The sequence below is a fragment of the Streptomyces sp. NPDC006335 genome (assembly GCF_040612795.1).
Taxonomy (GTDB): domain Bacteria; phylum Actinomycetota; class Actinomycetes; order Streptomycetales; family Streptomycetaceae; genus Streptomyces.
Window position 1 is genome coordinate 1013109 of sequence record NZ_JBEXQX010000002.1, and the last position, 54010, is coordinate 1067118.

The window sequence follows — 54010 nt, forward strand, 5'->3', positions numbered from 1 at the left end:
CGCTACCAGGGCAAGCGCCTGAACAGCCCGAACGACTCCGTCGTACGCTCCGACGGCATGATCTGGTTCTCCGACCCGGACTTCGGGATCCTCAGCGACTACGAGGGGCACCGGGCCGAGTCGGAGATCGGGGCGTGCCGTGTGTACCGGATCGACCCGGGCACGGGCGAGGTGGCTCTCGCCGCCGACGGGCTGGACGGGCCCAACGGGGTGATCCTGTCCCCCGACGAGCAGCGGCTGTACGTCTCCGACTCACGGGCGGCCCGGATCCACCAGTACGACGTCCACGCCGACGGCACGCTCTCGGGCGCCAAGGTCTTCGCCGAGGCGGATGAGGGCGTCCACTTCGACAACATCCGCTTCGACGACGAGGGCCGGCTGTGGGCCGCCGCCCTGGCCGACGGCATCCACTGCTACGACCCCGACGGCACGCTGATCGGGCGCGTGCGGGTGCCTGAGCCGGTGGCCAACGTGACGTTCGGGGGGCCGAAGGGGAACCGGATGTTCATCGCGGCCACGAGTTCTCTGTACTCGCTGGTGATGTCGGTGACGGGAGCGCCGAGGGTGTAGCGGACTGGGGGGGGGAGGGGCGGGTGCGGGTCGGTGGGGGGCTGGTCGCGCAGTTCCCCGCGCCCTTGGGGAGTTGTGATCACCGGCGCCACGACGGGCCGTCCGTCACCCGACCCCCAGCCCGAGCAGTCTGAAGGGCGAGACACTGCTGACCACGATGTGACCGGCCGGTAAGGTCGGTGCCGTGCCGAAGCCGCTCAGTCTTCCCTTCGACCCCATCGCCCGCGCCGACGAGCTCTGGAAGCAGCGCTGGGGAAACGTGCCGTCCATGGCCGCCATCACCTCGATCATGCGTGCGCACCAGATCCTGCTCGCCGAGGTCGACGCGGTGGTCAAGCCGTACGGGCTGACGTTCGCGCGGTACGAGGCGCTGGTGCTGCTCAACTTCTCCAAGGCGGGCGAGCTGCCGATGTCGAAGATCGGCGAGCGGCTCATGGTGCACCCCACATCGGTCACCAACACCGTGGACCGCCTGGTCAGGTCCGGCCTGGTCGACAAGCGCCCCAACCCCAACGACGGCCGCGGCACCCTCGCCTCCATCACCGACAAGGGCCGCGAGGTCGTCGACGCCGCCACGCGGGACCTCATGGCGATGGACTTCGGCCTCGGTGTGTACGACGCCGAGGAGTGCGCGGAGATCTTCGCGATGCTGCGCCCGCTGAGGGTCGCCGCGCGGGACTTCGACGAGGACTGACCCGGGGCAAGATCTCCCGGAACGGACGGTTACGCTCGACGCCATGAAGAAGAGCGTGCTGACCCGCTACCGGGTGATGGCCTACGTCACCGCCGTCATGCTGCTCGTGCTGTGCACCTGCATGGTGTTCAAGTACGGCTTCGACATGGGTGAGGGCGTGACCCTGGTCGTCTCGCAGATCCACGGCGTCCTGTACATCATCTACCTGGTCTTCGCGTTCGACCTGGGCTCCAAGGCCAAGTGGCCGCTCGGCAAGCTGGCCTGGGTGCTGCTCTCCGGGACGATCCCGACCGCCGCGTTCTTCGTGGAGCGGAAGATCACCCATGAGCTGGAGGGCAAGGTCGTCGACGCGGCTCCGGCACCCGTCAAGGCGTAACCCCACCGCCGTACGGCACGCGTACGGCGGTCGCCTGTCGACGTTTACTAGGACGTCCTAGTAACTTCGATGGTATGGACGCTGACGCCATCGAAGAGGGCCGCCGACGCTGGCAGGCCCGGTACGACGCCTCGCGCAGGCGTGAGGCCGACTTCACCACGCTCTCCGGCGATCCCGTGGAGCCCGTCTACGGGCCACGGCCGGGGGACGTGTACGAGGGCTTCGAGCGGATCGGGTGGCCGGGGGAGTACCCCTTCACGCGCGGGCTGTACCCGACCGGCTACCGGGGGCGGACCTGGACCATCCGGCAGTTTGCCGGGTTCGGGAACGCCGAGCAGACCAACGAGCGGTACAAGAAGATCCTCGCCAACGGCGGCGGCGGCCTGTCGGTCGCCTTCGACATGCCGACGCTGATGGGCCGGGACTCCGACGACCCCCGCTCGCTCGGCGAGGTCGGGCACTGCGGCGTCGCCATCGACTCGGCGGCCGACATGGAGGTCCTGTTCCGGGACATCCCCCTCGGTGACGTGACGACGTCCATGACGATCAGCGGGCCCGCCGTCCCCGTCTTCTGCATGTACCTGGTCGCGGCCGAGCGCCAGGGAGTGGACCCGTCCGTCCTCAACGGCACGCTCCAGACGGACATCTTCAAGGAGTACATCGCGCAGAAGGAGTGGCTCTTCCAGCCCGAGCCGCACCTGCGCCTCATCGGCGACCTCATGGAGTACTGCGCGGCCGGCATCCCCGCCTACAAACCGCTGTCGGTGTCCGGGTACCACATCCGCGAGGCCGGTTCGACTGCCGCGCAGGAGCTGGCGTACACGCTCGCGGACGGCTTCGGGTACGTGGAGCTGGGACTCTCGCGCGGCCTGGACGTCGACGTCTTCGCTCCCGGTCTCTCCTTCTTCTTCGACGCGCACGTCGACTTCTTCGAGGAGATCGCCAAGTTCCGCGCGGCGCGGCGTATTTGGGCCCGCTGGATGCGGGACGTGTACGGGGCGCGGTCCGAGAAGGCGCAGTGGCTGCGGTTCCACACCCAGACCGCGGGGGTCTCGCTGACCGCGCAGCAGCCGTACAACAACGTCGTCCGTACGGCGGTGGAGGCGCTCGCGGCCGTCCTGGGCGGGACCAACTCCCTGCACACCAACGCCCTGGACGAGACCCTCGCGCTGCCGTCGGAACAGGCGGCGGAGATCGCGCTGCGGACCCAGCAGGTGCTCATGGAGGAGACCGGGGTCGCCAACGTGGCCGATCCGCTGGGCGGTTCGTGGTTCGTGGAGCAGTTGACGGACCGGATCGAGGCGGACGCGGAGAAGATCTTCGAGCAGATCAGGGAGCGGGGGCTAAGGGCGCATCCGGACGGGCGGCACCCGATCGGCCCGATCACGTCCGGGATCCTGCGGGGGATCGAGGACGGGTGGTTCACCGGGGAGATCGCGGAAGCGGCCTTCCGGTACCAACAGGCCCTGGAGAAGGGCGAGAAGAGGGTCGTGGGGGTGAACGTCCACCACGGCTCGGTCACCGGGGACCTGGAGATCCTGCGGGTGAGCCACGAGGTGGAGCGGGAGCAGGTGCGGGCGCTCGCGGGGCGGAGGGCCCAGCGGGACGAGGGTGGCGTACGGACTGCCCTGGACGGCATGCTCGTTGCCGCCCGCGACGGGTCCAACATGATCGAGCCGATGCTGGACGCGGTGCGGGCGGAGGCGACGCTGGGGGAGATCTGCGGGGTGCTGCGGGATGAGTGGGGCGGGTACACGGAGCCGGCGGGGTTCTAGGTTCCAGTCCGTTGGTAACGATCTGATCAAATGGCGGCGAGCTTTGTCTGTTCTTGTCGCGATCTGGAAGATTCATGGGATTTTTTTGACCTTCCCGTGAAGATCACCCCCGTGAGACCGTCGTCGGGTAAGCGGCGGCGTCAGCTCATTGGGGGGCGAGTGCTGGCGCATGCCGCACGGGGGGAAGGTCGCTGCGGCGACAACCGCGTTGCCTGTCATGCCCATGGTGGATGCTGCCGAGCGTCGAGAGATTGTTGGGCACACCCACATGCCATCGTTCAAAGACGTCGGCAGACGCCGACGACGTCTGCGTGACGCGATCACGCGAGGCGTCAGCGGGACGGCTCTCGTCACCGCGGCCGCCGTACTGATGGGCCTGGTGCAGGCCGCTCCGGCCGTGGCCGACACCACCCCGGAGGAAGACACCGGGTACTACCGCAACAGCGTCGGAGAGTACACACGGCTCGACCGCTGTCTCGCCGGTGTGGCGCTGCACTACGGCGGCGCCCACATGAAGGCCAAGGCGATCGAGGGCCTGACGGGCACCGCCGAGCAGCTGTACGCCGTCATCGGGGACCGGGGCTGGATCGGGCTCGGACCCCTCGGCCAGGCCTCCGACGCGGACCAGGACGCGGGCCTCGCCTATCGTGACGCCTCCGACGCCCGTACCACCGCGCTCGACGAGGCGAACACGCCGTACGCCAAGTCCGCGTACGCCAGTGACGACATGATGTGGGATCCGCCCGAATTCGACGCGGACGTACGGCAGTTCACGCTCTTCACCCAGCAGGAGCTGGCCGGCCGGCTCGGCTGGGAGGGGCACAGCAACGCCAGTGCCGAAGCCGTCGCGCGGGCCAAGGAGATCACCGAGGCCAACCGGGACTCCAACGAGATGGCGGAGAACTGGGCCGCCGACGACATGCTCGAGGACTGGAACGTCGGCCAGAAGCAGTTCTCGGGCGGAACGACGGCCAGCGACATCGCGTTCTATCTCAAGCACGGCGGCTTCGTGAAGGAGGCGCCCGCCGAGGGCTCCGCCGAGTACCGGATCGTCGTCGAGGACCTGAAGCAGGCCTGGGCCGCCTGCGACTACCAGAACCCGGTTGACATCCGGCGGGCTCTCAACGGCCCGGTGATGACCGCGATGGCCGAGTGGGAGCTGGAGTACGCCGCCCAGGCGGCCCCGCGGGCCACGATCATGCAGGCGGAGGCGGACGCCGCTGCCGCCACCCGTGAAGCCACGGACGACATGATCGAGGCCATCGGCCAGGCGTGGCGCGCCGAGCAGATCCTGACCTGGCGCAAGTACTGGCAGGACACGCTCGCCGCCGACCCGGGCGCCCTCAGCCCGCCCGACCAGGCGTTCTACGACAAGGCCGACGCCGACCTCGCCCAGGTCCGCGACAACGTGGCCGCACTGGTGACCTCGGCCGAGCAGCGCGCCGCCGAGGCCGCGACCGCCGCTCAGAAGGCGTCCACCGCGCAGCAGCAGGCGTGGGGCATCGCCGACGCCGACAACGTGCCGCGCGGGCGCGGGCTCATGTACGCCCAGCAGTCGGTCCAGGTCGCCCGCGCCTCGAGCGCCGCCGCCGAAGCCGCCGCCAAGGCGACCCGCACCGCGCTGGAAGCGGCCAATGCGACCGTCGCCGACAGCGAGACCCTGCTGGCCAAGGCGCAGACGCAGTCGCACGCGGTGAACACGGAGTTCCGCCGGATCGCCGCGCAGGAGGCCGCCGCCCAGGCGAAGGCCGCCGCGGACACCGCCGACGCCGAGGCGAAGGCCGCCGCGGACAGCGCCACCACCGCGAAGCAGGCCCAGGCCACCGCCGAGTCGGAGGGCGAGGAGGCCCGTAAGGCCGCGGCCACCGCGCAGACCAAGCGCGCCGCGGCCGAGGTGGAGAAGGCGACCGCCGTCGCCTCCCGCGTCCAGGCCGCGGCCGAGCGCGCCAAGGCCGGCGAGGCCGAGGCACAGGCGGCCACCCGGCAGACCGCCGCCGAGGAGGCCAAGTCGGCCGCCACCACGTCCGCCGGCACCGCCAAGGACAAGCGGACCGCCGCCGACGCCAAGGCGAAGGCCGCCGCCACCGCCCGTGCCGCCGCCGTCGCCGCACTCCAGAAGAAGCAGGCCACCGCGGCCCGTGCCGCCGCCCTCCAGGCAGCCGCGACGGCCGCCGCGGGCACTTCGGCCGCCGGGGAGACCCGCGAGGCCGCCGACAAGGCCCGCACGGCCGCGTCCGAGGCGGCCACCGCGGCCGCCGCCGCACAGACCGCCGCCGACCAGGCGAAGGCCGCCGCGGTCGCCGCCCGTTCCGCCGCCACCAAGGCGGAGGCGGCCGCCGAACGCGCCCGGGCGAACGCCGACGAGGCGTGGTCGTCGTACCTGAAGGCGACCGGTGCCGCCGCGAACGCGCACGCCGCGGCCGCCAAGGCCCTGGACGCCGCCCAGGACGCCGCGCTGCGCGCCGACAACGCCGCCACCGCCTCGGAGAACGCCACCGAGGCGGCCAAGAAGGCCGCCGAGGAGTCCTCCGCCGCGGGCATCGGGGCCGCGTCCGCCGTCACCACGGCCGCCACCGCGTCCGGCCGCGCCTACGCCGCCGGACAGGCCGCGCTCGCCGCCCGCGACAGCGCGGGCCAGGCCATCGCCGCCGCCAACGAGGCCGTCGCCATCGGCACCCCGTACCAGGAGAAGGACGCCTCGGCCGCGTTCGCCGTACTGGTCGGACAGACCTCGAAGACCCTCGCGGAGCAGCAGGCCGCCGCGGCCGAGGCCAAGGCCGACGAGGCCGCGGAAGCCGCCGAGGCCGCCCAGCGGGCCGCCGACCAGGCGCTCGGCGACGCCAAGCTCGCCGCCGAGGCCGCCGCGCAGGCGGCGACCGACTCGGTGCGCGCCACCCGGGCCGTCGCCCGCGCCCAGGCATCCGCGACGGAGGCCCAGAGCGCGCAGACGGCCGCGCGGAAGGCGGCCGAGTCCGCCACCGACCATGCCCAGCAGGCCGGTTCGGACGCCGTGAGCGCCCGCAACACCGCCGGGGAGGCGGAGACCGAGGCCGCCCAGGCCGACCGGGAGGCCACCGAGGCCGAGCGCAGCGCCGCGCAGGCCGACGAGCTCGCCGAGCGGGCGGCCGGCGCCGCGGGCGACGCCGCGAACGAGGCGACCGAGGCCGAACAGAACGCCAAGGACGCCGAGGCGAAGGCGGCCGACGCCGACGCCGACAGCAACGCGGCCGAGGACGCCGCCGCGCAGGCCGAGCAGGAACAGCGCGAGAAGAACGAGGCCGAGCGGCAGGACGCCCTCAAGGACGGCAACACGCCTATCGAGGGCGGCAGCGCCAACTGGGCCGTCCTCGGCGCGCAGGAGAAGCAGATCCTCCTGGACGCCTGCGGCCAGACCTGTCTCGACGCCTACCAGGACGCGCTCGCCGCGGTCTCGGTGGACGTGGTCGAGTGGACGTCCGCGAACGGCGGGCAGATCCTCCTCGACGAGTTCGGCACCGCCAAGGTCAAGCAGTGCCTGGCGGTCGACGGCACAGAGGACTGCCTGTGGTCCCTCGTCGACGTCCAGTCCTCCGCTGTGATCGTCGGCAGGATCCCCGCTCTCGCCGAGGCCGTCGAGAAGGTCGCCACCGGCATCCGGCAGATCTTCCTGGACGCCTACGACGGACGGGCCAAGCTGGTCGAACTGACCCGGCTCATCAGCGACAAGCGCAGCACACCGCGCCGGGACCAGTGCATCGCCGGTGTCGCCCTGCACGTGGGCGGCGCCAACATGAAGGCCAAGGCCATCGAGGGCCTGACCGGCAGCACCGCCGAACTGCACGCCATCGTCGGTGACAGCGGCATGATCGGGCTCGAACCCCTCGGCCAGGCGAGCAGCAAGGACCGTACGGCGGCCCTCGCCTACCGCGACACCTCCGCCGCCCGCACCTCCGGCCTGGAGGACGCCAACCGGCCCTACGCGCTCAGCTCGTTCAGCGACGAGATCTCGCTGCACGCGCCCAAGTTCGACGCGGCGGTCCTGCAGTTCACCCTGTTCACACAGGCGGAGCTCGCCGGTCGCCTGGGCTGGGACGGGCACAGCAACGCCGGCGTCGGGGCCGTCGCACAGGCCAGGAAGATCACCGAGGACAACCGCGGCAAGGACATCTGGAACGACTGGGCCGCGGACGAGATGCTCCGCGACACGGCCGTCAACCAGACGAGGTTCGCCGGCGGCACCACCGCCACGGACGTCGCGTCCTACCTCCGGCACGGCGGCTTCCTGAGCGAGGCCCCCGCAGCGGACTCCGCCGAGTACCGCTTCGAGGTGGAGAACCTCAAGCAGGCCTGGTCGTCCTGCGACCACCAGGACCCGGTCGACCCGAACAACGCCCTGGGTGCGGTCGTCTCCACGGCGACCGCCGAGTGGAACGCGGAGTACGCCGCCCAGGCCGCCCCGCGCGCCGCCATCCTGCAGGCCGAGGCGGACGCCGCCGCGGCCACCCGGGTCGCGACCGACACCATGATCGAGGCGATCGGCCAGGCATGGCTCGCCGAGCAGATCCTGCTCTGGCAGAAGTACTGGCACGACGAGCTGGAGAACGACCCGAACAGCATCCTCAAGCCCAAGAAGGCGCTGTTCGACCGGGCCAACACGGACCTCGCCCGCGCCCGCGGGAAGGTGCAGGCCCTCGTCACCACGGCCAAGCAGCAGGCGACGGCGGCCCAGACCGCGGCCACACGCGCGGTGACGGCCCAGCAGCAGGCGTACGGCATCGCGGACGCGGCCGAGGTGCCGCGCGGCCGGGGTCTGACCTACGCCCAGCAGTCGGTGCAGGTGGCCCGGGCCTCCGGGGCCGCCGCGACCGCCGCCGCCAAGGCGACGGAGACGGCCCTGAACGCGGCCAACGCCACGGTCTCCACCTCGCAGGCGCTGCTGGCGCTGGCGAAGACCGAGGCGCACGCGGTGAACACCGAGTTCCGCCGCATCGCCGCCCAGGAGGCCGCCGCCCAGGCGAAGGCCGCCGCCGACAAGGCCGACGCGTACGCCACCTCCGCCGCCAACAACGCGGCCATCGCGAAGAAGGCCAAGGAGGACGCGGCCCGCGAGGAGGAGGAGGCCCGCCAGGCCGCCGCCGACGCGCAGCGGACCCGCGCCGTCGCCGAGATGGAGCGCGCCAACGCGGCGGCCTACCGGGCCACCGCCGAGCGCGAGCGTGACATCGCCTCCGGCCACGAGGCCGACGCCGTCGCCCAAGGCCGGGTCGCGAGCGATGCCCGCGCCTCGGCCGAGGCGTCCGGCACGGTCGCCGCCGACAAGCGGAAGGTGGCCGAACAGGCCGAGAGGGACGCCGTCGCCGCCCGCGACGGCGCCCTGGAGGCGGAGCAGCGGCGCGACTCGCTGGTCGCGAAGGCCGAGGCCCTGGAGGCCAACGCCGCAGCCGACGAGGGGACGGAGGCGGCCACGGCGTCCCGTGCCGCCGCCACCGACGCCCGCTCGGCCGCGAACACCGCCACCACGGCGGCCACCAACGCCCGCGCGTCGGCGAACGCGGCCACGGCCGCCGCCGTCAACGCGCGCGAGGCCGCGACCAAGGCACAGGGCGCCGCGGCCCGGGCTCGGTCCGCGGCCGACGCCACCTGGGCGTCGTACCTGGTCGCCGCCGGTTCCGCCGCCACCGCGCACGCGAAGGCGGCCGAAGCCATCGACGCCTCCGAGGCGGCCGCGGCCGACGCCAAGGGCGCCAAGGCGGAGTCCGAAAAGGCGAACGCGGCGGCCAAGACCGCCAAGGCCGAGGCCGCTGCCGCCCGTACCGAGGCCCAGCAGACCGCGAACTGGGCGGCGGTGACCGCCGGCAAGGCCCAGGCGGCCGTGGCGTCCTCGCTCGCGGCCCGCGACTCCGCCGCTGCCGTGACCCGGCCGGCGCAGGAGGCGATCGCCCTCGGCACGCCGTACCGGCAGGACGACAGCTCCGCTGCGTTCGCGGTCCTGACCGGGCAGTCGTCCTTGACGATCGCCCAGCAGCAGGCGGCCGCGGCGGCTGCCACGGCCGGTCTCGCCGAGGAGTTCTCGACCGAGGCGAAGGCCCTCGCGGCGCAGGCCGCGGCCGACATGAAGCTGGCCCTGGAGGCGTCGGCCGCTGCCGCCGCCGACGCGCTGCGCGCCGCCAAGGCGTACCAGCGGGCGCAGGCCTCGGCCAACCAGGCCGCGGCCGACGCCAAGGCCGCGCAGGCGTCGGCGACCCGTGCCGACGGCTACGCGATGTCAGCCGGTGAGGACGCGCTGGCGGCGAACTGGGCGGCGAACGACGCCGAGCAGGACGCCGTTGCCGCCGACCGCGCGGCGACGGAGGCGGAGCACGACGCCGCCCACGCCCGCGAGGTCGCCACCCAGGCGGAGGCCGACGCGGCCGCCGCCCGTACCGCCGCCGACAAGGCGGAGATCGACGCGACTGCCGCCGAGAAGGCCGCCGAGGGGGCGCGCGACGCCGCCCAGGAGGCCCAGGACGCGGCGGACCGCACCGAGTCGGAGGGCAACGGCGAGCAGATCCAGCAGGGCGTCACCACCGGCATCGGCGGCGTGTGGGCGGTCCTCGACCACATCGAGTACATCGGCGACCCGAAGAACGTCGTCAAGGACAACTGCAACCCGATCATTCACTTCGGTGACTGCAAGATCACGGCGGACGTCACGTACAGGTCGCACGTCGACGTGTACATGTGCCTGGAGGAGTCCTTCACGGGCAACTGCCCGGCCGCCGACACGCTCTACCTCGGCCCCGAGGTGACCGAGCCGGAGACGAAGAAGCTCAGCTACACGCTGACGATGACCGAGTTCAACTCGGGCATCGACCCGATCGACATCCTCCTCGGGGACTTCATCGGCTGCGCCAAGCTGCTCACGCCGGGTGTGTCCGGCGGCAGCTGGGGCGACTGCGCCTGGGCGGCCAGCTGGTTCGTCGCGGGTGTGATCTTCCGGACGGGCAAGGCCGCGGTGATGGCGATGGACGCCGCCATCAAGACGGGCGTCGGGTTCATGGCTGCCTTCAAGTCGCTCCGCACCATCGGTCTGACCGAGGCCGCCGTCCAGGGCATCGTCCGCAAAATCTTCCAGCGGGTCGGCGCGGCGTGCGAGGTGGCGGACACGGCGACCTTCAAGGTCGCGTCGTACTCCGTCATGGCGGCGTCGGGCGACGACGAGATCGTCAAGAAGTGCCAGGCGGTTCTCAAGGACATCGTGCAGGACGGCGATCACATCGTCCTCGGTGTCAACGGCGGCCCGGACAAGCCCGGTTCGGAGAGCCTGGCCAAGGCCGTCGGCGGGCGCACCTTCAACGGCAAGGTGTACGGCACCGAGCTCCCTGAGAGCATGAGCATGGGGAAGCGCGCCCTGTGGACGGTGGGCGTGGAGCGAGCGGTCGAGAGGCCCGGGGTGAAGATCTCCGTGTCCTTGGACGGTCTCGGCACGAAGGACCCCGACGAGGCGCTGGGCCTGCTTCTCACGCGAGGTGAGACGATCTCGGACAGCAACTGGGAACTCATCCAGAAGGGCGGTTACGGAACCGCCTGGGAGATGATCAAGCTCCGCACGGCCGTTCGGATGGAGTACCGCAACTGGGCTTCCATCGACTGGTACATGACCAACGCCGAGGGCAAGGCCGTGAAGGTCTTTCCACAGAAGTTCACGTACGCCAACGGAACGCCGGTCGACTGAGGAAGAGAGGCGCAGTGACAGATTTCGTACGGAAAGGGCGGCTCTTCAGGGTGACGGCGTTCAACCCGTCGCATCGCCAGCTCTTTCTGGGCAGTGAGGCCACTCCGATGGAGGGCATCACGACGAGGGTCGAGGTCTACATCGGGCATGTGGAACTGATGCTCCTCAAGCCTCTCTACAGTGACGGGCTGCACATCCGGAGGGCGACCGCCGCCGAGTTCGCCGTACTCAGCGAACGGCACGCCATTCCGGCCGAGGACATCGAATACACCTGGATGCTGGAGCCGGACGGCGGCAGTTTCGTCGTTGGCGGCATCCCGTCCTGGCGGGAGGCGGAGAGAGCGCTGATGGGCGACCGGGAGTCGTTGTACTCGGGTGAGCCCTGGCCTGAGGGCTTCCCGATGGAATCGGGGCACGTCAGCTGAGTGAATAGGAAAGGGGCTTCCCCGGTGCACAGAGCACCGGGGAAACCCCTTCTTTTCGCGGAAGCGGGCAGGTGATCTCCGGGATCCGGAATTACGTCGTCAGTCCAGCTTCTCCAACTGTGCCTCGATCGCTGCCTCCGGAATCGCGCTCTTCTCAGGGGTCAGCATGTTCACCCCGTAGAACGCGGCGATCACCCCGCCCTTGCGGACGATCGTGTACGTCATCGGCACGGACTGCTTGGCGACGACGTTCGTGATGCGGTAGCTGACCGCGTCGTCACCGAGGGAGGGGTCCTTGAGGTGCTTGACGTCCTTGTAGGTGAGGCCGAGGGTCTTGAAGCCCTTGGCGCACTTCTTCAGAGAGGTGCGCAGGTCGGACATGACCCGCTCGGCGTTCTTCTCGGAGTGGGAGGCCAGCCACATCGAACCGATGGTGGCGTTCGTCGCCTCCGAGGGCTGCAGAGAACGGTGTTCGACACTCACCGCCTTGATGTGGGTGTAGCCGCCGGCGAGGCTCGCGAGAGGCTGGCACTCGGGCTTGTCGGCCTCCATGTCCTGGCCCGCGACAGCGTCCGCCTCGGACACCTTCTTGAACTCGAATCCCGTGCTCTTCCCGGAGATGGCCGCCTTTTCCAGCGACTGCGGGTCCATTGCCCCGATGCGCTTCGCCTCGGCCGCCGCTTTCTCGGCCGCGCTTGTCGGCGAACTCTCCGCGCTCGGCGACGCCTCGTCCGCGGAGTCGTCGGAATCCCCGCTGCACGCGGATATCACCAACAGGGCCGGCAGTACGGCGACCACCGGAAGGGCCTTTCGCAGGTTCATGCTTTTTCCTGACACTTGTCGCGGTATGCGGCAGCGGGCATCGGTGAAAAGATCTTACCGACGGAATACCGCTTTCCTCATTACGTTTTGACTACTACGTTTCCGCTACACGGACCGGTCCGCGTCCGCGGCCCCTCGAAGTCCCAGCAGCAGTACGCGCGTCAGGCTGCGCACCCATGCCGCGTCGACCGGCTTCGAGCTCACCAGGCAGCGGTGCACCACCGAGCCCGCGACGATGTCGAAGATGAGGTCCACCGTGCGGGCGGACTCCAACGGGTCCGTCTCCGGCGGGAGTTCGCCGCGGGACTGGGCGCGGGAGCGGCCCTCCAGGACCAGCCGCTTCTGCCGTTCGACGATCGACTCGCGGATGCGCCCGCGCAGCGCGTCGTCCCGTGTCGATTCCGAGATCACGGCCATGAGACCGCTCTGCGTCTCCGGACGCTCCAGGATCGCCGCGAACTGGAGGACCACGCCCTCGATGTCGTCGGCCAGAGTGCCGCAGTCGGGGAGTTCCAGTTCGTCGAAGAGTTCGGCCACCGCGTCGACGACGAGTTCGTTCTTGCCGGCCCAGCGGCGGTACAGGGTGGTTTTCGCGACCCCGGCACGGGTAGCCACATCTCCCAGCGTGAGCTTCGACCAGCCCAGCTCCACCAGCGCCGCCCTCGTCGCCGCGAGGATCGCGGTGTCCGCGGCGGCGCTGCGCGGGCGCCCCGCGGCGCGCGGGGCCGGCGTGCTGCTCTGCATCCTCCGACCATAACGGGCGGTTCTTGTGGCGCAGTGAGGGAGATCACCGGGGCGGGGTACCGGGTAGGTACTCGGTGCCATTACGCTACGACCCGTAGCGAAAGCTCGTGGAGGACGTACGCGAGCGGACGGCACACACGGCGTGGGGTGGGGACCCGGCGCCGGGGCCGCGCTGCACGACCGGCTTTTCACATCGCTTTTCACACACGCGCGTGTACGGGGGAGGATAGGCGCATGCAGCCACGGAACATGTCCATGAGCGGAGTCGTCGACCTCGCCGCGGTGAAGGCGGCCCAGGAGGCCAAGGCGAAGGCGGAGCAGGCGCGCGCCGAAGCGGCCCGGCACGGCGGCGGCCCCGGTGCCGTCTCCCCGGCCGATCTCGTCATCGACGTAGACGAGGCGGGTTTTGAGCGCGATGTTCTGCAGCGGTCCACCGAGGTTCCGGTCGTCATCGACTTCTGGGCCGAGTGGTGCGAGCCCTGCAAGCAGCTGAGCCCGGTGCTGGAGCAGCTCGTCGTCGAGTACAGCGGACGTCTGCTCCTCGCCAAGATCGACGTCGACGCCAACCAGATGCTGATGCAGCAGTTCGGGGTGCAGGGCATCCCGGCCGTGTTCGCCGTCGTCGCCGGACAGGCCCTGCCGCTGTTCCAGGGCGCGGCAGGCAAGGAGCAGATCCGGCAGACCCTGGACCAGTTGGTGCAGGTCGCCGAGCAGCGCTTCGGGCTGACCGGTCTCACTGTCGACCCGGACGCCCAGCCGGGCGGCGGCGCCGGGGTCCAGGAGGCCGCGGCGGTGCCCGCGGGACCGTACGACGCGCTCCTCGAAGCCGCCGTGCGCGCCCTGGACGCGGGGGACTTCGGCGGTGCCGTGCAGGCCTACAAGAACGTGCTGAGTGACGACCCCGGCAACAGCGAGGCCAAACTCGGGCTCGCCCAGGCGGAGTTGCTCCAGCGGGTGCAGTCGCTCGACCCGCAGCAGACGCGCAAGGACGCGGCCGAGAAGCCGGGTGACGCGCAGGCACAGATCGCCGCCGCCGACCTGGATCTGGTCGGCGGTCATGTCGAGGACGCGTTCGGGCGGCTCATCGACACCGTGCGGCGCACGGCGGGTGACGAGCGCGACACCGTACGGATTCGGCTGCTTGAGCTCTTCGAGGTCGTCGGCGCCGACGATCCGCGGGTGGCGGCGGCCCGCAGGGCGCTGTCCCGCGCCCTGTTCTGAGCCCGAATCCGGGCGGGGCGCGAGCCCCGTTCTGACCAGTCGCTAAACACCACGGCATGTGGTGCCCGAGTGAAAAATTCGCCATCGGGGGGTCACTGCGGCCGCGCTTTGCCAAAACTTGGCAATCGCGGCCGCTGTTACTTCCAGTAAGTCACCGGCGTTGATCTGTCGCTTTCTGTCCATCGATCAACAGCTTTGTCCTCCCCCTCTCTGCCACCCAGCGTCGCCGACCGAGACCAGCGGGTCGTTGTTCGGTTATCCGGCCGTTACTACCGAGTAACGAAGGCCCTTGTGCGGGCGGCGAGAATGCACCACGATCGGCGACGCTCGGTCCTTTCCCGTACCCCGACAGCCGGTCGGGCGGCGGGAGTCCGTGGGTCCCCACCGAGCAGAGCCGGCGGCAGGTGCGCCGGTTCTTGGGCAGGGGGGTCTTCGCCGATCCGGCGAAGCCTGTCCAGCAAGGTTGTGCGTGATGCGTGTCAGGCGCGACCAGTGGTTGTCGCTCGGGGGTGATCGCCGGTGATCGGTGCGCGGTTCGCGCCTCCGAAGGCGGGCGCTCTCCTTCCCGAGGACGTAGCACTTCTCCCATCCCTGCCCGGCTGAGCCGTCCTTTTCGGGAGGGCAGTCAGGGCCAGGAGATGTACGTCCGAGAAGGAGGAAATATGGAGTCCCAGGTGCGTGGCGGGACAAGATGGAAGCGGTTCGCTGTGGTCATGGTGCCCAGCGTTGCCGCCACGGCTGTGATAGGTGTCGCCCTCGCACAGGGCGCGCTTGCCGCGTCGTTCAGTGTGTCGGGGCAGGAGTTCAAGGTCCGGGCCGGCAAGCTCGTCGGCTACGACATGAACCAGTACGGCGCCATAGACACGGGCAAGAGTCTTGATGGCAAGACCGACGAGGCACACCCGGTGTCGGTTTCGGCGTTCGGCACCGCCGAAATCACCGACATGTGTCAGTCCGTGGTCACCCCGGTCCCGTTCCTGAACAAGTCGGTCACCCTGAAGCTGACCGCGGGTGACAAGGGCGAGGCTGTAAAGGCCGAGAACATCTACATCGACGTCGCCAACCTCGACGCGAAGCAGGCCGTGTTCTCGGACATCAACATCGGTGTCCCGGCCGGGTCCGCGAGCGGGAACACCCCGAAGCCCAAGACCGAGAACGGGGAGAGGTCCAGCCCGTTCGGGTTCGCTCAGCAGGCCAGGGTGGCCGAGCTGACCGATGTGAAGCAGACGGCGTGGGCCACCACGGCCGGCAGCTTCAAGCTCTCCGGGCTCCACATGGAGCTGAACTGGGGCTCGGGCGCGAAGGTCGAGTGCTACTAGGCACTCAGTGACGGGCGGGGGAGCCGTTACGGTCCCCCGCCTGCCATCTCTGGCCCGCCGCCTTCACATCCCCCGCATTCTTCGCGATACACCCTCATCAAGAGCAACGCCGCACCAGGGAGCTGTTTTCCATGAGCGCCGAGAGTCCTGCCGCGCCCGGCCAGTTCGCCCACCGGAGGCAGCAGTTCCGCGCCTGGCGGGGCACCCGCCCGTTCTGGGCGGGGCTGTTCGTCATGTTCAGCGGCGTTCCGATCATGTACTTCCCGTACGCGCACATCCAGCTCGGTGGCCTGACCCTGGCCATGGCCACCACGGCGGGCGCGGGATCCCTGATCATCGGCATACTGCTCGTCGTCCTGGGCTTCACCCTCTGGTTCCAGAAGCACGTACGCACATTCGCGGGTATCGCCGCGATCCTGCTCGGGCTGGTGTCCATCCCCGTCTCCAACTTCGGCGGCTTCATCGTCGGCTTCCTCTTCGCGTTGTTCGGCGGAGCGATGGCCGTGGCGTGGGCACCGGGCGCACGGCCCGCGAAGGAGCCGGTCGCTCAGGACACGACCGGTGAGGACGACGCGCCCGAGGCCACGGACTACGACACCACGCTCCTGCGGCCGGTGAACCCGGTGGGCGAGCCGAACGATCTGTCAGGAACGAGCCCGGTCAACGGGGCGAACGGGAGGCACAGTGCCGGCTGACGAGGTGACCCACGGGGCTGACGTGGACACGTCCCGTGCGAGATCCGGGCCCCGCCACGCGGCACCCAAGAAGCCGCTGTTCACGAGGTTCCACGTGCCCGCGGGCAAGGCGATAGCCCTGGCGGCGATGCCGACGGCAGTGCTGATGGGGATGGGCTTCACGCCCACGCTCGCACAGGCCGACGACGCGCCGACCGCGAAGAGCCTGACGGCGGACGAGTACAAGGACTGCGTCGCGGCACTGGACGGCAGCGCCTCCCCGTCCGCCTCGGCGAGTTCGTCACCCTCCACCGACGACACCACGGCGACACCGTCCCCCTCGGCCTCCTCCGGCTCGGGGTCGGGCTCCGGTTCGGGCTCGGGTTCGGGCGGATCCTCTTCGTCGGATTCAGGTTCCGACGCCGAGGCCACGCCCACGCCGTCCCCGTCCGCCTCCGCGAGCAAGCAGGAGAGCAGCTCCTCCGAGAGCTCGGGCTCCGACACCGCCAAGCCGTCCCCGTCCGCCTCCGCGAGCGACGACGGCAACCTGCTGACGGACATCGGCGACGCGATCACCGGGATCTTCACGGGCGGCTCCGGCTCTGACGGTTCGTCCAGCGCGAGCCCGACGCCGACCCCCTCGGCCTCGGCGTCCAAGAGCGCGGACGACGGCGCGGGTGACACCGCCAAGGACACGACCGAGAAGGTCACCGACACGGTCAAGGACTCCGTGAAGGACACGACCGACAAGGCGTCCAAGGCGGCCGACGGCACCACCAAGGCCGTCGAGGACGCCACCAAGGCGGCGCAGGAGGCGGCGGCGGACGCCACGGCCTCCCCGAGCCCCTCGGCGAGTCCCTCGACCGACCCGCAGGACTGCCCGGCCGCCACGGACGAGGTGGGCGACACCGAGCCCAATATCACGGTGGCGGACAAAGCCTGGACTCTCAAGGCCAGTTCGCTGCTGCTCAAGGGCGCCGACTACCAGGGTGTCGTCAAGGTCAGGACCGCGAGCGGCAAGATCAAGAAGGTGCTGAAGTACGTCATCTCCGACGGCACCGAGATCGGTGACCTCCACCAGATCGTCACCGAGGGCGGCAAGACGTACCACGTGCAGGCGGGCAAGGGCATGAAGCCGTCCACGATCACCGGCGGCAAGACGATCATGTACACCGAGAGCATCTCCGGCAACCTGCTGGGGCTGATACCGGTGACGTTCAGCCCGGACAACCCTCCGCCGCTGAACATCCCGATCATCTACTTCACCAATGTGACGGTCCAGCAGGCCGCCCAGTACGGCGGAACGCTGACCGTGCCCGGGATGAAGCAGTACAGCGAGGGCTGAGCACCGCCCGCCGCCTCACAGTCCTTTCCGGGAGCCGCAACACACTGTGCCCCGCCGGGTGTTGAACCCGGCGGGGCACAGTCGTGCGGTGAGGGCGACGATAAGGTCGGCGCTCCTCTTCGGGCACCAGCGGGACGAGTGGGGCGGAGTTCCGCAAGACGGCGGCACTGGAGGCGAAGGCGCAGGCGAAGGCCGCGGCTGAGTCCGCCGCCAAGTTGGCCACGGAGGCCGCGGCCAACGCCGCCACCGCGAAGACCGCCCGCGCGACCGCTGAGAAGGCGGAGCAGACCGCCAAGACCCAGGCCGCCGAGGCGAAGCGGCAGCGCGGGATAGCGGAGGCCGAGAAGGCCACCGCCGAGCGGGAGCGCGACAACGCGGCGAGCGAGCGGGCGAAGGCCAACGCCGCCGAGGAGCGGGCACGGGGCGAGCAGGACAACGCCAGGCAGGCCCGCACGGCCGCGGAGGCAGCCGGCTCGACGGCGACGGAGAAGCTGGCGGCGGCGGAGGATGCCGAAGCGCGCGCGTTCACCGCGCGCAATCAGGCGGTCAAGGCCGAGCAGGAGAAGAACGCCACCGCCTCCCGGGCGGCCGCTCTGGAGTCCGCAGCGGCTGCGGCCGAGGGCACCCAGGCCGCGGGCGAGACACGGCAGGCGGCCACGGAGGCCCGTAGCGCCGCCAACGAGGCGGTGGGCGCGGCGACCCGAGCCCGTACGGCGGCGAACGAGGCGAGCACCGCAGCGGTGAACGCCCGTGCGGCGGCGACCCGTGCCGAGGGGGCGGCCAAGCGGTCCCGGTCTGCCGCCGACGCGGCCCAGTCGGCATACGCGAAGACGCACGCTGCTGCGGTCACCGCGCACGCCGCGGCGGCCGAGGCGATCGATGCCGCGGCGTCGGCGAAGGAGAACGCCAAGAAGGCGGACGCCGAGGCCAAGAAGGCCCAGGCCGCGGCGGTCACCGCACGCAAGGAGGCCACCGCGGCGGTGGCCGAGGCGGCCAAGACGGCCGCCTGGTCGGCGAAGACCGCCGGTTACGCTGCCGCCACGGCGCAGTACGCGCAGGGTGCCCGGGATGCCGCGACCGCGGTGACCAAGGCGGCCGACGAGGCGATCAGCATCGGCTCCCCGTATCGAGAGAGCGACACCTCGGCGGCGTACGCGGTCCTGATCGGCCAGACCTCCAAGACCCTCGCCGAGCAGCAGGCCAGCGCGGCCAAGGCCAAGTCGGACGAGGCGAAGAAGGCGGCGGCGCAGGCCAAGGCGCTCGCCGACAGGGCCGCAGGCGACGCGAAGATCGCCCTTCAGGCGGCGGCCGACGCCGCGGACTACGCGGTGCAGGCGGTCAACTCCGCGGCGGCGGCCAACGCTTCGGCGGCCGCTGCGGCGACCGACGCGGCAGCCGCGAAGAAGGCCGACGCGAACGCCCAGAAGTACGACGAGCAGGCGGGCACCGACGCCTTCTACGCCAACTTCGCCGCGAACGACGCCGAGTCGGCGGCGGCCCAGGCCGACAACTCCGCCACCGAGGCGGAGAAGGATGCCGTCGGCGCCCGCTCTGCGGCTTCCGCCGCCGAGTCCGACGCGGCCGCGGCGGACCGAACCGCCACCAACGCCGAGTCGGATGCGGTCAAAGCCGAGAAGGCGGCGTCCAACGCGGAGAACTCGGCGAAGGAGGCGGACACTGCCGCCACCCGTGCTGAGGCGGAGGAGCAAGAGCGGCTGCAAGCCGAGCAGGCCGCGCGAGCCGAGGCCGGCACTGTCGATGTGGGCGGCGACCTCACGGCGGACGAGGAAGCGATCCTCCTTACCCAGTGCGGCCAGGAGTGCGTTGACGAGTTCCGTAGAGCCAAGGCACTGGCGTCCATGGACGTGATCGACTGGGTCAAGGAAAACGGCGCCGATATTCTGCTCGAGGTGCTGGGCGTCAACAACGTCCGGCGCTGCCTCGGTTCCTTCGATGTCGAGAGTTGCCTGTGGTCGCTGGCCGACGCGGCCTCGTTGGTGCTCGTCGTCGGCAAACTGCCTGCGGTGTCCAAGGCCATCTACCGGGTGGTGTCGGGTATCGGCAAGTTCTTCGAACAATCGCGTACCGCGACCAAGACGCTGCAGTGGCTCCGCAAGGTCGTCGAGAAGTACAAGGCGGCGGAATGCGTCATCGATGAAGTGACGCCGTCGAGCAGTAAGGGAGTCCAGGGTTCGGTAAGCAGTGCCGTCTATCGTGCTGAGGACGGTGCCGCGACCGACCGGACGACGGGGCTTCCCGCGGCTCTGCGTGCGGCAGGCACAAACAAGTTCTGTGGCATCAAGTGGGTCTCGATGGTGGACCAGGACTGGGGCACGAAGGGGGCTCACATCAATCTCAAGAACGGCCGTGAGGTTCGCATCATGGTTGTCAACGGCGGTGCGCTGAAGGGGGAGGCGATCAATGTGAAGACCGCCGGCTTGGCCACACAGGCAGAGATCGACGCGACGATCGCCGCCATCAAGTCGGACCCGGCCCTGCGTGCCGATCTGATCGCCAAGACGACCGAGGCGATGAACATCATGAACACTCCCGTGTCGAAGGGCGGAAACTGGGGTATGGCCGTGTCCAGAGCTGCAGAGATGGCTCGGATCATCCGAGCTGTGAAGGCGCTGGGGTGATGACGTGCTCGGTGCGGAAGTGATCTCAAGCACACTCGTGACCGGGCGCTTCCTCGGTGTTGGCGTCGGTTCGTCACCGGCCGAAGCTGAAGCTCGTCTCGGAGACAACGTCCAGCAGGTACACGGTCGTGAGCCGCATCGCTATCTGCGGCTGGATTTCGGTCTTGTGGAAGCCACCTTCAGTGGTGAACCAGACTGGACGTGCCAGTGGTTTTCCATTCACATGCACCGGTTGGGGGAAGTCCCCGGGTTGACCGCGGAGGTACGCGAAAATTACGGACTGGATTTCCCCGAGCCGGTCACCTGGGGACAGCTGTCCCCAGAGGTCCGGCAAAGTGCCGAACGTATTGATCCACCCCACCGTGATGGGTACGCGCAGACCCCGACGCGTTACCGCGTTCCGGGTGTCAGGGCGAATATCTCGCTGTCGTCGGCGCTGGAAGGTGATGGGCCCGGCCGGGTGATCGAGAAAATTCAGATCGGCATCTGAACGCTGACGCAAATGAGAGCCCAATAGACCGAGGGCGCCCCCTGTCACAGGGGGCGCCCTCGGTGTCGTACGGCCTCTTACTGGGCCGCGCCGCTCAGGTGGTGCACCCGCAGCATGTTGGTGGTGCCGGCCACGCCGGGGGGCGAGCCCGCGGTGATGATGACGATCTCGCCCGGGTTGAAGCGGTTGATCTTGGCGATCTCCTGGTCGACCATGTCGACCATCTCGTCCGTGGTGTTCACGAACGGCACCACGTGCGACTCCACGCCCCAGCTCAGCGCGAGCTGGTTGCGGGTGTTCTCGTCGGTGGTGAAGGCGATGATCGGCTGCTGTGCGCGGTAGCGCGACAGGCGGCGGGCGGTGTCGCCGGACTGGGTGAAGGCCACCAGGCCGCGGCCGCCGAGGAAGTCGGCGATCTCGCAGGCCGCGCGGGCGACCGAACCGCCCTGCGTACGGGGCTTCTTGCCGGGGACCAGCGGCTGGAGGCCCTTCGACATCAGCTCCTGCTCGGCCGCGACGACGATCTTCGACATCGTCTTCACGGTCTCGATCGGGTACGCGCCCACGCTCGACTCCGCGGACAGCATGACCGCGTCCGCGCCGTCCAGGATCGCGTTGGCCACGTCGGAGGCCTCGGCGCGGGTCGGGCGGGAGTTGGTGATCATCGACTCCATCATCTGGGTCGCCACGATCACCGGCTTGGCGTTGCGGCGGCACAGCTCGATGAGGCGCTTCTGCACCATGGGGACCTTCTCGAGCGGGTACTCGACGGCCAGGTCGCCACGGGCCACCATGACGGCGTCGAACGCCATCACGACGTCCTCCATGTTGTCCACCGCCTGCGGCTTCTCCACCTTGGCGATGACGGGGACCCGGCGGCCCTCCTCGTCCATCACCTTGTGGACGTCGGCCACGTCCTTGGCGTCCCGGACGAAGGACAGGGCGACCATGTCGCAGCCCATGCGCAGCGCGAAGCGGAGGTCCTCGACGTCCTTCTCGGACAGCGCCGGGACGTTCACGGCCGCGCCGGGCAGGTTGATGCCCTTGTGGTCGGAGACGACACCGCCCTCGATGACGATCGTCTTCACGCGCGGGCCGTCGACGTCCAGGACCTTCAGCTCGACGTTGCCGTCGTTGATGAGGATCTGGTCGCCTCGCGAGACGTCACCGGGCAGGCCCTTGTAGGTCGTCCCGCAGATGGTCTTGTCACCGGGGACGTCCTCGACGGTGATGACGAACTCGTCACCGCGCTCCAGCTCGACCGGACCCTCGGCGAAGGTCTCGAGGCGGATCTTCGGGCCCTGGAGGTCGGCGAGGACACCGATGGCCCGGCCGGTCTCCTTGGCGGCGGCACGGACGCGGTCGTACCGGCCCTGGTGCTCGGCGTGCGAGCCGTGGCTGAAGTTGAAACGGGCCACGTTCATGCCGGCTTCGATCAGCGCGACAAGTTGCTCGTGGGAGTCGACCGCGGGGCCGAGAGTACAGACGATTTTCGAACGGCGCATGGGGCGATCCTATCGGTTTGTTTCGCAACGGAATATTCCGTCTGGCGGAAGATACAAATGGGCGCGGCCGCGCTCAGTTGCGGTTACTGCTCAGTTGCTTTCTTCTTCGACCAGTGCGTAGGTCTGTGTCGCGATTTCCAATTCCTCGTCCGTCGGCACCACGGCCACCGCCACCCGGGCGTCCGCCGGCGAGATCAGTCGCGGCTCGTCGCTCCGTACGGCGTTCAGCGCGTCGTCCACCGCCAGGCCCAGGCTTTCCAGGCCCGCCACGGCGGCCTCGCGCACCGGTGCCGCGTTCTCCCCGACGCCGGCCGTGAACGCGATCGCGTCCACCCGGCCGAGCACCGCGTAATAGGCGCCGATGTACTTCTTCAACCGGTGAATGTAGATGTCGAATGCGAGCTTCGCCTGTTCGTCACCCTCGTCGACCCGGCGGCGGATCTCCCGCATGTCGTTGTCCCCGCACAACCCGATCAACCCGCTCTTCTTGTTGAGAAGAGTGTCGATCTCGTCCGTGGACATTCCGCCAACGCGCATCAAATGGAAGATGACGGCAGGGTCCATGTCACCGGAGCGCGTACCCATCACCAGCCCCTCCAAAGGTGTCAGCCCCATGGAGGTGTCCACGCACCGCCCGCCCCGCACGGCGGACGCGGACGCGCCGTTGCCGAGGTGCAGCACGATCACGTTCACCTCGTCCGGTGACTTGCCCAGCAGCTCCGCCGTCGCCCGGGACACGTACGCGTGCGAGGTGCCGTGGAAGCCGTAGCGGCGGATGCGGTGCGCGTCGGCGGTCTCCACGTCGATCGCGTAGCGCGCGGCCGACTCCGGCATCGTGGTGTGGAACGCGGTGTCGAAGACGGCGACCTGGGGCAGGTCCGGGCGCAGTGCCCGCGCGGTGCGGATGCCGGTGAGGTTGGCCGGGTTGTGCAGCGGGGCGACCGGGATCAGCCGCTCGATCTCGGCGAGCACGGCCTCGTCGATCACCGTCGGCTCGGTGAAGGTCTTGCCGCCGTGCACGACACGGTGGCCTATCGCGGCCAGATCGGGGGAGTCGAGGCCGAGCCCGTCCTTCGCCAGTTCTTCCGCTACGGCCTTCAGCGCGGCGTCGTGATCGGCGATCGGGCCGGTCCACTCACGGGACGCGCCGTCGCGGGGGGTGTGCTTCAGCCGTGCGGACTGCTCGCCGATGCGCTCGACGAGCCCCACCGCCAGCCTGCTGCTGTCCCGCATGTCGAGCAACTGGTACTTCACCGACGAGGAGCCGGAGTTGAGGACGAGGACGCGGGTGGCGCTCACAGCTGGGATGCCTTCTCAGTAGGGTTCTGGGCCTGGATCGCCGTGATGGCGACGGTGTTGACGATGTCCGAGACCAGAGCGCCCCGGGACAGGTCGTTGACGGGCTTGCGCAGGCCCTGGAGCACCGGGCCGACGGCGATCGCGCCGGCCGAACGCTGCACGGCCTTGTAGGTGTTGTTGCCCGTGTTGAGGTCCGGGAAGATCAGGACCGTCGCCTGTCCGGCCACGTCCGACTCCGGCAGCTTGGTCTCCGCGACGGTCGGCTCGACGGCCGCGTCGTACTGGATCGGCCCCTCGATCTTGAGGTCGGGCCGCCGCTGCCGCACCAGCTCGGTGGCCTCGCGCACCTTGTCCACGTCGGCGCCCGAGCCCGACGTACCGGTGGAGTACGACAGCATCGCGATCCGCGGCTCCACACCGAACTGCTCGGCGGTCGCGGCCGACTGGATCGCGATGTCGGCGAGCTGCTCGGCGTTGGGGTCGGGGTTCACGGCGCAGTCGCCGTACACCAGCACCTTGTCGGCGAGGCACATGAAGAAGACCGACGAGACGATGTCGGCGTCCGGCTTCGTCTTGATGATCTCGAACGCCGGTCGGATCGTCGCCGCCGTGGAGTGCACGGAGCCGGAGACCATGCCGTCGGCGAGGCCCTCCTGGACCATCAGGGTGCCGAAGTAGTTCACGTCGGAGACGACGTCGTAGGCCAGCTCGACGGTGACGCCCCGGTGGGCCCTGAGGGCCGCGTACTTCTCGGCGAAGGCGTCGCGCAGCTCGGAGGTCGCCGGGTCGATCAGCCGGCAGTCGCCGAGGTCGATGCCGAGGTCGGCGGCCTTCTTGCGGATCTGGTCGACCGGGCCGAGCAGCGTGAGGTCGCAGACGCCCCGGCGCAGCAGGACCTCGGCCGCGTGCAGCACGCGCGGCTCGGTGCCCTCGGGGAGCACGACCCGGCGCTTGTCGGAGCGGGCCGTCTCCAGGAGCTGGTGCTCGAACATCATCGGCGTGAGGCGGTCGCTGCTCGGCGCGGAGACCCGGCGGGCGAGCTCGGCGGTGTCGGCGTACCGCTCGAACAGGCCGAGCGCGGTCTCCGCCTTGCGCGGGGTGGCCGCGTTCAACTTGCCTTCCAGCGCGAAGAGTTCCGCGGCCGTGGGGAAGCTGTTGCCGGGCACCGAGAGCACCGGGGTGCCGGGGGCGAGGCGGGCGGCGAGGGTGAGGATCTCGTCGCTCGGCACCTCGTTCAGGGTGAGCAGCACCCCGGCTATCGGCGGGGTGCCGGCGCTGTGCGCGGCGAGCGAGCCGACGACCAGGTCCGCGCGGTCGCCCGGGGTGACCACCAGGCAGCCCGGGGTCAGGGCGTTCAGGAAGTTCGGCAGCATCGCGCCGCCGAAGACGAAGTCCAGCGCGTCCCGGGCGAGCCCGGAGTCGTCGCCGAGGATCACCTTGGCGCCGAGGGCCTGGCCGATCTGGGCGACGGTGGGCGCGGCGAGGGCGGGCTCGTCCGGTACGACGTAACAGGGCACCGGCATCCGGCCGCGCAGCCGTTCGGCGATCTCGTCGCGGTCCTCCCGGGCCACCCGGTTGGTGACCATGGCGAGGACGTCGCAGCCGAGGCCCTCGTAGGCCCGGTAGGCGTTGCGGGTCTCGGCGAGCACCGACTCGGCGGGCTGCTTGCGGCCGCCCACCACGGGGATCACGGAGGCGCCGAACTCGTTGGCCAGCCGGGCGTTGAGGGAGAGCTCGTCCGGGAGCTGGGTGTCGGCGAAGTCGGTGCCGAGGACCAGGACCACGTCGAAGTCGCGGGCCACCAGGTGGAAGCGGTCGACGAGGGTGGAGACCAGCTCGTCGGTGCCGCGCTCGGCCTGGAGCGCGGAGGCCTCGTGGTAGTCGAGGCCGTAGACGGTGGTCGGGTCCTGGGAGAGCCGGTAGCGGGCGCGCAGCAGCTCGAACAGCCGGTCGGGACTGTGGTGCACCAGCGGCCGGAACACCCCCACCCGGTCGACCTGGCGGGTCAGCAGTTCCATGACCCCCAGCTCGACGACCTGGCGGCCGTCGCCGCGGTCGATCCCGGTCACGTACACGCTGCGGGTCACGCGTGATCTCCGTTCCATCGCCTACGAAGTTCCATCGCCTACGAACAGTCGCTGTCATGAAAATCGCCCACCGAGGTGAGCGGAAACCCTCTTGACAGTACCCCGGCCGATGGATAAGGCGCCCGTCAGCACGGGATGCGACGGGGCTCCGCGGGACGTGAAAGAATCGGGACAGGCTCACCGGTATCAACAGCGAGCAGGAGACACAGCACGATGCGCATCGGAGTTCTCACCGCTGGCGGCGACTGCCCGGGTCTGAACGCAGTGATCCGGTCGGTCGTGCACCGAGCGGTCGACAATTACGGCGACGAGGTCATCGGCTTCGAGGACGGCTACTCCGGCCTGCTCGACGGCCGCTACCGCGCCCTCGACCTGGACAGCGTCAGCGGCATCCTGGCCCGCGGCGGCACCATCCTCGGCTCCTCCCGGCTGGAGCGCGACCGGCTGCGCGAGGCGTGCGAGAACGCCTCCGACATGATCCACGAGTTCGGCATCGACGCGCTGATCCCGATCGGCGGCGAGGGCACGCTCACCGCGGCCCGCATGCTGTCCGACGCCGGTCTCCCGGTCGTCGGCGTCCCGAAGACGATCGACAACGACATCTCCTCCACCGACCGCACCTTCGGCTTCGACACCGCGGTCGGCGTCGCCACCGAGGCCATGGACCGCCTCAAGACCACCGCCGAGTCCCACCAGCGCGTGATGGTCGTCGAGGTCATGGGACGGCACGCGGGCTGGATCGCCCTGGAGTCCGGCATGGCCGCCGGCGCCCACGGCATCTGCCTGCCCGAGCGGCCCTTCGACCCCGCCGACCTGGTCAAGATGGTCGAGGAGCGCTTCGCGCGCGGCAAGAAGTTCGCCGTGGTCTGCGTCGCCGAGGGCGCCCACCCCGCCGAGGGCAGCATGGACTACGGCACGGGCGAGATCGACAAGTTCGGCCACGAGCGCTTCCAGGGCATCGGCACCGCCCTGGCGTACGAGCTGGAGCGCCGGCTCGGCAAGGAGGCCAAGCCGGTCATCCTCGGGCACGTCCAGCGCGGTGGCGTACCCACCGCCTACGACCGGGTCCTCGCCACCCGCTTCGGCTGGCACGCGGTGGAGGCCGCCCACCGGGGCGAGTTCGGGCGGATGACCGCGCTCAAGGGCACCGACATCGTGATGGTGCCGCTCGCGGAGGCGGTCACCGAGCTGAAGACGGTCCCGAAGGACCGGATGGACGAGGCGGAGTCGGTCTTCTAGACCTGTTTCCCCAGGACTGGGCGGCGGCGGGGCTACGGCCGTGTCTCGACCGCCTCCCAGAACCGCTCCACGATCTCGTCCAGGAACTCCTGGCCGGCCTCGCCGGAGCGTTCGCCGCCCCCGCCCCAGCTCAGGGTGGACACCATCTGCCCCTGGTACTGCCGGTGCAGGTCCATGAGGGTTTCCTCCACCAGGCGCCGGTCCAGGGGCACGATCTTCACGATCTGCCGGACGTAGGCCTGCCAGCGGGTGCTGACCGCCCCGCGCAGGCATTCGGCGAGCCGCCTCTCGCGTCCCGTGACGGCGACGAAGTCCGGCAGGGTCAGCTCCAGCAGGTCGGCGAGGGCGGCGGACTGACGGTCGGTGCCGCGCCACTCGTCGTGCTCCTCCATGGCGAGGTAGGCGAGCAGTTCGAGCCCCACGGCACGGGCGACGTCCTCGGGGGCGATGCCGCGCGCGACGCGGTGTTCGCGCAGGGTGCGGGGGCGGCCGATGAGTTCGCCGGGGGAGCACCACAACACGCCCGCGAGAGCGGTGAGTTCCGGACTGGTCGGGCAGAGGGTCCCGCGTTCCCAGGCGATGACGAGATCCGGAGTGACGTAAGGGAGCCCGTACGAGACGCGCAGCCCGTAGGCCACGTGCTCGGGACCCATGCCGAGAGCGACACGGAGTCTGCGGGCGGTGAGGTGGTCGAAGGGCGGTCCGGGCTGGTTCGGCAGGGCTGGGGGTCGGCGCACGGCCCACAAGCTAGGGGCGCCATCGCGCGCTGACTACGGTCTGTTCGGCCAGGAACACGGATTGTAGGAATCTACGGTTTCGACTGCGCGTTCGGGCTGGCCGAAGATCCTCTGTCGGCGGCGCGGGCGCGCTGACGAGGATGGCGCCGGGTGCCCGGACGGGTGGCCGGAAAGAGGTGTGATCTTCGTGTACGAAGTGAATGGCAAGGTAGAGGGGCATATTCGCGAGCGGTTGCTGGCGCCGAACTTCTGGCACCTCGCGACGGTCGGCCCGGACGGAGCGCCGCAGGTCTCGCCCATGTGGGCGGACATCGAAGGTGAGTACGTCATGGTCAACACGGCGATCGGACGGGTGAAGGAGGAAAACCTGCGGCGCAATCCGAACGTTTCCCTCTCCCACCACGACCCCGACAACCCCTACGACCGCGTCGAGATCCGGGGCCGGGTGGTCCGCTTCGTCGAGGGCGAGGCGGCGGAACGCTCCATGGACCGGCTCACCCGGAAGTACATCGGCGAGGAGCGCTATCCCTGGCTCCTGGAGGGCGAACGCCGGGTGATGCTGCTGATCGAACCGGTGCGGGTGCGCAGGGTGGTGGGGGTGGAGCCGTTCCGGCCGGGGGTGCTGTCCAGGGAGTGAGCGGCGGGGGATCCTGTCCTGCCGACCGGGCCACGCGCCCGGCCCACCTCGCCCTTGCGCCAGGACGGGGTCCAGGGGTGGGCCCTGGGCCTCCAGTGCAGCCCCTGCGTGGCCGCGCCGTGTGTGCACGGATCGTCGGGTCGAAACCCCACATCCGCGTCGGGCGCCGAGCGGGTCGTCCGCGTCCGCGCGCCGAACTCGGTGGCCCGGAGCCCGGCTGCCGCGCAGCGCCGTACCAGGACCGACAAGCCGCCCGACGGCCCGGCGCGGGCGGGCGGCCTCAGCACCCGTTCCCTCCAGTCACCCCTTGACCGCCCCGCCCAGCGCGAAGCCCCCGCCGAGCCGCCCGGCGATCAGTACGTACAGCAGGATCACCGGTGTCGAGTAGACGATCGAGAACGCGGCGAGCTGGCCGTACGCGACCATTCCGCGGTTGCCGAAGAACTCGTTGATGCTGACGGAGGCCGGCATCTGGTCCGGGGTGAGGAGCAGCATGAACGGGACGAAGAAGTTGCCCCACATCATGACGAAGGAGAAGACGGTCACGACCGCGACTCCGGGGCCCATGAGGGGCAGCACGATCCGGAGCAGGGACTGGAGGGAACCGGCGCCGTCCGTCCAGGCCGCTTCCTCCAGTTCCTTCGGCACGCCGTCCATGAAGTTCTTCATCAGCCAGATGGCGAAGGGGAGTTGGGAGGCGGCGAAGAACAGGATCGTGCCCTGGAGGGTGTCGATCAGGTCGACCTGCACGAAGAGGGCGTAGACCGGCACCATGATCGCCGTGATGGGCAGGCTGGTCGCGAAGAGGATCGACAGCAGGAACGGCCGGTTGAGGCGGGAGCGGAAGCGGGACAGGGGGTAGGCCGCGAGGGCCGCGCAGACCACGGTCAGCAGGGTCGCCCCGCCGCACAGGATCAGGCTGTTGAGCAGCGGGGTGAAGGTGATCTCCGAGGTCAGGATCGCGTCGAAGTTGTCGAGGGTGACACCGTCGGGGACCTTCACCCTCAGGTCGGCGTGCGGGTCCAGCGCCGACAGCACCACCCAGGCGAGCGGCAGCACGAACGCGGCGGCCACGACCAGCAGCCCCGCGTCGGCGGCCAGGCGGCGGTTGCGGCGGCGGTCGGCGAGCGGTGACCCGGCCATGGTCACACCTCCGTCCGCAGCAGGCGCATGTAGACCAGGGAGAAGAGCGACCCCACCAGGAGCAGCAGCAGGGCCACCGCGGTGCCGTAGCCGATCATGCTGTTCTGGAAGGCCTGTTCGTACATGAACAGGGGCAGGGTCTGGCTCCTGTCGCCCGGGCCGCCCCTGGTCATCACCCAGATCAGCCCGAAGACCGACAGGGTCTGGAGGGTGTTGAGCATCAGGTTCGTGCCGATGGAGCGCCGGATCATCGGCAGGGTGATGTGCCACATCCGCCGCCAGCCACCCGCGCCGTCGACCTCGGCGGCCTCCGTGATCTCCTTCGGGATCTCGTTCAGGGCCGCCGTGTAGACCAGCATGGAGAAGGCCGTGCCGCGCCACACGTTCGCGAAGGACACCGCCAGGATCGGCAGGGTGAACAGCCAGTTCTGGGACGGCAGATGGAGCAGGTCCAGCAGCGCGTTCAGGGTGCCCTCCTTGCGGAAGAAGGCGTAGAGGAGGAAGCCCGCGACCACCTCCGGCAGCACCCACGCCGTGATGACGATGCCCCCGGTGAGCGTACGCACCGGCTTCGAGGCGCGCCGCATCAGCGAGGCGAGGGCCAGGCCCAGGGTGTTCTGGCCGACCAGGGACGACACGACCGTGAACACCAGTGTCAGCCATACGGCGTTGAGGAACTCCTCGTCCCGGAACGCCGTACGGAAGTTCTCGAAGCCGACGAACGACGACTGAGCCTGTCCGGTCAACTGAAGGTCGGTGAAGGCGATCCAGGCGCAGTAGGCGATCGGCCCGGCGAGGAAGAGGAGCAGCAGGACGAGCGCGGGGGTGAGGGGGAGGGCGCGGGTGAGGGAGCGCGGGGTCACTTTTCGATCACTTGGTTGTCCGTGGCCTCCTTGAGCGCGTCGTCGTAGGCCTTGGCCGCCTCCTCGACGGGGACGTCACCGGTTGTCACGCCCTCCATCGCCTCCTGGATCGCGGTGGAGACCCTCGGATACGCCGGGTAGGCGGGCCGGTAGTGGGTGCTCGCGACCAGATCGGTGAAGAACTTGATGCCGGGCTGGGCCTTGGCGTACGCCGGGTCCGCGGCCACGTCCTCGCGTACGGCGATACCGGAGTTGGCGACGTACCACTTCTGGGCGTTGGCCTTGGTCTGCATCGTCTTGACGAACTCGAAGGCGAGGTCGGGGTTGCCCGCCTTGGCCGGCACCGACCATGTCCAGCCGCCGGACATGCTCACCTTGCCGGGGGCCTGTCCGTGCTGGGTGGGCATGTACGCGAGGCCCAACTCGCTGGACCACTCGGGCCATTCGTGGCCGCTGCCGGGCAGCCAGTCCTGCGGGAGCCAGGAGCCGTCGAGGTTGATGCCGAGCTTGCCCTTGGGGAGCAGGTCGCCGCGCACGATGGTCTGGATGTTGGGGTCGAGGGCGGTGGAGACGTCCGGGCCGAGCTTCTCCCGGTAGACCGTCTCGACGAAGGAGAGGGCGTCCTTGAAGCCCTGGCTGCCGGCGATCCACTTCTTGGCGGAGTCGTCGTACAGCCGGTCCTCGGTCCCGTAGAGCAGCATCTCGAAGCCCTGCATGGTGGCGGCCTCGCCCGCGGGTTTGCCGGTGTAGACGTTGAGGGGCGTGACGTCCGGGACCCTGCGCTTGATGGTGCGGGCGGCGTCGAGGACCTCGTCCCAGGTCTTGGGCTGCCAGTCCGCGGGCAGGCCCGCCTTGGCGAAGATCCCCTTGTCGAACCAGAGCCCCCGGGTGTCCGTGCCGTCCGGGACGCCGTACGTCTTGCCGTCCTCGGCCTTCGCGGCGGCCTTCGCGGTGTCGATGAACCGGTTCCAGTCGGGCCACTTCGGGAGATAGGGGTCCAGTGGCTTCAAGTATCCGCTGGTGATGTCGGAGTTGATGAGGAAGGTGTCCTCGTAGACCAGGTCGGGCGCGGTCTTCGCGGAGCGGAGCATCTGCTGGAGCTTGGTGTAGTACTCCGAGTCCGGGGCCTTGATCGGGACGAGCTCGACCTTCTTGCCGGGGTGGGCCTTCTCGAACTGCTTCTTGATGTCCGCGAGATAGTCGTCCATCACATGGACGGAGTTGTCCGTGGACTGTTTGAAGGAGACCTTCACGGTGTCCGGATCGCTGCCGGAACCGCCGCCGCAGGCGGTGAGGGCGGACGCGGCGAGGGCGGTGGCGAGCAGGGAGGGGAGTACGGCGGTGGGGCGCACGGGCATGTCCTCCTACGGGCTCACGTCGTTGTGGCCGGGACGGCTGCCGTGTGAACGTAAGAGGAGTGGTCTAGTCCCGTCAATGAGCGTGCAGCAGCTCGGACTTACGGGTTCCTGACCCACCGGTACTGCAACTCGGGCCGTCCCACGGTCCCGTACTGCGGACTGCGGGCCGCCCGGCCCGCGTCGACCAGGTGCTCCAGGTAGCGGCGGGCGGTGATCCGGGAGATGCCGACCACCTCGGCCAGACCGGTCGCCGTGAGGCCCTCCGCGCAGTCCCGCAGGGCCACCGTCACCCGCTCCAGGGTCGGGGCGCTGAGCCCTTTGGGCAGGGCGGCCGGGCCCGGCGCCCGGAGCGTGGCCAGCGCGCGGTCCACCTCGTCCTGACCGCTTGCCTCACCGGCCGCCGCGTGGAACTCCGCGTACCGGATCAGCCGGTCCCGCAGGGTGGCGAAGGTGAACGGCTTCAGCACGTACTGCACGACCCCCAGCGAGACGCCCTCGCGGACGACCGTCAGGTCCCGGGCCGACGTCACCGCTATCACGTCCGCCTGATGCCCGGCCGCGCGCAGCGAACGGGCGAGCTGGAGGCCGTGCCCGTCCGGCAGGTGCAGATCGAGCAGCAGCAGGTCGACGGGCGTACGGTCCAGGAGACGACGGGCCTCGGCGCCGGTGTGGGCCTTGCCGACGGCCGTGAAGCCGGGCACGCGGTTGACGTACAGGACATGCGCGTCGGCGGCGACCGGGTCGTCCTCGACGACCAGGACACGGATGGGCTGCTGGGTGGTCATACGTCGCCTCCGGGGACCGCGGCACGGTCGAGGACGGGGGCGCCGTCGGGGGGTGGAGGGCTGTCGGCGACGGGGGCGCCGTCGGAGGGCGGGGAGTCGTCCGGGGCCGTCGGGTCTTCCGTGGCCGCGGAGCCCCCTGGACCCCGGGCGCTCTCGGGGTCCTCGGACTCGTTCCCCAGGGGCAGCCGTACCTCGAACTCGGCGCCGCCGCCCTCGGCCTCCGTCACGGTCAGCGTTCCCTTGCAGCGGTTGACCGTCTGCCGTACGAGCGCCAGGCCCAGCCCGCGTCCGCCCGGACCCGCCGGCTTCGTCGAGAAGCCCCGCTGGAAGACCGCCTCGGCATGGGCCGGATCGACGCCCGCGCCGGTGTCCGAGACCCGCAGGACCAGTCCCCGGCCGGCCGAGCCGGCGACTCCCGCCCCGCCCTCCGGTCCCGCCGCGTACGCCGTCACCGTCACCCGTGCCCGCACACTGCCCTGGGCCGCGTCCACCGCGTTGTCGATGAGGTTGCCGAGGATCGTCACCAGGTCGCGGGCCGGGAGGCTCTCCGGCAGCAGTCCGTCGTCCAGGCGGCTGTCCTCCGAGACGACCAGCTCCACGCCCCGTTCGTTCGCCTGCGCGGTCTTGCCCAGCAGGAGGGCGGCCAGGACGGGCTCGCCGACCGCCGCCACGACCTGGTCGGTCAGCGCCTGCGCCAGTTCCAGTTCGGCGGTCGCGAAGTCCACCGCCTGCTCCGCGCGGCCCAGTTCGATCAGGGAGACGACGGTGTGCAGCCGGTTCGCCGCCTCGTGGGCCTGGGAGCGCAACGCCTGGGTGAAACCGCGCTCGGAGTCCAGCTCGCCCATCAGGGACTGGAGTTCGGTCACATCGCGCAGGGTGACCACCGTGCCGCGCTGCTCGCCGCCGGAGACCGGGGAGGTGTTGACGACCAGGACCCGGGTGGACGTCAGATGGACCTCGTCGACCCGTGGCTCCGAGGAGAGCAGCGCGCCCGTGAGCGGCGCCGGCAGCCCGAGGTCCGCGACCGACCGCCCGATCACCCCGTCCTGCGGGGCCACCCCCAGCAGCTCCCGTCCGCCGTCGTTGATCAGCGCGACACGGTACTGCCCGTCCAGCATCAGCAGCCCCTCGCGCACGGCGTGCAGGGCGGCCTGGTGGTAGTCGTGCATCCGGCTGAGCTCGGCCGCGTTCATGCCGTGGGTGTGGCGGCGCAGGCGGGCGTTGACGACGTACGTGCCGATGGCGCCGAGTGCGAGCGCGCTGCCCGCGACGGCGAGCAGGGCGGTGAGCTGGCCCTGCACCCGCTCGCTGATCTTCTCGACCTGGATGCCGGCGCTGACCAGGCCGATGACGTGGTCCTGGTCGTCCTTGACCGGGGTGACCGCCCGTACCGAGGCGCCCAGGGTGCCGGTGTAGGTCTCCGTGAAGGTCTCGCCCTTGAGCGCGCGCTCGGTGTTGCCGAGGAAGTGCTTGCCGATCTGCTTCTCGTCGGGGTGGGTCCAGCGGATGCCCTGCGGGCTCATGATCGTGACGAAGTCGACGTCGGTGTCGGCCATCACCCTGAGCGCGTACGGCTGGAGTTCGACCGTGGGTCTCGGCGTACCGATCGCCTCGCGCACGGACGGCGAGTCCGCGACCGCCCGCGCCACCGCCCTGGCCTGACTGCGCGCCGCGTCCTCGGCCTGACCCCGGTCACTGACGTACGTGAACAGCGCGTACCCCGCCACGACCACGGTGATCAGCACGGCCTGCATGGCGAAGAGCTGGGCCGCCAGGCTCCGGGGTCTCGGTACGGGTATGCGCATGCCGTCAGTCTGCCCCATGGCCGATTTTGACCGCTCCCCTCGCGGGCCAGCCGGTTTCCGCGCGCCCCTGGCCGACGCTTCACGCACCCCTGCCCGACGCTTCCCGGTGAACTCAATGAACGGAAGGGTGACCGCCCTCACAGGGCGGGAGATAGTCACGGCATTCCTTCAAAAGCCCGGACGTGAGCCGCACGCCGGTCATGCCGACGAAGACGTCAAGGAGGGCAGCCGTGGCCGCCAGCACCCCCGATACGGCACCCACAGTCAAAAAAGACCGCACTCACTACCTCTACATCGCGGTGATCGTCGCGGTCGCCCTCGGTATCACCGTCGGTCTGGTCGCGCCCGATTTCGCGGTCGAGCTGAAGCCGATCGGCACCGGGTTCGTCAACCTGATCAAGATGATGATCTCGCCGATCATCTTCTGCACGATCGTGCTCGGTATCGGATCGGTACGGAAGGCCGCCAAGGTCGGCGCCGTCGGCGGTATCGCGCTGATCTACTTCACGATCATGTCGCTGGTCGCGCTGGGCATCGGCCTGGTCGTCGGCAACATCCTGGACCCGGGCACCGGCCTCGCCGTCACCGACGCGGTCAAGGACGTCGGCCACGCACAGGTCGACGCGGAGGCCAAGGACACCACCGAGTTCCTGCTCGGCATCATCCCGACCACGTTCGTCTCCGCCTTCACCGAGGGCGAGGTGCTCCAGACCCTGCTGATCGCCCTGCTCGTCGGTTTCGCGCTGCAGGCCATGGGTCCGGTCGGAGCGCCGGTCCTGCGCGGTGTCGAGCACATCCAGCGGCTCGTCTTCCGGGTCCTCGCGATGGTGATGTGGGCCGCCCCGGTCGGCGCCTTCGGCGCGATGGCCGCCGTCGTAGGCTCCGCGGGCGTGGACGCGCTCAAGGACCTCGCGCTCCTGATGGTCGGCTTCTACACCACCTGCGTGCTGTTCGTCTTCATCGTGCTCGGCACGCTGCTGCGGCTCGTGGCCGGCCTGAACATCCTGACGCTCTTCAAGTACCTGGGCCGTGAGTTCCTGCTGATCCTGTCGACCTCCTCCTCCGAGTCCGCGCTGCCGCGGGTCATCGCGAAGATGGAGCACCTGGGCGTCAGCAAGCCGGTGGTCGGCATCACCATCCCGACCGGCTACTCCTTCAACCTCGACGGCACCATGATCTACATGACCATGGCCTCGCTGTTCATCGCCGACGCCATGGGCACCCCGATGTCCATCGGCGAGCAGATCCCGCTGCTGCTGTTCCTGTTCGTCGCCTCGAAGGGCGCCGCCGGTGTCACCGGCGCCGGCCTCGCGACCCTGGCCGGCGGTCTCCAGTCGCACAAGCCCGCCCTGGTGGACGGCATCGGCCTGATCGTCGGTATCGACCGCTTCATGAGCGAGGCGCGCGCCCTGACCAACTTCGCGGGCAACGCCGTCGCCACCGTCCTGATCGGCACCTGGACCAAGGAGATCGACCGCGAGCGCGTCGACCAGGTGCTCGCCGGTCACCTGCCCTTCGACGAGAAGACGCTCCTGGACCACGACGACGACGTCCCGGCGGACATCCCCGAGCAGGGCGGCGAGAAGGAGCTGGCCAAGGCCTGAGCGGCCGGACGCCGATGGCCCCAGGGCCACACAGAGCCGGGTCGGGCCCGACCTGAACCCGGGCCCGGCTCCCGCCCCGGGCGGCCGAGTACTCCCCCGTAGCTCGGCCGCCCGGGCCCCTTTCCGAAAGGTTCAGTCGCTCAGTTTCGCCACCAGTGCGGTGGCCAGAGAGGCGGGTACGCCCGCCGCGGTCAGAACGGTGACCGCGGTGGCGCGGCCCGCCTCTTGCGCGTCCAGCAGCCCGTCGTTCACCGCCTCCATCACCGCGAACATCATCTGCTCGTGGACGTACGCCAGCGCGGGAGCGGGCAGCGGGGAGACGAAGACGCCCTCGTCCAGGCCGCGCTGGAGCAGTTCGGTGCAGGCCGCGCGCACGGGCGCGAGCCGCTCCCGGATGCCCTGCACGGTGACGCTGCGCTGGGCGAGCGAGACCAGGATGCGATAGCGGTCGGCGACCTCCCAGACCGCGAGCACGGAGCCCGCCACGGCCTGCGCCAGATCCTCGATCCCCTCCTGCCCCGCCGCGTGCGCGGCCGCCACCGCCTCCACGGCCCCGTCGACGAGCGTGCCGATCAGCGCCTCACGGCTCGGGAAGTGGCCGTACACGGTCCGCCGTACGACGCCCGCGGCGCGCGCGATCCGGTCCATGGACGCGTCGGGGTCGCGCAGCAGCTCGGCGAGCGCGATGTCGAGGATGCGGCGGCGGTTGGCGTCGGCGCGGCTGGAGTGGCCCGTGGTCATGGCCGTCATTGTGCCCCTCCCGACTGGACTTGCACATCACTGTGCAAGTCTGCTGAGGGAGGCCACCCCTGCCATGCGGCTCGTCATGACCGAACCGGTCGAGAAGATGGAGTGCCCCTACGCCCGCCGCTGGTGGGCACTCCTCGTCCTCTGCCTCAGCCTGCTGATCATCGTGATGGCGAACACCGCCCTCACGGTCGCGGCCCCCCGACATGACCGAGGACCTCGGGCTGTCCAGCGCCGACCTCTGGGGGCACCTCCCACGCCCTTAAGGAAGTGGGGGGCCTCGGCGTGTTCGGCGGCGGCGCGGTCTTCGGCTCCTTCGCCGACAGCGCCACGACCGTCATCGCGGCCCGCGCGGTGATGGGCACCGGCGCCGCGATGATCATGCCGGCCACGCTGTCCCTGCTCGCCGCGACCTTCCCGCGCGTGAGCGCGCCAAGGCGATCTCCTTCTCGGACGCGGTGGCGCACACCAGCCTGATCGGAGTGATCGTGCTCGGTGTCGGGACGGTCCTGGTGGCGCTGCTGCTGCCGGGCCGCAAGACCGCGGAGCCGGCTCCCGAGGGCCAGGAGGACAAGGAACTGGTCGGCGCCCGCTGACTCACCGAACTCTTACCCCGCCCCACTAGCGTGCCGTCCCCGGACGGCACGCTCTTGGTTTCGGAGGCGCACGGGGGATGAAGATCGACTGGGACCGGCGCACGTGCGCCCGCCGCGGCCATGTGACGTACGCGCCGGACGAACCCCGCCTGCGCCAGCGGCTGTACGCCGACACCGCCCTCGGCGCCGCCTGGCGCTGTCTGCGCTGCGGCGACTTCGCCCTCGGGGAGCCGCACGGCTCGGGGCCCGCGGACCACGCGCCCCTCGTGCCGCGCGGCCCGGTGCTCAGGGACCTGTTCGTGCTGCGCTTCCTCGCGGTTGAGCGGGCGGTGCGAGGGGTGTTCATCGTGCTGGCCGCGGCGGCGGTGTGGAAGTTCAGCAACAGCCAGGACGCGGTGCGCCGGCTCTTCGACGAGTACCTGGACGTCTTCCGGCCGGTGTTCCGGCACTTCCACTACGACCTCGACCACTCGCCGGTCGTCGGCACCGTCCAGAAGACGTTCGGGTACCGGCACGGCACCCTCGTCCTGGTGGCCGCGCTGCTGCTGGCGTACGCCCTCGTCGAGCTCGTCGAGGCGGTCGGTCTCTGGTACGCCAAGCGCTGGGCGGAGTACCTGACGGTGGTCGCCACCGCCGCGTTCCTCCCGCTGGAGATCTACGAACTCACCGAGCGCGTCAGCTGGTTGAAGATCGGCACGCTGTTCCTCAACATCCTCGCCGTCCTCTACATCCTCCTGGCCAAGCGCCTGTTCGGCCTGCGCGGCGGCCACCGGGCCTTCGAGGCGGAACGGCAGAGCGCTTCGCTGCTGGAGGTCGAGGAGGCCGGTGGGCTGCGTGAGCTCAGCGCATCCAGTCAGGGGTCTCGACACCCGTGAAGTCGTTCCAGGCCCGGCAGTAGGCGCGCGAGTCCGGGCCGAGGGCGGGCCAGACGGCACGCAGGTCGAAGCCGGCGTCCCAGGCGTTGAGCAGGGCCTCGAAGAAGCCGGTGGCCACGGCGTCGCCGTCCGCGTCGCCGCCGTTCGACAGGACGTCTTCCAGCAGCCGGAACAGCTCCCGGGTCTGCGCCTGGCTGAATCCGGGCTCCGATCGGCCATGGCCCTGGGTTCGTGAGGGGTGCGGGGTGTGAGCCCCGGTCTCGGTCGAGTGCTGGGCGTAGACCCGCCCGAGGGTGCCGAGCCGGACCGTCAGGGGTGGCACGTCGTCCGGGGCGCCCTCGCTCCCGGGGCGGCGCCAGCGCTCGATCTCCGCGCGGTCGGCGTCCGCCAGGACCTCGCTGACGCCCACCACTTCGTCCCACCACGACGGGGTCGCCACGGCTTCCCTCCCTCTTTCCCGTCCGGTCCGGTCAGGTCCGGTCTGATCTGGTCCCGCCTGGTCAGGTCCGGGCATACCTTAGGCCCACGGATCCGTGATCTCCCGCAGCAGGGTCAGTGCCTCACGCAGCTGCTTCATGCGACGCGCACCGAGGTGTTCCCTCCACTCCTGCTCCACCTCCGCGACCACACCGTCGGCGACCTCCTTCGCCGCCCACGCCTTCGCCGCGCCGCGCACCAGCCGGGCCCGCTTGTCGGTCGGGTCCGGGACGCGGGTGACATAGCCCGCCTTCTCCAGCTGGTCGACCAGGAACCCCGCGGTCTGCTTGGTGATCTGGGCCTGCTCGGCCAGTTCCGTCAGCCGGGTGCCGTCGGGGCCGATCCGCTGCATGACCCGGGCCTGAGCGGGCGTGAAGTCGTCGAAACCGGCTTCCGCGAGCGCGGCGAAGATTCGATTCTCCAGGGCCCGGTACGGGAGGAAAAGGAGCACGCCCGTGTTGAGCTCGCTCTCCGCCACCATCGTCGACGCTCCCTCGTGCCGTTCGAACTCACACTGCTTGACATTGGTCAGAGTCTCTGACTACTTTGGTCAGAGAAGCTTACCACTTGAGTGGGTGATCGCCGTGGGTGCAGTGCTGGACACCGACGAGCTCTGGCAGGTCGTCGACCAGGAGCGGACGAGCCTGGCCGACCTGCTGGAGAGCCTGGGCCCTGAGGAGTGGGAGACGCGCACACGCTGCGGGGACTGGCGGGTGCGGGAGGTCGCCGCGCATCTCACGATCGCGGCGCGCTTCTCCTACGGCCAGGTCGTACGGGAGATGGTCCGAGCCCGGGGGAACTGGAACCGGATGATCCACGACTCGGCGGTCCGCGAGGCGGAGCTGCCGGTCACCGAGATCGTCGCCAACCTGCGCTCGATCATCGGTTTCCGGCGCCTCGCACCGACCACCTCGCCCCGCGAACCCCTCCTCGACCTCCTCGTCCACGGCCAGGACATCGCCCTCGCCCTCGGCCGTGAGCGCGCGGTGCCGCCGGCGGCCGCCCGGGACGCCGCCGACCGGGTGTGGACCATGCGGTTCCCCCCGCGCCCCTGGCCCCTGCCGAAGGCACGGCTCGTCGCCACCGACATCGAGTGGACGCGTGGGTCGGGTGAGGAGATCCGCGGTCCGATCACCTCCCTGCTCCTGCTGCTCACCGGCCGCCCGGAAGCGGCCCGGCAGTGGGCCGAGCGCACCGGGGAGCCGTGGACGGGGGTCACGGCTTCCCGGTGACGGGGGTGCGGGGAGGTGGTGGGCGGCGGTCCGCTGCGAGGGTGGGGGTGCCTGCGCCAACCGTGTGCGGGGCCGCTCGCCGTGGAGGCCTGTGCCGACGCGCGGGGACCAGTGCCGAGGTGTGGGGCGGGGCCTTCGCCTGGGGGCCGAGTCCGTGCCGGACCAGAAGGCGTTCTTGGCGCGCTCACGGCTGACGCCCCCGCCCCCACGTCCAACGTGCCCCGTCGGCCTGGGCGGCGCCCTGACACGTCAACGCGTCGTGGCCTCGGACCCGGAGCCCTGGGTTCTGGGCCCAGGGCCCAGGGCCCGCAGTTCTACGGCGGTGTCCACCTCGGCTCCGCCCCCGGCTGCCGCATCCCTGAGCCACTACGGCCCCCCGCCACGCTGACGTCAACGGCCCGGTGCCGGCCAGGCCCTGGTGGCCGATCCCGGCCAGACCCCCGTGGCCGGTGCCGGCCGGCCCCCAATGACCCAGTGCCGGCTAGCCCCGGGTGGCCCGGTCCAGGCGGGACAGCTCGGCCGCGTTCAGCACGAGTTCCGCCGCCCCCGCCGAGTCCCGGTGGATCGTCGCGGGACGGGTCGCCCCCGGGATCGGGATCACGGTCGGGGACTTGGCCAGCAGCCAGGCCAGACAGACCTGTTGGGCGCTGACGCCGTGCTCCTCGGCGACTTCGTGGAAGGAGCCCCGGGGTTCCGCGTGCCCCGCGTACCCCGACGGGCCGTCCAGGGAGCTGCGGGAGATCCCGCCGAGCGGGCTCCACGGCAGGAAGGCGAGGCCCAGCTCCGCGCACAGCCGCAGTTCGGGCTCGCTGTCGCGTACGGCGGGGGAGTACCGGTTCTGCACCGACACCAGCCGGTCCCCGAGGATGCCGCGTGCCGTACGGATCTGCGCCACGGACGCGTTGGAGATCCCGGCGAGCCGGATCGTGCCCTCGTTGAGCAGCTCCCGCAGCGCGCCCACCGACTCCTCGAAGGGGACGCGGGGATCGGGCTTGTGGAGCTGGTACAGCCCGATCGCCTCGACCCCGAGCCGCTTCAGCGAGGCCTCGGCGGCGGCCTTGAGATGCCGTGGGCTTCCGTCCACCGTCCAGTCGCCGTGGGCGGGCCGCCCCCGGCCGCCCTTCGTGGCGACCAGCACGCCGGAGGTGTCACCGCCGTAGGAGGCGAGGGCGCGGGACACCAGAAGCTCGTTGTGGCCGGGCTCGGCGCCGGGAAGGTGGTAGGAGTCCGCCGTGTCCAGCAGGGTCACGCCCGCGTCCAGCGCCGCGTGCACCGTGGCCAGGGCGCGGGCCTCGTCGGGGCGCCCTCGATGGACAGGGGCATCGCACCCAGCCCGATCGCGCTCACCCGCAGACCGCCCAGCTCGCGGTACCGCATCTCAGGCCGCCTTTCCGAGCGTCTCGGCCACGGCCCGCGGCAGCCACTGCCGTACGTCGCCGAAGGTGAACCCGAGCCGGGTGGCGCGGGCGTTGTCCATGCCGTAGGAGCGGGCGAAGGAGAACGGTGAGACCTCGCCGAGCTCGACGAGCTGGAGGAGGGTCTTCCCCTCGGGGAAGTGCGCGGCCACCGCCCGGCACAGCTCCTCCGTGTCCAGCAGCCCGCGGGAGGCCGCGTTCACCGGCCCGGTGAAGTCCTGGCCCACCGTCCAGGCGAGGAAGTCGGCTATTTCCTCGACGTGGATGTAGGTGGCGGGCTGGTTGTCGACCGGGACGGCGATGGGCTCGCCGGTGCGGATACGGTCGGCGTAGTGGGTGAGCCTTCCCGTGAAGTCGTCGTCCCCGCCGAGGACGTGGGCCACGCGGACCGTCGTGAAGGGAAAGGCGGGGTCCACCGAGAACACGGATTCCGCCTGGCGCTTTCCCTCGCCGTAATGGGAGTCGCGGAATGCGGGGTCGTCCCAGGGGAGTGCGAGATCGACGGACACGGTCGTCGGGTCGACGGCGTCCTCCCGTACGAGGGCGATCGAGTCCTCGTACTCGTACACCTCGACCGTCGAGGTCATCACATAGCGGCGGGTGCGTCCGGCGAGGACCCGGCGGGCGATCGCCGCCTGGCGCGGGGTGTAGCAGACCTGGTCGACCACGACGTCGAAGGTGCGGGAGCCCAGCGCGTCGCGCAGCGCACTCTCGTCGTCGCGGTCGGCGACCAGGTGGACCGCCCCGGGAGGGGGTGCGGACGAGCCCCGGTTGAGGACCGTGACCCGGTCGCCGGCCGCCAGCAGACGTGCGATCAGGCGCTTGCCGAAATACCGGCTGCCGCCGATGACCAGTACCTCTCGTGGGGTTTCCATGCCCATAATTCTCCCGGCGCACATCCGCCTGTTGAAGGGGGAACCATGGGAGTTCAGGCGACGGCACCGAAAGAACCACGGCATCTGCGAGCGGCCGCCGACGAAACCTCGGTGGCCTTCGACGCGCTCGACCGGCAGATCCTGGAGCTCCTCCAGACCGACGGGCGGATCAAGCTCAGCGAGCTGGGCCGCCGGGTGCGGCTGAGCCCGGCGGCGGTCACCGAGCGGGTGCGGCGGCTGGAGGCGGCGGGTGTGATCGGCGGCTACGGCGCCCATGTGGTCCCGGCCCGGCTCGGCTACGGCATCCAGGCGTTCATCCGGGTCAACCCGCACGGCGGCTACAACCTGAGGCACCCGAGGACCCTGGAGCTGATGGAGCGCCCCGAGATCACCGAGGTGCACCACGTGGTCGGCGAGGACTGCTGGATCCTCAAGGTCGCCGTCCGCGACACCGTCCACCTGGAGGAGATCCTCGAAGAGGTCTCCGCCCTCGGCCGCACGACGACGTCGATCGTGCTGACCTCCCCGGTGCAGCGCAAACCGCTCTTGCCTTGACGTCGGCGTCAAGGACTACGTTCGTGGACATGCGAATCGGCGAGCTGGCCGCACGGGCCGGGACCACCACGCGGACGCTGCGCTACTACGAGGCGCGGGGTCTGCTGCCCGCGCGGCGCGGACACAACGGATACCGGACCTACGACGAGGACGACCTGAGGCTGCTCCGGCAGATCCGGACGCTCCAGGACTTCGGGTTCGACCTGGAGGAGACCCGGCCGTTCGTGGAGTGTCTGCGGGCCGGCCATCCCGAGGGGGACTCGTGTCCCGCCTCGCTCGCGGTCTACCGGCGCAAGCTCGGTGAACTGGACGCGTTGATCGGTGAGTTGCAGGCCGTGCGCGCCCAGGTCGGGCAGCAGCTGGAGCGGGCCGAGCGGGCGCGTGCCGAGCTGGCCGCCGACGCGGAGGTTCCGGGCGGTCCGGAGCCGGTGTGCGAACTGGGAGGGGACCACAGGTGATCAAGGCAGCGGGTGTGGCCGAGGTGACGGACGCGGACTTCGAGACGGAGGTGCTCGGGGCGGAACTGCCGGTGCTGGTGGAGTTCACCGCCGACTGGTGCCCGCCGTGCCGGCAGATGGGGCCGGTGCTCACGGCACTCGCCGCGGAGGAGGGCGAGCGGCTCAAGGTGGTCCAGTTGGACGTCGACACCAACCCGCTGACCACGAACGCCTACAAGGTGCTGTCGATGCCCACCTTCATGGTGTTCCGGGGCGGGGAGCCGGTGCGCTCGATGGTGGGGGCACGCCCCAAGCGGCGGCTGCTGGAGGAACTGACGGACGTCCTGTGAGCTGACGCAATACAGAGAAATCCCCCGGGCGATTGCGCCCGGGGGATTTCTTTGCGTATATTCAATGGTTCGCGACTTCGCAGATATTGAGTCGCAAAGAAGCTCAGTGAGCACAGTATATCCGGGCGGGAGTGGAATTGTCAAACACCGGTTTTCCGGACGATGAATTGCGGCAGGAACAGGAATTCATCGACGGGCTGTACGCACATGTGGACGCCCTGCGCGGCGACACCGAGGTCTCCGTCACGGACGCGCTCGCCCAGGGCAACACCCCCATGCAGGCCCGCCTCGAACGGGACATCCTGGTCGCCGAGCGCTCGGGGCTGCTGGCCGCGCTGAATGCGGTCGACGGCTCCCTCTGCTTCGGCCGGATCGACCTCACCTCGGGCACCACCCACCACATCGGCCGGATCGGACTGCGCACCGACGACGCCGACCGCACCCCGATCCTCATCGACTGGCGGGCCGACGTCGCCCGCCCCTTCTACCTGGCCACCGGCCACACCCCGATGGGTCTGCGCCGCCGCCGGCACATCGGCACCGAGGGCCGCCGGGTGACCGACCTGCACGACGAGATCCTCGACCTCGGCGACCAGGAACGCACCGGCCACGAGGACCCGACCGGCGACGCCGTCCTGCTCGCCGCGCTGAACTCCGCGCGCACCGGCCGCATGAGCGACATCGTGCAGACCATCCAGGCCGAGCAGGACGAGATCATCCGCGCACCCCATCGCGGGGTCCTGGTGGTCGAGGGCGGACCGGGCACTGGCAAGACGGCCGTCGCCCTGCACCGTGCCGCGTATCTCCTGTACGAACACCGCGAGTTGCTCGCCAAGCGGGCCGTGCTCATCGTCGGCCCCAACCCCGCCTTCCTCGGCTACATCGGCGAGGTGCTGCCCTCGCTGGGCGAGACCGGAGTGCTCCTCGCGACGGTCGGGGAGCTCTTCCCCGGCGTGAAGGCGACGGCCACCGACAGTCGCGCCGCGGCCGCGGTGAAGGGGCGCGCCGCCATGGCGGACGTCCTCGCCGACGTCGTACGCGACTGGCAGGCGCTGCCCGACCCGGTGATCGCCATCGAGCACGACCGCGAGATCCTCATGCTCGACGACGGGCTGGTCAAGGTCGCCCGCGAGAAGACCCGTGCGGCCCGGCTGCCGCACAACGTGGCCCGGGAGCACTTCGAGGGCCACATCCTCAACACGCTCACCGACATGGTCGCCGAACGCATCGGCACGGACCCGTTCGACGGGACGAACCTGCTGGACCCGAGCGACATCACCCAGATCCGCGACGAACTCGCCGAGAACCCCGAGGTCTGGGCCGCCATCGACCAGTTGTGGCCGCGCCTGACCCCGCAGCGACTGGTCGCCGACTTCCTCGCCGACCCGGTGGGCTACCTCCCCGACGAGGACGCGGCCGCGATCCGCCGCCCGGTGACCCGCGGCTGGACCGTGGCGGACGTGCCGCTGCTCGACGAGGCGGCCGAACTCCTCGGCGTGGACGAGCGGTTGGCGCGGGCCCGGGCCGAACGCGAGCGGGAGACGCAGATCGCGTACGCGCAGGGTGTCCTCGACGTGTCGTACGCCTCGCGCACCTACGAGTTCGACGACAAGGACGAGGAGGACTCCGAGGTCCTGTCAGCACACGACATCATCGACGCCGAGCGGTTCGCCGAACGGCAGGAGGAGGACGACCACCGCAGCGCCGCCGAGCGCGCGGCGGCCGACCGCACCTGGGCGTTCGGCCACATCATCGTCGACGAGGCGCAGGAACTCTCCCCGATGGCCTGGCGGTTGCTCATGCGGCGCAGCCCGACCCGCTCGATGACCCTGGTCGGCGACCCCGCGCAGACCGCGGAGGCGGCGGGCGTGGGCTCGTGGCAGCAGATCCTCCAGCCGTACGTCCAGGACCGCTGGGAGCACACGAGGCTGGGCGTCAACTACCGCACCCCGGCCGAGATCATGGAGCTCGCGGCGGCCGTGGTGCGCGCGGAGGACCCCGGTTTCGAACCCCCGAGTTCGGTCCGTTCCACCGGCGTACGGCCCTGGGTGCGCGCCACCGACGACCTGCCCGGCGCCGTTGCGCAGGCGGTGAAGGAGCTGACCCCCGCCGAGGGCCGGCTCGCGGTCATCGCCCCGCGCCATCTGCACCGCAGGCTGGCGGCCCGGCTCGACGGGGTGACGGCGGGCGCGGAACCCGACCTGACGCGGAGCGTCGTGCTCCTCGACCCCCGGCAGTCGAAGGGGCTCGAATTCGACTCCGTGCTCGTGGTCGAGCCGGCCCTGTACGGCACGAGCGACCTGTATGTGGCGCTCACCCGGGCGACCCAGCGGCTGGGGGTGCTGCACACGGGCCGGCTGCCGAAGGCCCTGGTCGACACATCCGTCCCAGGGATCACCATGGCGTAACAGTTCACGCCATGGTCACTGCGTGTGCACGGCCGGTGCGGTAAGCGTGTGCGTATGGAAGCCCCCTCGCACGCGACCCCGCCGGCCGACGGCCCCGCTCTCGGGTCGCTGCCGGTCGAGCCGCTGCTCACCGCCGAGTTCGACGTCGACCCCGGCGCGGTGTACGAACGGCTGCGCCGCACCTACGGGCCGGTCGCGCCGGTCGGTCTGATGGGCGTGCCGGTGTGGCTGGTGCTCGGGTACACCGAGGTCACCGAGGTGCTGCGGAACGAGAACCTGTGGCGCCGGGACGTGCGGTACTGGCGGGCGCGGGCCGAGGGGCGGCTGCCGCGGGACTGGCCGCTGCTGGCCGGTTACGAGGTACGGCAGATGATGTTCATGGACGAGGAGGAGCACCTGGGGGCCCGGCGTACCCATCACTCGGCACTCAGCCCCTTCCAGGACGCGCGGAGCCCGGAGGGGTGGGAGCTGCGGGCCGCCGTCGCACGGTATGCCGACGAGCTGGTCGGGATGCTGGCCGCGGAGTCGGGGTCCGTGGGATTCGCGGATCTGGGGGCGCAGTACTCGCGGCCGTTGCTGCTCATGGTCACGACCAAGCTGTTCGGCTGCCCCGTGGAGTTGGGCGACGAACTGGTCATGGACCTGTGGCGGATGCTGGACGGGGGACCGGACTCGGGGCCGGCGACGGCCCGTGCGCTGGGAGCCTTCACCCGGCTCGCCGCGCACCGCAGGGCACGGCCGGGGGACGACCTCACGTCGTACCTGCTGCTCGCGGACCCCGGGCTGAGTGACGAGCAGCTCGGCCGGGAGCTGTTCATGAACGCCGTGTACCTGAACGACATCACCGGGAACATGGTGCTCAACACCCTGCTGGAGGTGTTGCGGGGGAACGCGACGGTCCGGCGGAGCCTCTCGGCCGGGCAACTGGGAGAAACGGTCAACCGGGCGGCGCTGGCGAACCCTCCGGTGGCCAACATGTGCTTCCGGTTCGCGGCGCGGGACGTGCGGTTGGGGGAGGTGTGGGTGCGGGCGGGGGACGCGGTGTCGCCCTCCGCCGCGGCCGCCCACCGCGACCTGCTGGCGATCGGTTCCTCCCACCTGGTGGGGTCGGCGGTGTCCACCCGGGCGCATCTGGGGTGGGGCGCGGGTCCGCACCAATGTCCCAGCGCGGCACGGGAGTTGGGCGGGATGATCGTGGCGACCGCGGTGGGGAGGGTGCTGGATCACTTCGTCCGGGCGGAGCTGACCCTGCCACCGGATCAGTTGCCCTGGCGGTCGGGGCCGGTGGTGCGGGGGCTGCGGTTGCTGCCCGTGCGCTACGAGTTGGGGGCGGGGGTGCCTGCCGTGCCCCGGCGTGCGACGCCGTCGGTGACTCCGGCGGCGGAGCACGAACCCCGCGGGTTGCTGGCGATTCTGCGCAGGCTGATGTTCGGCGTCCGCTGAGAGCTTTTCGCCCCCTCCGCCCCTACCCGTCCCGTCCCCAGGGGGCTCCGCCCCCTTCGACCCCCGCTCCTCAAACGCCGGAGAGGCTGATTTCAGCGCGTCCGGCGTTCGAGGACCTGGCCTTCGGGCCGCTTACGCCGGCCGCAGCCACACCGTCGCCAGCGGCGGCAGTGTGACCTGGATGCTGGCCGGGCGGCCGTGCCAGGGAGTCGGGTCCGGTTTCACGACGTCCGGGTTGGTGACGTCACCGCCTCCGTACCTCGCCGTGTCCGTGTTCAGGGTCTCCAGCCAGGCCGGGACGTCGTCCGGGGCGCCCAGCCGGTAGCCCGGGCGGACCACCGGGGAGAAGTTGGAGACCGCCAGGAGGGGCGAGCCGTCCGCGTCGTAGCGGAGGAAGGCGAAGACGTTGTCCTCGGCCGCGTCGCCCACGATCCACTGGAAGCCCGAGGGGTCCGTGTCGCGCTGCCAGAGGGCCGGGGTGTGGCGGTACACGACGTTGAGGTCCCGGACCAGGTCGCGGACGCCCCGGTGGTCGGCCTCGGCGCCGTACGCCGGGTCGAGGAGCCACCAGTCGGGACCGTGCGCCTCGGACCACTCCGCGCCCTGGGCGAACTCCTGGCCCATGAACAGGAGTTGCTTGCCCGGGTGCGCCCACATGAAGGCGAGGTAGGCGCGCAGTCCGGCCCGCTGCTGCCACCAGTCGCCCGGCATCTTCGACACCAGGGAGCGTTTGCCGTGGACGACCTCGTCGTGGGAGATCGGCAGCACGTAGTTCTCGCTGTACGCGTACACCATCGAGAACGTCATCTCGTGGTGGTGGTACTTGCGGTGCACCGGCTCGTGGGCCATGTAGTCCAGCGAGTCGTGCATCCAGCCCATGTTCCACTTCAGGCCGAAGCCGAGGCCGCCGAAGCCCCCGGGGCCCATGTGGTGCGTCGCGCGCGTCACGCCGTCCCAGGCCGTGGACTCCTCCGCGATGGTCACCACGCCGGGGACCCTCCGGTACACCGTCGCGTTCATCTCCTGGAGGAAGTCCACCGCGTCCAGGTTCTCCCGGCCGCCGTGCACGTTCGGGATCCACTGGCCCGGCTCGCGCGAGTAGTCGAGGTAGAGCATCGAGGCGACCGCGTCCACGCGCAGCCCGTCGATGTGGAACTCCTCGCACCAGTACACGGCGTTCGCCACCAGGAAGTTGCGCACCTCCCGGCGCCCGTAGTCGAACTCCAGCGTGCCCCAGTCGGGGTGGGCCGCGCGCAGCGGGTCCTCGTGCTCGTACAGGGTGCGGCCGTCGAACTCCGCCAACGCCCAGTCGTCGCGCGGGAAGTGCGCCGGCACCCAGTCCATCAGTACGCCGATCCCCGCCTGGTGGAGCGCGTCGACGAGGTACTTGAAGTCGTCGGGGGTGCCGAGACGTGCCGTGGGCGCGTAGAACCCGGTGACCTGGTAGCCCCAGGAGCCGCCGAAGGGGTGCTCGGCGACCGGCATCAGCTCGACGTGGGTGAAGCCCAGGTCCTTGACGTAGGCGGGCAGTTGCTCAGCGAGCTGACGGTACGTCAGGCCGGGGCGCCAGGACGGGAGATGGATCTCGTAGACCGAGAAGGGGGCCTCGTGGGCCGGTGCTCCGGCCGCCCGGTTCGCCAGCCACTCCTCGTCCTGCCACTCGTGGTGCGAGGCGTGGATGATCGAGGAGGTGTTGGGCGGGACCTCCGTGCGGCGGGCCAGCGGGTCCGCGCGCAGGGTCCTGGAGCCGTCGGGGCGGGTGATCTCGAACTTGTACAGCTCGCCCTCGCCGACCCCGGGCACGAACAGCTCCCACACCCCGGTGGCGCCGAGCGAGCGCATCGCGAACGCCGAGGGGTCCCAGAAGTTGAAGGTGCCGGCCACCCGGACCCCGCGCGCGTTCGGCGCCCACACCGTGAAGCGGGTGCCCGTGACGCCCTGGTGGGTCATGGGCCGCGCGCCCAGCGCCGTCCACAACTGCTCGTGCCGGCCCTCGCCGATCAGATGCAGGTCGAGGTCGCCGAGCGCGGGCAGGAAGGCGTACGCGTCCTCGGTGTCCTGGACCGACTCCTCGTACGCCACGAGCAGCCGGTAGGAGGGGACCTCCGACAACGGCAGCAGACCGGAGAAGAAGCCGTCGCCGTCGTCCTGCAGCTCGGCCCGCAGGTCCCCGGCCACGACCGTGACACCCCGGGCGTACGGGCGGAACACCCGGAAGGCCACCCCGCCGGGAACCCGGTGCGCGCCGAGGACGCCGTGCGGGTCGTGATGGGTGCCGGAGAGCAGCCGCTCCCGGTCACCGGCGTCCATGGCGGGCGAGACGGGCGTCTCCGACGGCGGAACCAGGGCGGGAGCGGAGTCCCCCGCTGCCGCGACCGGCTCCACCACGGCCGCCGCGGCGGCCACCTCCGGCGGCACGGTCTTCTTGGCGGCCACCTTCTTGGCCGCGCCCTTCTTGGCCGCGCCCTTCCTCGCGGGGGCCTTCTTCGCGGCGGCCTTCTTCACGGCAGGCTTGTCGACGGCCGCCTCCTTGACCAGGGCTTTCTTGGCGACGGCCTTCTTGGCGGCAGGCTTCTTGGCCACGGCCTTCTCAGCGCCGCCCTTCCCGGCGACGGCCTTCACGGCATCGGCCGCTTCGGCGCCGATCTTCTCGGCACCGGCTTTCACGGCCCGGGCCGTCTCGGCCGCCGCCGTACCGACACCCGTCTTCCCGGCGCCGGCCTTCTTCGCGGGTGCCTTCCGGGCCACCGGCTCCGCCTTCTTCGCCGACGCCTTCTTGGTCACTGTCTTCTCCGCGGCCTTCTTCTGCGCAGTCTTCTTCGGTTCCGAACCGCTGGGGGTGGGCGGAGTCACAGGTGGAGCCTCCTCGGCGGGAGTCGGGTCGGTCAGATCAGGTCGGTTGTCGCGTACCGCGCGACCGCGGCCATCGGCACCTGGAGCCAGTCCGGGCGGTGCCGGGCCTCGTAGACGACCTCGTAGATCGCCTTGTCGGTCTCGTACGCGCGCAACAGCACCGGATCGGTCCGCGGGTCCACTCCGCTGACCTCGGCGTATCCGGTGCAGTACGCGGCCCGGCACGCCTCGGCCCAGCCGGGTACCGGCAGGTCGGTCGAGTGTGCCGCGTAGTCGAAGGAGCGCAGCATCCCGGCGATGTCCCGGGCCGTGGGCTGCGGCAGCCGGCGTTCGGAGAGCGGCTTGGACGGCTCGCCCTCGAAGTCGATCAGCGACCAGTGCCCGGCGGCCGAGCGCAGACACTGGCCGAGGTGCAGGTCGCCGTGGATGCGCTGCGCGGTCCAGGTGGAGCCCTCGGCGGCGAGATCGCCCAGCGCGGTGAACGCGGAGCGCAGGCCCGGCGCGTGCGGCCGTAGCGCGGGGACCGCCTGTACGGCCGCCTCCAGCCGCTCGATCATGCCGTCGACCAGCGGTTGCAGTTGCTGGTGGCCCAGCGTCACGGTCGGCAGCGCGCGCGCCAGCGCGGTGTGCACCTCGGCGGTGGCCCGCCCCAGCGCGTGCGCCTCGCCGCTGAAGTCCTCGCCCTTGGCGAGCTCCCGCAGGGCCAGCTCCCAGCCGTCCGAAGCGCCCTGCACGAAGGGCTGGAGCACTCCGAGGGTGTACGGCTCACCGGCCAGCTCCGCCCGCAGCCACCCGGTCGGCGCGGGTACCCGGGGGCAGCCCTCGCGGGCCAGCGCCAGCGGCAGCTCCAGGTCGGGGTTGACGCCGGGCACGACCCGGCGCAGGAGTTTCAGGATGAACGTATCTCCGTAGACGATCGACGAATTCGACTGCTCGGCGGTCATCACCCGGGCCACCAGACCCTCACGGATCTCCTGGTCGGGGTCCCGCTCGAAACACAGCCCGCCGATCCGGGTCCCGGAGCGGATCGCCTCCAGGAGCAGTTCGGCGGGCAGTGGGTCGTGGAGGGCGTCGTACGCGGTGCGGCCGGCGAGCGGGCCTTCCTCGACATGACCGATCAGCGCGGGCGCGAGCCGGGGCGGCAGCGCCTCGCGCACGCCTATGAGTAGCTGGTAGCAGTCGCCGGGGTGCGGCGGGGCGCCCACGGCGAGCGGCTGGTGGGCCCGGACCAGCAGGTGGTACAGGCCGAGCTTGGCGGTGGGCGGCAGCAGCTCGGTGACCGCCACCAGGGAGAACCCGGTGACCGGGCGGCCCTTGCCCGCGAACCAGCGCTGCCGTGGCAGCCACTCGCGCAGGAGTGGATCAAGCGAGGCGAGGAGGCCTGGACTTGTCGTGGCGGTACGGGTGACGGCTTCCGACATGGCGTGGCGTCCTTTCCCCGGGCTGGCTGGTCGGGGTGTTACTGATGCGTGCCCCGGGCGGGGCGGTGGAAACCGCCCCGCCGGAGTCCTCGTCGGCTAAGCGGCTTCTTTGCGGAGCCGGAACCAGTAGAACCCGTGCCCGCCGAGGGTCAGCAAGTACGGCAGATCACCGATGGCCGGGAACCGCACCCCGCCGAACAGCTCCACCGGGTGCCGTCCGTTGAAGGCGCTCAGGTCCAGTTCCGTCGGCTGCGCGAACCGGGAGAAGTTGTGGACGCACAGGACCAGGTCGTCCTCGTACTCCCGCAGGAAGGCCAGGACCGCCGGGTTGGAGGACGGCAGCTCGGTGTAGGAGCCGAGGCCGAACGCCGGGTTCTGCTTGCGGATCTCGATCATGCGGCGGGTCCAGTGCAGCAACGACGAGGGCGACGCCATCGACGCCTCGACGTTGGTGACCTGGTAACCGTGGACCGGGTCCATGATGGTCGGCAGGTACAGCCGCCCGGGGTCACAGGAGGAAAATCCCGCGTTACGGTCCGGTGTCCACTGCATCGGGGTGCGGACGGCGTCCCGGTCGCCGAGCCAGATGTTGTCGCCCATGCCGATCTCGTCGCCGTAGTAGAGGATCGGCGAGCCGGGCAGGGACAGCAGCAGGGCGGTGAACAGCTCGATCTGGTTGCGGTCGTTGTCGAGCAGGGGGGCGAGCCGGCGCCGGATGCCGATGTTGGCGCGCATCCGTGGGTCCTTGGCGTACTCGGCCCACATGTAGTCGCGCTCCTCGTCGGTGACCATCTCCAGGGTCAGCTCGTCGTGGTTGCGCAGGAAGATGCCCCACTGGCAGTTCTGCGGGATGGCCGGGGTCTTGGCGAGGATCTCCGAGACGGGGTAGCGGGACTCGCGGCGCACGGCCATGAAGATGCGGGGCATGACCGGGAAGTGGAAGGCCATGTGGCATTCGTCGCCGCCGGACTCGTAGTCGCCGAAGTAGTCGACGACGTCCTCCGGCCACTGGTTGGCCTCCGCCAGGATCACCGTGTCCGGGTAGGAGGCGTCGATCTCCTTGCGGACCCGCTTCAGGAACTCATGGGTTGCCGGAAGGTTCTCGCAGTTGGTGCCCTCCTGCTGGTACAGGTACGGCACGGCGTCGAGCCGGAAGCCGTCGATGCCCAGGTCCAGCCAGAACCGCAGTGCGGAGATCATCTCCTCCTGGACGGCCGGGTTCTCGTAGTTGAGGTCCGGCTGGTGGGAGAAGAACCGGTGCCAGAAGTACTGCTTGCGGACCGGGTCGAAGGTCCAGTTGGAGGCCTCGGTGTCGACGAAGATGATCCGCGCGTCCTGGAACTGCTTGTCGTCGTCCGCCCACACGTAGTAGTCGCCGTAGGGGCCGTCGGGGTCCTTGCGGGACTCCTGGAACCACGGGTGCTGGTCGCTGGTGTGGTTCATGACGAAGTCGATGATGACCCGCATGCCGCGCTGGTGGGCGGCGTCGACGAACTCCACGAAGTCGGCGAGGTCACCGAACTCCGGGAGGACGGCGGTGTAGTCCGAGACGTCGTAGCCGCCGTCCCTGAGCGGTGACTTGAAGAAGGGCGGCAGCCACAGGCAGTCGACGCCCAGCCACTGGAGGTAGTCGAGTTTGGCGGTCAGTCCCTTGAGGTCGCCGACGCCGTCGCCGTTGCTGTCCTGGAAGGAGCGGACGAGGACCTCGTAGAAGACGGCCCGCTTGAACCAGTCCGGGTCCCGGTCCTTGGCGGGGGTGTCCTCGAAGGTGTCGTGGACGGGCTCGTTGACGATCATGTTGTGGGTGACCCTCCGATCTGCGGGGTGGACGGTCGCAGGACGCCGCTGTGCTCACCCGGGGGGTGTCCCCCCGGCCCCCGGCCGACCACGAGGACGTGTGCCCCGCCGGGCTGAAGTCGCACGTAGTTCGCCCTGCCCCAGTGATAGGTCTCACCGGTGAGCTCGTCGCGCACCGGCACCGACTCGTGCCATTCCAGGCCGAGTTGCGGCATGTCCAACGAGACCGTGGCCTCCTGGGTGTGGTGCGGATCGAGGTTCACGACCACCAGAACCGTGTTCGAGCCGCTCCGCTTCGAGTACGCGATCACCTCGTCCTTGTCCGCGTGGTGGAAGTGGAGGTCGCGCAGCTGCCGTAGGGCCGGGTTGTCCCGCCTGATGGTGTTGAGCTGGGTGATCAGGGGGGCGAGGGTGTCGTCGGTGTCCCAGTCGCGGGCCTTGATCTGGTACTTCTCCGAGTCGAGGTACTCCTCGCTGCCCTCCCGCAGCGGGGTGTTCTCGGCGAGTTCGTAGCCGGAGTAGATGCCCCAGGTCGGCGAGAGGGTCGCCGCCAGCACCGCACGCAGCGCGAACGCGGGCCGGCCCCCGTGCTGGAGGAAGGCGTGCAGGATGTCGGGGGTGTTGGCGAAGAAGTTCGGCCGCATGTAGGAGGCCGCCTCACCGGACAGCTCCGTCAGGTA

The 54010-nt window shown here is 70.4% G+C and carries 41 protein-coding genes and 3 pseudogenes (1 of these 44 running past the window's edge); 24 read left to right on the plus strand and 20 right to left on the minus strand.

Going from position 1 to position 54010, the window contains the following annotated elements; genetic code table 11:
• The 6 genes from ABZ098_RS10640 to ABZ098_RS10665 all read left to right on the plus strand — a co-directional run.
• Positions 1 to 570, plus strand: the 3' portion of a protein-coding gene (locus ABZ098_RS10640; protein ID WP_356589245.1) for an SMP-30/gluconolactonase/LRE family protein. It extends 330 nt beyond the left edge of the window; only the last 570 of its 900 coding nucleotides appear in the window; its start codon lies off the left edge, out of view; its stop codon occupies positions 568 to 570.
• 184 nt (positions 571 to 754) lie between these two features.
• Positions 755 to 1264, plus strand: coding sequence for a MarR family transcriptional regulator (locus ABZ098_RS10645; RefSeq protein ID WP_356589247.1), 510 nt, complete (start codon positions 755 to 757; stop codon positions 1262 to 1264).
• A 43-nt stretch (positions 1265 to 1307) separates the two neighbouring features.
• The gene (locus tag ABZ098_RS10650) at positions 1308 to 1640 is read left to right on the plus strand and encodes a DUF3817 domain-containing protein (protein ID WP_356589249.1); all 333 of its coding nucleotides are present in this window, start codon (positions 1308 to 1310) and stop codon (positions 1638 to 1640) included.
• Between the two features lie 74 nt (positions 1641 to 1714).
• Positions 1715 to 3415: a methylmalonyl-CoA mutase family protein gene (locus ABZ098_RS10655; RefSeq protein ID WP_356589251.1), complete on the plus strand. Its 1701-nt coding sequence runs from the start codon at positions 1715 to 1717 to the stop codon at positions 3413 to 3415.
• 268 nt (positions 3416 to 3683) lie between these two features.
• Positions 3684 to 11108: a polymorphic toxin type 27 domain-containing protein gene (locus ABZ098_RS10660; protein ID WP_356589253.1), complete on the plus strand. Its 7425-nt coding sequence runs from the start codon at positions 3684 to 3686 to the stop codon at positions 11106 to 11108.
• Between the two features lie 14 nt (positions 11109 to 11122).
• A complete protein-coding gene (locus ABZ098_RS10665; protein ID WP_356589255.1) occupies positions 11123 to 11533 on the plus strand; it encodes a hypothetical protein in 411 nt (136 codons plus the stop codon).
• Positions 11534 to 11632: 99 nt separating this feature from the next.
• On the opposite strand, the gene ABZ098_RS10670 is transcribed toward ABZ098_RS10665, so the two are convergent.
• Together ABZ098_RS10670 and ABZ098_RS10675 are read right to left on the minus strand one after the other, a co-directional pair.
• A complete protein-coding gene (locus ABZ098_RS10670) occupies positions 11633 to 12355 on the minus strand; it encodes a hypothetical protein (protein ID WP_356589257.1) in 723 nt (240 codons plus the stop codon).
• 105 nt (positions 12356 to 12460) lie between these two features.
• Positions 12461 to 13099: a TetR/AcrR family transcriptional regulator gene (locus ABZ098_RS10675; protein ID WP_356589259.1), complete on the minus strand. Its 639-nt coding sequence runs from the start codon at positions 13097 to 13099 to the stop codon at positions 12461 to 12463.
• Between the two features lie 234 nt (positions 13100 to 13333).
• Here ABZ098_RS10675 and ABZ098_RS10680 point away from each other — a divergent pair, with 234 nt between their 5' ends.
• From ABZ098_RS10680 to ABZ098_RS10705, 6 genes are all read left to right on the plus strand, one after another.
• A complete protein-coding gene (locus ABZ098_RS10680) occupies positions 13334 to 14320 on the plus strand; it encodes a tetratricopeptide repeat protein (protein WP_356589261.1) in 987 nt (328 codons plus the stop codon).
• Positions 14321 to 14982: 662 nt separating this feature from the next.
• Positions 14983 to 15639 (plus strand): DUF6230 family protein, encoded by a 657-nt coding sequence (locus ABZ098_RS10685; RefSeq protein ID WP_356589263.1) that lies wholly within the window; start codon positions 14983 to 14985, stop codon positions 15637 to 15639.
• 131 nt (positions 15640 to 15770) lie between these two features.
• Entirely contained in the window at positions 15771 to 16334 is a 564-nt protein-coding gene (locus ABZ098_RS10690) for a DUF6114 domain-containing protein (protein WP_356589265.1), read from the plus strand.
• Entirely contained in the window at positions 16324 to 17658 is a 1335-nt protein-coding gene (locus tag ABZ098_RS10695; protein WP_356589267.1) for a hypothetical protein, read from the plus strand. Before ABZ098_RS10690 ends, ABZ098_RS10695 begins: the two co-directional genes overlap by 11 nt.
• 215 nt (positions 17659 to 17873) lie before the next feature.
• Positions 17874 to 20297: a hypothetical protein gene (locus ABZ098_RS10700; protein ID WP_356589269.1), complete on the plus strand. Its 2424-nt coding sequence runs from the start codon at positions 17874 to 17876 to the stop codon at positions 20295 to 20297.
• Positions 20298 to 20301: 4 nt separating this feature from the next.
• A complete protein-coding gene (locus ABZ098_RS10705) occupies positions 20302 to 20787 on the plus strand; it encodes a hypothetical protein (protein ID WP_356589271.1) in 486 nt (161 codons plus the stop codon).
• 77 nt (positions 20788 to 20864) lie between these two features.
• On the opposite strand, the gene pyk is transcribed toward ABZ098_RS10705, so the two are convergent.
• The 3 genes from pyk to pta form a co-directional block, all read right to left on the minus strand.
• Positions 20865 to 22292 carry a pyruvate kinase gene (gene pyk, locus ABZ098_RS10710; RefSeq protein WP_356589273.1) on the minus strand — a complete coding sequence of 476 codons (1428 nt, stop codon included), beginning with the start codon at positions 22290 to 22292 and terminating at the stop codon, positions 20865 to 20867.
• Between the two features lie 90 nt (positions 22293 to 22382).
• On the minus strand, positions 22383 to 23591 hold the full coding sequence (locus tag ABZ098_RS10715) for an acetate kinase (RefSeq protein ID WP_356589275.1): 1209 nt from the start codon (positions 23589 to 23591) through the stop codon (positions 22383 to 22385).
• The gene (gene pta / locus ABZ098_RS10720) at positions 23588 to 25678 is read right to left on the minus strand and encodes a phosphate acetyltransferase (protein ID WP_356589277.1); all 2091 of its coding nucleotides are present in this window, start codon (positions 25676 to 25678) and stop codon (positions 23588 to 23590) included. Before pta ends, ABZ098_RS10715 begins: the two co-directional genes overlap by 4 nt.
• Positions 25679 to 25891: 213 nt before the next feature.
• Here pta and ABZ098_RS10725 point away from each other — a divergent pair, with 213 nt between their 5' ends.
• Entirely contained in the window at positions 25892 to 26917 is a 1026-nt protein-coding gene (locus ABZ098_RS10725; protein ID WP_356589279.1) for an ATP-dependent 6-phosphofructokinase, read from the plus strand.
• Between the two features lie 32 nt (positions 26918 to 26949).
• On the opposite strand, the gene ABZ098_RS10730 is transcribed toward ABZ098_RS10725, so the two are convergent.
• Positions 26950 to 27654 carry a helix-turn-helix transcriptional regulator gene (locus ABZ098_RS10730; protein ID WP_356589281.1) on the minus strand — a complete coding sequence of 235 codons (705 nt, stop codon included), beginning with the start codon at positions 27652 to 27654 and terminating at the stop codon, positions 26950 to 26952.
• A gap of 178 nt (positions 27655 to 27832) precedes the next feature.
• Here ABZ098_RS10730 and ABZ098_RS10735 point away from each other — a divergent pair, with 178 nt between their 5' ends.
• The gene (locus ABZ098_RS10735; protein ID WP_356589283.1) at positions 27833 to 28291 is read left to right on the plus strand and encodes a PPOX class F420-dependent oxidoreductase; all 459 of its coding nucleotides are present in this window, start codon (positions 27833 to 27835) and stop codon (positions 28289 to 28291) included.
• 300 nt (positions 28292 to 28591) lie between these two features.
• Here the strand turns inward: ABZ098_RS10735 and ABZ098_RS10740 are convergent, their stop codons facing one another.
• The 5 genes from ABZ098_RS10740 to ABZ098_RS10760 form a co-directional block, all read right to left on the minus strand.
• Positions 28592 to 29434, minus strand: a complete 843-nt coding sequence (locus tag ABZ098_RS10740) for a carbohydrate ABC transporter permease (RefSeq protein WP_356589285.1) — start codon at positions 29432 to 29434, stop codon at positions 28592 to 28594.
• A 2-nt stretch (positions 29435 to 29436) separates the two neighbouring features.
• Positions 29437 to 30297 (minus strand): sugar ABC transporter permease, encoded by an 861-nt coding sequence (locus ABZ098_RS10745; RefSeq protein WP_356589287.1) that lies wholly within the window; start codon positions 30295 to 30297, stop codon positions 29437 to 29439.
• A complete protein-coding gene (locus ABZ098_RS10750; protein ID WP_356589289.1) occupies positions 30294 to 31655 on the minus strand; it encodes an extracellular solute-binding protein in 1362 nt (453 codons plus the stop codon). The genes ABZ098_RS10745 and ABZ098_RS10750 overlap by 4 nt, the downstream gene beginning before the upstream one ends.
• A gap of 98 nt (positions 31656 to 31753) precedes the next feature.
• Positions 31754 to 32440: a response regulator gene (locus ABZ098_RS10755; RefSeq protein ID WP_356589291.1), complete on the minus strand. Its 687-nt coding sequence runs from the start codon at positions 32438 to 32440 to the stop codon at positions 31754 to 31756.
• A complete protein-coding gene (locus tag ABZ098_RS10760) occupies positions 32437 to 34245 on the minus strand; it encodes a sensor histidine kinase (protein WP_356589293.1) in 1809 nt (602 codons plus the stop codon). The genes ABZ098_RS10755 and ABZ098_RS10760 overlap by 4 nt, the downstream gene beginning before the upstream one ends.
• A 230-nt stretch (positions 34246 to 34475) precedes the next feature.
• Between ABZ098_RS10760 and ABZ098_RS10765 the strand changes: the two genes are divergently transcribed.
• A complete protein-coding gene (locus ABZ098_RS10765) occupies positions 34476 to 35849 on the plus strand; it encodes a cation:dicarboxylase symporter family transporter (RefSeq protein WP_356589295.1) in 1374 nt (457 codons plus the stop codon).
• A gap of 132 nt (positions 35850 to 35981) precedes the next feature.
• On the opposite strand, the gene ABZ098_RS10770 is transcribed toward ABZ098_RS10765, so the two are convergent.
• Positions 35982 to 36599, minus strand: coding sequence for a TetR/AcrR family transcriptional regulator (locus ABZ098_RS10770; protein ID WP_356589297.1), 618 nt, complete (start codon positions 36597 to 36599; stop codon positions 35982 to 35984).
• A 64-nt stretch (positions 36600 to 36663) separates the two neighbouring features.
• Between ABZ098_RS10770 and ABZ098_RS10775 the strand changes: the two are divergent.
• The 3 genes and pseudogenes from ABZ098_RS10775 to ABZ098_RS10785 all read left to right on the plus strand — a co-directional run.
• Positions 36664 to 37042: pseudogene (locus ABZ098_RS10775) on the plus strand (MFS transporter); the annotation flags it as partial.
• Positions 37043 to 37054: 12 nt separating this feature from the next.
• Positions 37055 to 37192: a hypothetical protein gene (locus ABZ098_RS10780; protein ID WP_356589417.1), complete on the plus strand. Its 138-nt coding sequence runs from the start codon at positions 37055 to 37057 to the stop codon at positions 37190 to 37192.
• Between the two features lie 77 nt (positions 37193 to 37269).
• Positions 37270 to 38067 (plus strand): DUF2127 domain-containing protein, encoded by a 798-nt coding sequence (locus ABZ098_RS10785; protein ID WP_356589299.1) that lies wholly within the window; start codon positions 37270 to 37272, stop codon positions 38065 to 38067.
• Here ABZ098_RS10785 and ABZ098_RS10790 read toward each other — a convergent pair.
• Both ABZ098_RS10790 and ABZ098_RS10795 read right to left on the minus strand, forming a co-directional pair.
• Positions 38033 to 38506: a hypothetical protein gene (locus ABZ098_RS10790; RefSeq protein ID WP_356589301.1), complete on the minus strand. Its 474-nt coding sequence runs from the start codon at positions 38504 to 38506 to the stop codon at positions 38033 to 38035. The two genes, ABZ098_RS10785 and ABZ098_RS10790, sit on opposite strands and share 35 nt — an antisense overlap.
• Positions 38507 to 38584: 78 nt before the next feature.
• Entirely contained in the window at positions 38585 to 39025 is a 441-nt protein-coding gene (locus ABZ098_RS10795) for a MarR family transcriptional regulator (RefSeq protein WP_356589303.1), read from the minus strand.
• A 94-nt stretch (positions 39026 to 39119) separates the two neighbouring features.
• Here ABZ098_RS10795 and ABZ098_RS10800 point away from each other — a divergent pair, with 94 nt between their 5' ends.
• Positions 39120 to 39776, plus strand: coding sequence for a maleylpyruvate isomerase family mycothiol-dependent enzyme (locus tag ABZ098_RS10800; RefSeq protein ID WP_356589305.1), 657 nt, complete (start codon positions 39120 to 39122; stop codon positions 39774 to 39776).
• Between the two features lie 481 nt (positions 39777 to 40257).
• Here the strand turns inward: ABZ098_RS10800 and ABZ098_RS10805 are convergent.
• Positions 40258 to 41153 (minus strand): annotated as a pseudogene (locus ABZ098_RS10805) (aldo/keto reductase).
• A 1-nt stretch (position 41154) separates the two neighbouring features.
• Positions 41155 to 42066 carry an NAD-dependent epimerase/dehydratase family protein gene (locus ABZ098_RS10810; protein WP_356589307.1) on the minus strand — a complete coding sequence of 304 codons (912 nt, stop codon included), beginning with the start codon at positions 42064 to 42066 and terminating at the stop codon, positions 41155 to 41157.
• A gap of 45 nt (positions 42067 to 42111) precedes the next feature.
• Here ABZ098_RS10810 and ABZ098_RS10815 point away from each other — a divergent pair, with 45 nt between their 5' ends.
• From ABZ098_RS10815 to ABZ098_RS10835, 5 genes are all read left to right on the plus strand, one after another.
• The gene (locus tag ABZ098_RS10815) at positions 42112 to 42621 is read left to right on the plus strand and encodes an Lrp/AsnC family transcriptional regulator (RefSeq protein ID WP_356589309.1); all 510 of its coding nucleotides are present in this window, start codon (positions 42112 to 42114) and stop codon (positions 42619 to 42621) included.
• Positions 42622 to 42650: 29 nt separating this feature from the next.
• Positions 42651 to 43079, plus strand: coding sequence for a MerR family transcriptional regulator (locus ABZ098_RS10820; RefSeq protein WP_356589413.1), 429 nt, complete (start codon positions 42651 to 42653; stop codon positions 43077 to 43079).
• Complete coding sequence (locus ABZ098_RS10825) at positions 43076 to 43408, plus strand: thioredoxin domain-containing protein (RefSeq protein ID WP_356589311.1); 333 nt, start codon at positions 43076 to 43078, stop codon at positions 43406 to 43408. The genes ABZ098_RS10820 and ABZ098_RS10825 overlap by 4 nt, the downstream gene beginning before the upstream one ends.
• 167 nt (positions 43409 to 43575) lie before the next feature.
• Positions 43576 to 45816 carry a UvrD-helicase domain-containing protein gene (locus ABZ098_RS10830; RefSeq protein WP_356589415.1) on the plus strand — a complete coding sequence of 747 codons (2241 nt, stop codon included), beginning with the start codon at positions 43576 to 43578 and terminating at the stop codon, positions 45814 to 45816.
• Between the two features lie 54 nt (positions 45817 to 45870).
• Complete coding sequence (locus ABZ098_RS10835) at positions 45871 to 47259, plus strand: cytochrome (RefSeq protein WP_356589313.1); 1389 nt, start codon at positions 45871 to 45873, stop codon at positions 47257 to 47259.
• Between the two features lie 132 nt (positions 47260 to 47391).
• Here the strand turns inward: ABZ098_RS10835 and glgB are convergent, their stop codons facing one another.
• The 4 genes and pseudogenes from glgB to ABZ098_RS10855 form a co-directional block, all read right to left on the minus strand.
• On the minus strand, positions 47392 to 50112 hold the full coding sequence (gene glgB, locus ABZ098_RS10840; RefSeq protein WP_356589315.1) for a 1,4-alpha-glucan branching enzyme: 2721 nt from the start codon (positions 50110 to 50112) through the stop codon (positions 47392 to 47394).
• Between the two features lie 32 nt (positions 50113 to 50144).
• Positions 50145 to 51533 (minus strand): maltokinase, encoded by a 1389-nt coding sequence (locus ABZ098_RS10845; RefSeq protein WP_356589317.1) that lies wholly within the window; start codon positions 51531 to 51533, stop codon positions 50145 to 50147.
• 96 nt (positions 51534 to 51629) lie between these two features.
• A complete protein-coding gene (gene treS / locus ABZ098_RS10850; RefSeq protein ID WP_356589319.1) occupies positions 51630 to 53330 on the minus strand; it encodes a maltose alpha-D-glucosyltransferase in 1701 nt (566 codons plus the stop codon).
• Positions 53327 to 54010 (minus strand): annotated as a pseudogene (locus ABZ098_RS10855) (alpha-1,4-glucan--maltose-1-phosphate maltosyltransferase); the annotation flags it as partial. The pseudogene ABZ098_RS10855 and the gene treS, both read right to left, overlap by 4 nt.

Excerpts from the sequence above, each read along its gene's own strand:
- ABZ098_RS10650 (WP_356589249.1), top strand. The coding sequence starts at position 1,308 with ATGAAGAAGAGCGTGCTGACCCGCTACCGGGTGATGGCCTACGTCACC.
- ABZ098_RS10655 (WP_356589251.1), top strand. The coding sequence starts at position 1,715 with ATGGACGCTGACGCCATCGAAGAGGGCCGCCGACGCTGGCAGGCCCGG.
- ABZ098_RS10660 (WP_356589253.1), top strand. The coding sequence starts at position 3,684 with ATGCCATCGTTCAAAGACGTCGGCAGACGCCGACGACGTCTGCGTGAC.
- ABZ098_RS10670 (WP_356589257.1), bottom strand. The coding sequence starts at position 12,355 with ATGAACCTGCGAAAGGCCCTTCCGGTGGTCGCCGTACTGCCGGCCCTG.
- ABZ098_RS10675 (WP_356589259.1), bottom strand. The coding sequence starts at position 13,099 with ATGCAGAGCAGCACGCCGGCCCCGCGCGCCGCGGGGCGCCCGCGCAGC.
- ABZ098_RS10680 (WP_356589261.1), top strand. The coding sequence starts at position 13,334 with ATGCAGCCACGGAACATGTCCATGAGCGGAGTCGTCGACCTCGCCGCG.
- ABZ098_RS10685 (WP_356589263.1), top strand. The coding sequence starts at position 14,983 with ATGGAGTCCCAGGTGCGTGGCGGGACAAGATGGAAGCGGTTCGCTGTG.
- ABZ098_RS10690 (WP_356589265.1), top strand. The coding sequence starts at position 15,771 with ATGAGCGCCGAGAGTCCTGCCGCGCCCGGCCAGTTCGCCCACCGGAGG.
- pyk (WP_356589273.1), bottom strand. The coding sequence starts at position 22,292 with ATGCGCCGTTCGAAAATCGTCTGTACTCTCGGCCCCGCGGTCGACTCC.
- ABZ098_RS10725 (WP_356589279.1), top strand. The coding sequence starts at position 25,892 with ATGCGCATCGGAGTTCTCACCGCTGGCGGCGACTGCCCGGGTCTGAAC.
- ABZ098_RS10740 (WP_356589285.1), bottom strand. The coding sequence starts at position 29,434 with ATGGCCGGGTCACCGCTCGCCGACCGCCGCCGCAACCGCCGCCTGGCC.
- ABZ098_RS10750 (WP_356589289.1), bottom strand. The coding sequence starts at position 31,655 with ATGCCCGTGCGCCCCACCGCCGTACTCCCCTCCCTGCTCGCCACCGCC.
- ABZ098_RS10755 (WP_356589291.1), bottom strand. The coding sequence starts at position 32,440 with ATGACCACCCAGCAGCCCATCCGTGTCCTGGTCGTCGAGGACGACCCG.
- ABZ098_RS10760 (WP_356589293.1), bottom strand. The coding sequence starts at position 34,245 with ATGCGCATACCCGTACCGAGACCCCGGAGCCTGGCGGCCCAGCTCTTC.
- ABZ098_RS10770 (WP_356589297.1), bottom strand. The coding sequence starts at position 36,599 with ATGACGGCCATGACCACGGGCCACTCCAGCCGCGCCGACGCCAACCGC.
- ABZ098_RS10785 (WP_356589299.1), top strand. The coding sequence starts at position 37,270 with ATGAAGATCGACTGGGACCGGCGCACGTGCGCCCGCCGCGGCCATGTG.
- ABZ098_RS10795 (WP_356589303.1), bottom strand. The coding sequence starts at position 39,025 with ATGGTGGCGGAGAGCGAGCTCAACACGGGCGTGCTCCTTTTCCTCCCG.
- ABZ098_RS10810 (WP_356589307.1), bottom strand. The coding sequence starts at position 42,066 with ATGGAAACCCCACGAGAGGTACTGGTCATCGGCGGCAGCCGGTATTTC.
- ABZ098_RS10815 (WP_356589309.1), top strand. The coding sequence starts at position 42,112 with ATGGGAGTTCAGGCGACGGCACCGAAAGAACCACGGCATCTGCGAGCG.
- ABZ098_RS10820 (WP_356589413.1), top strand. The coding sequence starts at position 42,651 with ATGCGAATCGGCGAGCTGGCCGCACGGGCCGGGACCACCACGCGGACG.
- ABZ098_RS10835 (WP_356589313.1), top strand. The coding sequence starts at position 45,871 with ATGGAAGCCCCCTCGCACGCGACCCCGCCGGCCGACGGCCCCGCTCTC.
- ABZ098_RS10845 (WP_356589317.1), bottom strand. The coding sequence starts at position 51,533 with ATGTCGGAAGCCGTCACCCGTACCGCCACGACAAGTCCAGGCCTCCTC.
- treS (WP_356589319.1), bottom strand. The coding sequence starts at position 53,330 with ATGATCGTCAACGAGCCCGTCCACGACACCTTCGAGGACACCCCCGCC.